This is a genomic window from Halobacteriovorax sp., from assembly GCF_048381875.1.
Taxonomy (GTDB): Bacteria; Bdellovibrionota; Bacteriovoracia; order Bacteriovoracales; family Bacteriovoracaceae; genus Halobacteriovorax_A; species Halobacteriovorax_A vibrionivorans.
In genome coordinates this window covers 1-55,705 of the sequence record NZ_JBLXBP010000003.1, presented here as the reverse complement: position 1 = coordinate 55,705, position 55,705 = coordinate 1, and the positions used below count along the sequence as shown (strand labels likewise).

Genomic DNA, 55,705 nt, shown 5'->3' with positions numbered 1-55,705 from the left:
TAATATTTAAGTTTCGCTAAAAGACTTACGTATTTTTAATATCTTACAAAGCCAAAATCCTAACAAGAACTAACACGCCACTTTATATTGTACGAATTTAATACTAGGGCTTCATCATTCACTCAAAGTTGCCGATAAGAAATCCAATGAGCCAAGATCAAAAGACAGTCTATTTCACAATCGACTTTCATCTCGTTTCACGAGAAAAGCCGATCCTATATAATATCTACATCAATTCATCGACGGTAAAAGACAAGGATCACTATGTGAAAATTGTTAAGCCAGGTGAAGTACTTACTGACGCAGACGTGGAGGACTTTAAAAAGTATCAACGTATTCATGTCCTCGAGTCAGAACGAGGTCTTTACTTACAATCCCTTGCTGAAAATGATGATTTTGAATCTCTTGATAAAGTAACGGCCATTAAAGACTCAGCTGTTAAGCATCTCGATGATATCTTTAATCCAGGTAAAGAATTTAATACTGAAATTCTTGGTGAAGCCCTTGATGGTTGTCACGATTCAATGAAGGCCATGGTTGGGGTTATAAAAGACTACGATATCAATAGCCTTAAGAACCTGATCGGTGAATTATCTTTTCACGACTTCTACACTTACGATCATTCAATAAATGTTAGTATGTATAGTGTTCTCATCTATAAACAATATAGACCTAAGGCCAGTGAAGCTGATCTTGTAGCAATTGGGCTCGGTGGACTTCTTCACGATTTAGGGAAAACAAAGATTTCAACTGAAATCCTCAATAAGTCTGGTGGTCTTTCTGATGAAGAATTTGCAGAAATAAAAAAACACCCAGAACTTGGTGTCGAGTTGTTTAGAGAAGCGAACCCAGATTTTCCAGGTTTAAAAAAAGAAGCAATTGAAAGAGTAATTGTTGAACACCATGAAAATATTGATGGTTCAGGCTACCCGAAGGGATTAAAAGGACCTGACCACCACATCTTTTCAAAAGTAGTTTCTGTTGCTGACTTCTTTGATGCCATCACAACAAAGCGTTCATATTCACAAGCACTTCCAATTGAAGATGCTTTAGAAATTATGAAAAAAACAGTTGGAAAGAAGATCGATGCTGAGATTTTTGATTTCTTTGTAAAAAAAGTTTCAAAAGTAATCTTAACCGGAAAGACAATGATAGAGCTTCCAGAAGACTTCAACACAGAAATTGCCCACGCTGAGCTTCCAGTACAAAAAGTACAACCAAAGAAGCTTGGTGAGAATTTCACAAAAGCACCAGATAATCCTAATAAGATTGAAAAATAAGTTAAATTTATGGGATTTGAAAAATGGTCGGAGTAGCAGGATTTGAACCTGCGACCCCTTGCTCCCAAAGCAAGTGCGCTACCAAACTGCGCTATACTCCGACATTGAAAAATTGGGTGTGATTGTTATAAGTGATCTAAACCTTTTTGGCAACCCAGAACTTAAACTTATTTAAAGTTCCTTAAAAAATTTCACAGCACTCTCAACGGCCTTCGCTCGATGAGAATTTGCATTCTTCCACTCTTTTAATTCAGCTACGGTCTTATTGGGAAAGGCTTTAGGGCAGAATACGGGATCGTAACCAAAGCCACCATCTCCCACATAACTATCTGAAATCTCACCTTCCATGCGCCCCTCAAAAAAATATATTTCCTCAGGTGAAATATAGAAACACAGAACACAAGTAAAGAAAGCTTCACGTTTTTCTTTGTCTAAAAGCTTCTCTAAAAGAAGCTCAGCTCTTTGTTTATCTGTTAAACCTTCTCCCCCAAAACGAGCAGAGAAAATTCCCAACTCATCAGGTAATGCCTCTACATTAATTCCGGAGTCATCTGCAAGAACAGGCTTTTTAAATTCTTCATAATATGCCTGTGCTTTTTTTAAGGCATTTTCTTGATAGGTTGTTCCATCTTCAACCACTTCTAATTTAGTTGGTGCTGCCTTTACGGTAACGTTACTATCTTTAAAAAGAATACCAAACTCTTCGGCCTTGTGGGCATTACCAGATGCAAGAATAAAGTTCATTACTGTCCTAAAGTTTCTTTTTGTTTTGCAAATACAATTTTTAATGACTCTGTTGCACAATCCATAAGAGCATCCATTTGTTCTCTTGAAAATGCCTGGCCTTCGGCCGTTCCTTGAACTTCAATAAACTTTCCAGACTCAGTCATAACAATATTCATATCTGTGTCACAACTTGAATCTTCTTCATAATTTAAATCAGCAATAATCTTACCTTCTTTATTAATTCCACAACTAATTGCGGCCAATGGTTCAATAATTGGACTTTCTTTTAAGTCACCACTTGCAAGTAATGATTGAATTGCCAATTCAAGAGCAATAAAAGAGCCAGAGATAGAAGTTGTTCTTGTACCACCATCTGCAACCATTACGTCACAATCTAGCGTAATCATTCGCTCACCAAGTTTTTCAAGATCAACGACGGCCCTTAAGCTTCGTCCAATTAACCTTTGAATTTCCTGAGTTCGTCCTCCAATTTTAGAGCGTTCACGTCTTGAGCGAGTATGAGTTGAACTTGGAAGCATTGAATATTCGGCCGTCACCCAACCTTTTCCACTGCCTTTCATCCACCTTGGAACATTATCTTCAATTGAAGCTGTAATATGAACTTTTGTGTTACCAAATTCAGCTAGTACAGAACCGGCTGCATAAGGGTTAATATTAATAGAAAAGTTAACTTCTCTTGGAGTAGAACGTTCGATTAGTGACATATTGAATACCTCTGATTTTATTAGTATTCTTCGATAATAACATAATGAGAAAGCCTATGAAACACTTACACTTTAAAGAACTTCCCTCTACCCAACTTAAAGCTATTGAATTAATTGAAGAACACAATTCAATTCTAATTAGCGCACAGAAGCAAACACAAGGAAGAGGTAGAAGAGATAACAATTGGGAAGATCTCGAAAATAGTCTAGCTTTCTCATTTAATATTAGCCCTACAGGTAAGCCTACTCTTCTGGCACTAGAAATTGCGATTACTCTTGCGAAGTATTTTGATGAAGATAATTTAAGTCTCAAATGGCCTAACGATATTTACAATGAAAAAGGAAAGAAGGTCATTGGAATCCTCGTAAATAAAGAGGGAGATGATTACATTATTGGTATTGGAATAAATTATGGCCCAGTTACGAAGTCCACTCATAATAACTATGGACAGCTAAAATCAGGTCACTTACTTAACGAAGAAGAGTACAAGACTCTACCGGAGCAAATTTATAAGTATATCTGTGAGAATCGATTAAACGATCATGACATTATCTCAAAATGGAGTCGATTAAGCTTTCATATCAATCAAAAATGTAAAGTTATTGATGGTGATGAGATTATCACTGGCACATTTGAAGGCATTGGTGAATATGGTGAAGCATTGATTAAAAACGGAGATAAAATAGAGAAAGCCTATACAGGCTCTCTCTTATTGGATTAGTTTTATTCTGAAATTGAAGTAAGAACTTTTTTTGAGATTGTCTTAAGTTCTTTTTTAATTAGGTTCTCTGCAAGATCTGGAACAATTTCCCAAATAATCTTCTCTAGGTTTTGTTCGCAATATTCTTTTGCATATTTTTCAATGATAGGTGCGACGTCAGCTTTTAATGAAGCTTTTAAGTCCTCCATATCAACATTTGGTGCCTGTTTTGATGCACCTTTATTAACAAGAGCTGTTGTTGTGCGCTCAAAAGAGAAATTATCATTCATTTCACTAGCATTAGAAACATCAATTTCGTGCTCATCTTCTTCTGGTGATGAAAATGCTTGAGAAACTTCTTCATCAACATCCCAAAGATTCTCATCTGCGATTTCTTGTGGGAAGTCATCTGATTCATCTGTAGCATCATCTTCAGCAGAAAGTTCTTCACTAGTATATTGAGATCGTGGCTCCTCAATAATAGGCTCTTCTTGAGGAAAGTCATCATCAAGCTCGTCATCGAGACTTCCAAAATAATTACTAACATCTAAAACTGTCGAAGCCGCCTCTTGATTTATATCTGGTGCTTCATTCTCAGAACTAATTTCTTGCCCCTCAATAACAGGAGGCAGAGAATCAAAATCACCTGTTACATCGCTACCTTTTAAATTTGTTGGATCAAAGCCCCAACCGTCTAACTCAGAGCTTAAATCTGAAGGATCGATTGTTTCTTCATTTTCTAGAGAATCAATATCTTGCTTATCATCGAGGTGAAACTCACCTGTCTGATCTTCTTCTTCAAACTCACCTTGAGTCGTATCGACACCCCAACCAGAGAAGTTATCATCCTCAGAGTCTTCCTGAGAAAACTCTTCGCTATCTTCAATTGGCTGTTCATCAGAAACACCATTTTCAATTAAGTCATTACATAAATTGATAAACTTTTCAGTTTCGAAAGGCTTTACAACTTTGTCTGAATATCCGCTACTACGTAGCTTCTCTTCATCAATGATATCAAATGTCCCTAGCATTGCGAGAATAGGAGTTTGTGAAAACCTCTCTCGAACTTTTCGACCAAGGCCATAACCGTCATCAGCAAGACCAAAGTCTAATAAAATCAAATCAAAGTCTTCACTTTGGTTGAAAATATCCTCTTCATCCAATACAGGAGTAAGCTCAAAGTCTTGGCTTGCAAATGTAATTTTGATTACTTTTTGAATCGTCTGACTATCGTCAGCAACTAATACCTTTCTACTCATATAAAACCTCAATATATTGTTACGCAAAAAATCCAGCTAAGCAAGTATTGAGTTTTACTAGGATTATTTAATTATATTATAAAATTGAGAAAATAATGGCCGACTGATTGTCTAAATTACCTTTTCGATTAGCAAAATTAAAAAGGCCGTCGATTTGAGTCACTTCATCAGGGCCCAATTCTTGAACAACACGTTTTATATCATTTAATGAAAGGCTTCCATAAACCCCATCCGATAGAAGAATTACTTTATCATGTGGCATTACATTTACTTCCCATATTTTTGGAGAAATCTCTTCATAGAGCCCCAATGCAACAAGAGGAAATGTACTTTTATGATGAGTATTATCTGAAGTTGATATTTGAGTTGGTGAATCTGGTGCGCTGATTTGTGATAAAGCACCGTCTCGATATAAAAGTGCAACGCAATTGCCACATGAAACAACAGATAGAATATTTTCCGATAACATTGTTAATGCAACCGAAACACCACCTTTATCCTTCATCTCTTTCTTCTTATTAATGGCCATTAAGTTTTTATGAGCAATCATCATGGCATTCACTAATGCATTAGTCTCTAAAACATATTGAGGTGAATAAAAATAAGGCATCGTTGCATTTGGATCACCTGATAACTTTGTAAAATAGTTTTCAATCGATTTAGTCACTGATTCGAGGTTTAAATCAGAAATCCCACTTCCACCAAAGCCATCAAAAACACCAAATATTTTCTGCTTTAAATTAATATAGGTACTATCTTCATTTAGATTTAAATATGGCCCTTGATGTGTGCGAGCAAAAAAGCTTTCAAGTTCTCTCATAAGTTTTTTAACCTTTTAGAGGCTTTGATATAATACTCATTATCTACAGGTGAGATTTGTTGAACTTCCTGAAACTTCTCTCTGGCCTCTTCAAAAGCACCTAGTGATTCAGAGACAAGACCCTGTCGATAAACTTTACGGGCACGTTCAGTAAGTATCTCATTAATATCATCAAGCTCATTTTGAGCATCAATCTCATTTGGGTTGTATTGCAGAACTTCTTTAAAGACTTCATAAGAAGCTTTTAAGTCCTCAGCTTCTTTTAAGGATCTTGCTTTACCCAATAAAGGTCCAGTAATATTTTTCAAATTTTGTCGTGATTTCTTTAACATATCGACTGCCTTCTTCATTAAATCTTCGTCGATATTTTTTTCACTTATAAACAATTCAAGTGCATTCACAGCTTTAAACCACTCTTCTTGTAAGAATAATTTCTCACCTGGCCTTAATGCGTCGACCATTCTTTGTCTTTCTGCCTTCTTTTGGGCCTCTTCTAATTCTTTTCGATTCTTCTCTTTTACATATGCATTTATTTCTAACTCTAAATTTGCAACATCATAATTATCTGGATCAAGCTCCTTAATTTGCTGAAAGAGTCCTCTTGCTAAAGTGACATTCTTTTCTTTTACAGCTGCTTGAGCTTTTTCTAACAATTTATCAACTTTGGCCTTTATAAGTTGTCTTTTTTCTTCGGCCCTTCTTTCTTGCTCAGCTTTTTCAAGCTCTGCATATTTATCTTTTGCTAACTGATAGAAAGTTTGTGCCTGCTTATAGTCTTTTGTGATTAAGAAAAGTTTTTCAAATTCTGTAATTGCTCGTACAACATTTCCTTCGTTAGCGTAGCGAGTGGCAAGTTGGTATAAAGCTTCTGCTTTTTCTTGTTGTTCTTTAGTTAGTTTCTTATCGACAGATGTAACAACTGCTTTCTTTTTTTGCTCTTGAGCTTGCTTGTCCTTAGCACTCTTTTTCTGTTGAGGCTCGCTATCAGGAAATAAAAACATATAAACCCCTAACAATACGACAGTATAAATTAGGACTTTTTTACGTTTTTCCGGATCTTTTAATATTTTTTTGATGATTGATTTTTCTTCCGTATCATCAGGCATATCAGATAATTCAAGATCACCTAAATCGTCATCATCTGAAACTTCAACAACTTCCTCGATTTCGATTTCCTGATTATCTTCAACTGGCATCAGCATATCCTGCTGACTTTTAATGAAGTCACTTGCAATTTTTACAGTGAACGTCGTTGAACCAATAATAAATTCATCACCATTGGTGATTTCTTTTTGATTTATCCTCTTTCCGTTAAGAATTGTACCGTTAGCAGATTGTAAATCTTCAAGAACACAAGTAATTCTATTCTTACGTATAACTGCGTGTACTGATGAAACCTCAGGGTCACTTAAGACAATTTGACATTTATTTGGGTCTCTTCCAATAAATGTTTCAGCTTGGTCGAGATTAAAGTGATCGTAAGGAACATCCTCACCAAATAACTCTAATATAAAATTTGCAAACCCACTAAATACTTGTGTCTTATCACCAGCATCATCATCTAGTGTGTCGATATCGTAATTTTGATCACCATACTCGTCATTATATTCTTCTGAATAACCATCATCCTGAAAGTCACCAAATCCTTCTTCTTGATTTCCATCCATCTGAAAATCGTCAGAAGGTGCATCACTTTCAAAAGAGTCATTAAAGTCATCTTGAACTTGTTCCTGAAAGTCTTCTTGAACTGGCCCTTCATCGTTTAAGTCAAACTCTTGAGTTTGGGCATCATCCTCAATTTCTCCATTTTCAGGGTTATCAATAACAGAAGTTTCATCTTCTTCTTCCACAATTGGAATATCCACTTCGTCATCAAGTTCTGCTGGAGTGTCATTTACGTCTTGATGATCGTGCGACTCTGCAACATCATTTACAACATTGGCCTCTAATTCTGTAAATGTTATTCGATAATCATTACAAACAATAAAATAATTACTCTTAACTTCAACTTCAGAGTCAAACATAGGAGTGTTATTTAGCAATATCGTATCGTAATCTGATAGTTTTTTAATAGTCCAAGAAACACCATTATAATTCAAGCTGGCCAATTGACGGGAAACTTGTGGATCTTCAAGTTTTACCTGAGCATCATCAGATCTTCCGATTAAAAAAGACGCACTTTGGCCTAAGATTACTTGGTCAGTAAACTCGTAGTTATTTAAAATTGTTCCATTTTTAGAAACAGTAATTATCACTCTTTTTCATCCCAAGTTTTTCGGCCATATCTTCAACGTTCTTTTTGGCCTCAATAAAACGCTCATCTGTTTTATATTCAATTAATAATTTATAAATTGCACAATATGTCCCTAGGGCCCTTGAATATTTAAGTGAATCTTTGTTCTTAGTTGCTTGATCAAACATATCTTTAATCTTTTCATCAAGTCTTTGTTTAGCAATATTCAAGTGGTATGCAGCTTCACCATCATTTGGATCCAAGGTTAAGGCAAGATTAAACTCTTGCATGGCCCTAAAATAGTTTCCTTCTCGCGCCTCACGTCTTCCACGATGGATATAAGCTTCTACTTTTTCTTTAACCTCTAAGTCTTCTTTATATTGAATCCCTGTGTTTTTATTACTCGACTCAATTACGGTACTTCCTGTTTTATTTGATTTTGCTTTCTTTACCTGTTCAGTATCTCCATCCATAAAGAAAAAGATCAACATAATTGCAGCTAGGCCATATATAAGCTTTTTTCTTTTTGCTTCTTTACTATCAACTTTCTTCTTTTTTGGCTTAGTCTTTTTTACATCTTCCTCTTCTTCCTCGTCTTCTTCATCCTCATCTTCGAACTCAACTAATGCTTTTTCTTCTTTAACCTCTAGGAAGGAGTATTTAAATACAGTTGAACCAATAATGATTTTATCGCCAGACTTTAACTTATGTTGAGTAACCTTAAGATCATTTACCATAACCCCGTTCTGTGACTTTAAATCAGTTAACGTGTATTCATTATTAACTCGAGTCAATTCAACATGCTCTCGTGAGGCCTGTGTATCTAGTACTTGAACATCATTTGAACTCAGACGGCCAAGCACAACGCGCTTACCATTAAGGTAATAACAAATTCCCTTATTCTTTCCTGTCATGCAGATAATACGGTGGTATTTCCCAGCACTTTCAGGAGCAGATAAATTTTTTGTCATCCTTATAGCAGCGACCATTCTTTATTAATCCTCTTTAATTAGTGTAACATAGAACGCTTTTGCATAATTATCTCGTCCTATCAAACTCGTTACATAAATATTATAGTAGTGCCCTGATAGCTCATATTCACCTTTTTGAGATGTTCCACCATTATCTGCAGATGCATCACAAAGCTCTATAATTGTAGCTGCAAAGCCTTTTTCTCTGGCAACATCCAATAGACTCATCCCTTCTGATGAGCTTCCTCGAATAGCTGTAATATCTTCTGCCAGCGTATTTATATGTGCCAAGTTTTTTTGCGAATCTAATACAATAACAGCGCCATGTGCTCCTTGCATAAATTCATATAAATTTGCGACATAAGTCTCATCACTCTCAAGTTCATCAAAGCTCATGTCATCATCAGTTTTTTGTAGTTCTCTAATTCGTTGTATCATTGAATTAATTGAAGATCGTAATGGATCAATTTCTTCCCATAAATAACTACTTTCGATACTCTTTCTCGTACCACGTAGAGCCTCTTCAATTTGAAATCTCATTTCATCAAAATGACGAATCGTCATATAGTAAACAATTGCAAAAAATACGATTGAAGCAATAAATGATGTAATTAGTGCTTCAAGATATGCCACTCGGCTTTTTGATGCTTCATCTGCAATTGATGATGGTTTAAATCGAATCGCAATAACACCAACGACATCAAGCATACCGGTTTTAACGTTTGTCGCTTTGATTTTCTGACCAATTCCAATTTCACCATTTGCAAGTCTTCTAACGATTGGTAGATCACCATCATTCTTCTTTGTTCTCTCAGCCCATTCTCTAACCTGTACGGAGAATGAGTCATCGATGTACATATTAAGTTTTGTTAAAGGCCTAACGATTCGTCCATCAATATCAAAAAGGTCATAAGAGACAACGCCGTTATTACCTTGCTCCATAAACTTCGTATCAACACGATCCAGGTCTTTTCTGGCCAAAGCTCCACGATTTAATCTTTTGATTTCATCGGCATAATGAGCACCACGCTTTGCAACCTCCATTAGAAGTAGACTTTGTGATGTTTTCATTACTGGGAAGATTGTTAAGGTAACCGTAACAAGAACAAAAAGAGCCAGTAAAATACCTGTGAGTACACGCCATTCATATTCTTCATTAATTCCATGAACAACAGGCATTAAACGATATTTAAATAACCAAATAACCTTTCCAAAAATATTTTCAGGCATTTCACCACCTGAAATATATGTTGGTTCATCATCTTCTTCGTGTGTTTCTACACGCTTTTTAATTATCTTTTTCTTTTCTTTAACATAGACAACTTGTAGGATTGAATCTGGAAGAGCGATCTTATCCCCATTTTTTACAGTTGCTCGCTTAATTGCCTTCCCATTGATGAAAGTACCATTTGAACTTCCCAAGTCTTTAACAAAGGCAACATCTTGAGTTACTGTTACTGAAAGGTGCTTTTTAGAGACACCATTAACAGGAAAGTGTACATCACACTCTTCACTTCTTCCTAGAGTGTTTTCACCTTCTTCTAACTTATATTCTGTACCACGTAGCTTTCCTGCTACTACAACTAACTTGTACATATATCTAAATGATCCCCTTCTTTTACCTCTAATGGAAGTTGTCCATTAGCCAGTTCAAGAACTCTACTTGCCTTAAAAACAATTTGTGTATGTCTCCAAGGTTTTAAACCTCTATATATTTTTATAATTTCATTTTTTCGATTAAAGAAAACAACATCAATTTTATAATTCATGAAGCAGGTATGGATTGCGTTTGTTCCGTAGAAAACCATTCCATCAAATCCATCCATACGATCTGAGAACATTAATCCTTTTAATTTTTTAAAGAATGAATCTGCAACGATTGCATTGTTACAAATTTGATACTGGCCACAGGTAATCTTCATTAATTACCTCCAACAAGATCTACGATTAAAGGAGCAAAGATCATTAAAAGAACAGAAGGAACAATAAATGCCATCATTGGAAATAGAATTTTTGTTGCTGCAGTAGCACCTTCTTTTTCAATTTGTGCTGATTTCTTTTGTCTAATCTCAACGGATAGTGCTTTAAGGATAGGTCCGATTGATGCACCAACAGAATCAGCAGCAATCAAAGTAGCACAAAATGAAGATATTTGAATGAGGTCTACACGCCAGGCCATATTCCTTAGGGCCTCTGCTCGACTCGCACCAATTTTAGTTTCCTTTAAAAATATTTCAAACTCTTGTGTTAATGGGCCCGGCTTTGCTTTATCTACAACTTTCGTCATGGCAGCGACGAAATCAAGTCCTGCTTCAACTGACAGGGCCAACATATCAACGGAAAAAGGCATCCCTGAGATAATGTCTTTTTGTCTTTGATCAATCTTTCCCTTGATCCAGATATCTGGATATACAAAACCAACTGCTGCAACAACCGGAATTAACGAAAGCTGCCAATCAGCATCCATAAACTCTCTAACCCCTAGAAATACAATTGGGAATCCTATAATTAGGAAAAGCTTAAATGCATAAAAATCTTCAGTTGTAAGAACTTCAGTTAAACCAGCACTTGCTAGCTTTCTACGATATTTTTCTTTTATCTTCTTTTTGTTCTTCATTGAAGAAACAATGGGAGAAATGTAGCGTTTAAAAAATGGCCTCGAATATTGTAGAACAATACCGTGCTTTTTAAATTCATCCTGTTTCTTCGAATCACCTTCTTCAAGCTTTTGTGCCGCCTGGAAAGAGTCATTATCTTGAAACATCATTTGGGTAACAATGTAGACAGCAATCCCAATGAGAATGATAGAAGACCACATAAGAAGTTGTGAACTCTTAAACAGTTCAGCACCCTGAAGATAATCACACGCATTACGCTCACCATTTTGACAGGCCTGTTGTATTATCTTTTTCCCTTCTTTAGGATAATTAATTCCATCTTGTTTAAAGTTTTTTCCAGTAAAGTTTTGATAAAGAAGACCTAATTCAAAACAACTTGCTTGCGCGCCTTTATCACAAGACTCTTTAAGAAGAGCAGCAAAGTCTCGTTGCGAGTAATCACTATATGTTTGGGCACTGACATCAAAAGATGTAAATGTCGTAACCACATAGAAAATAAGTAAAGTTATGAGACCTTTAGTCATAACATAAGAATATCAAAAATAATTGATTTCAAGCAGTTAGAGGCAATTATGGCCAGTTGAGTTAGGCCGAGAAAAACTATGCCTGACTAACCTGCTCAACGAGATTATGATTCTCCGCTGTTCCTACCTGACCTGCGACATCAGGAATATAAATAGGAGAATAATTTGAAAGATACTTCTTCTTAAGTTCAAGAATTCGTTCATATCGACTCGAAACTTCCTGCGGAGTAAATTCCCCACTATTAACGGCATCCTTCACATACTCATATGCACTACGACAAGCTTCAAATGAACGATATTCAATAAGATCAGCCCCGGCCTTAAGTGCTTTTAGAGCAGCTTCACCAAGAGAGAGATCTTCAGAAATGGCCTTCATTTCCATATCATCGGTAATGATCACTTTTTTGAATTTAAGTTCTTCTCTAATAAGCTCATAGGCCTTAGGAGAAAATGTACATATATTTTCCTGATCAATTGAATCAACTTTAAGGTGCGCCATCATTACCATGTCAACTCTTGCTTTTACCGCTTTTACAAATGGTATAAATTCTTGCTCTCTTAATTGATCCAGTGATTTATTAACTATAGGAAGTTTAAAATGCGAATCCTCTAGAGTATCACCATGTCCTGGGAAGTGTTTTGCACAAGACATAATTCCAGAAGTCTGCTGTCCCCTAATCATTGCAGAAATATACTTACTAACATCATCAGCATTCTTACCAAATGCACGATCACCAATGACACTATTTTTAGGATTTGTAAAAATATCACAAACAGGCCCTAAATTGAGGTTAACACCACAACTTAATAATTCATTAGACATTAATTGAGAGATTTCAAAACAAAGCTTTGGAGACTCTTTCTTAGTAACATCTAACATAGATGGGATTTTAGTAAATCCATCTTTAAAGCGTTGAACTCGACCACCTTCATGATCAGTAGCGATAAAAAGAGGATAGTTATCACGTAGTGATTGAATATTATTAACAAGCTCTGCTAATTGTGCAGGAGATTCATAGTTATGTGAAAAAAGAATAACACCACCGATATTTTCTTTTTGAATAAACTGTTCTTCTTCAGCACTAAGCTGCTTACCTGAAATACCAGTTATAAATAATTGACCTAATTCTTTATTCATGTGCGTTTGCCTTTTTTAGTTCTTAAGCTTTGGATCTAAGTAATCTCTTAGACCATCACTAAATAGGTTTAATGAAATTATTAAACCAGTCATTAGTAAACTTGTAACAATAACAACGTGAGGCGCTTCAAGTAGTACAAGTTTGGCCATTGCCAAAATTGCTCCCCAAGAATACTCGCTAGCACCCAAGCCTAGAAAACCTAAACTTGCTTCACTTATTATAACCCCACTTATCCCTAAGACAAAGTGTATCGAAATTACAGGTATAATACTTGGTAAAATTGACTTATAAAATAAACGAAATTCACCTACACCAATTGCACGTGCACTTTCTACATAACCTAAATTAAGAACTCTCATCGTTTCACCACGGGCGATTCGCGCATAGCCTGGCCACGACGTAAATATTAAACATAGCACTAATCCCGAGAAAGATTGTCCAGAAAAAGACATAACTAGGATTGCTAGCAGAATACTTGGAAAAATGAAAATTAAGTTAGTTAACATATCCATTATTTCAGAAATAAACTTTATTCTAATTGCAGAAAGATAACCAATTACAATTCCAATAACGCAAGAGCTGATACTAATCAGTAAAGAGATACCAACTGTATATATCAGGCCAACACTTAATACTTTAAATAAGCTTCGACCATTAATATCAGTACCTAAAATATAGTCATGACTAAAAGGAGAAAATAACTCGTGTGAGATAATACTTTCAGGAATATAACTTCCACCATTAGTCATTAACCAACCAAAGGCCCAAAGAATATATAAAGATAAAATTGCACCACCAATTATAATTTCTTTATTAATTTTTCTTGTATGCTTTTTAGAACTCATTATGCAATCCTCGGATCAAGCTTTTCATTCACATAATCAACCATTACGTATACAAGCATATAAATTACAGTTGAATAAGCAATGACTCCTTGGACAAGCGGATAATCGCGATTATTTATTGCTTCAAATAGTAATGAGCCAAGTCCAGGAATATCAAAAATTGTTTCCGTGATTACTGTTCCCGCTAAAACGACTGACAACTGGATTGCTACAACATTTAAAATTGTTGGCATACATATCTTTATTAAGCGATAAATCACGGCCCTACTTGAAAGACCTTTTGCGTTTAATACTAGAACCCATAATTGAGACTCTTCTTCGAGATACTTATTTCGCATTACTCTTACAATAACTGATGATAGTGGAAGAACGAGTGTTACAACAGGAATTACCATATGTTTGTAAGACAACCACTGTGATACGGGAAAGATTCCAAGCCAAATTGAGAATACTAATACCAACATTGGTGCTAAAGAAAATATAGGAAATGAAAGTAAAGTTAGAGTTAAAACTCTTATTGAGGTATCTGGAAGTTTTGATTTTTTCACCGCTGCAACAACACCTACAATTACTCCAATAGGTGTCGCTAGAATAATTGATATTAGAGCAAGAACGAGTGTTGGGGATAAGTGTTCTTGAATTAAATTAACAACAGGCTTTTTCTTAACATAAGACTTACCCAAATCGAAAGTAAGAATTCCTTCAGCGAAGTCTACATATTGTGCAGGAATACTTTTATCTAAACCAAAGTCAGCTCTTACCTTATGGACTTCTTCGACTTTAGCCTCAGGACCTAAAAGTCTTTCGACAGGATCACCCGGTGTTAATCTAAGTGCAAAAAAGATTGTTGTAATGGCAAAAAATAATGTCAGTAATGACTTTAAAAATAATTTCATTCAATAATCTCTTTTGTTAATCCCTGCGCTGCCCAGTAATGGCCGACAAGGTTTAGATTCTTATTCAAGGTATAAACAATTGATTGTCCTCCCACCGAAAGAAGGAATCGATAATTGCCTTTCTTATCAAAACTATCAAAAGTTAAAACAGCTTTAGAAACAATTTCTTTAGGCATATTGATATATTGTTCTTGAAAGTATGGGTAGCTTTCCCAAAGGACATGAAAAGACATATCACCATTTCTTTTCTCAATTGCTTTGCTTATAAAGCCAGAGATCTTCGCACATTCAATTAAGTTTGAATAAAAGCATAGAGCTTTTATATCATCTGTAAATTTATATCTCTTTTGACCAAGCCACTTATATTCTGGAGAATTTAAATTATAAACAATCTCTCTTCTTCTCCAGTCCACCTTACCTCTTACAGTATAAGTATCCTTATTTAAATAATATGTTGATTCATATTCAAAAGGTGCCAAGAATTCAACCTTGGGCATGATTTCTCTTTTCTTAGAAATTGTTATTGTTTTTTCAAATGCATTATTCTCATTATGCATTGATACAACTTCAATTTTTTTGATAAAACTATTGTTTTTTCCAAAGCCTGTCCTAGTCTTAACTAGATACTCACCACTTACTTCGACTTGTTTAAAACGAATCTCAGCAGGTTTAAGTTCAACGCTTTTTTCTAAGCTCATAAGTGAGCAAGATGTAATAAAGAATAAGTTTATAAGGACTAGAAGTCGTAACATGGACTACTCCTGAGACTGTTGATTTATATACTTATTAAATTCCTCATCAAGTGAAGTTAAAATAATAGACTTGTCATCTAACTCATCTAGGTAATTCTTTAAGTCCTCACCTGCTTCAAAGTGAACACCAATTTTTTTCATAGGAATATTATCGAGTCTAAAATTCACATAGTCGATATCATAAACCTTTTGAATATTTTTAATATCAAATGACTTTTTCTCTAATACTAAAGTACCAATAGAGAATCGCTTATTTTCGTAGTTTTTAAAATCTTGCAATGACATTACAAATGAAGCACCAGAATTTGAGACATCAACTAATTTTGCTCCCCTAAACTCTGGGAAGTCATCTAAACTACTTGAGAAGTCTTTAATAAAAGATTCTTCTTTATTCTTTGCCTTATTGAAGTGAAGGATATTATCTGGCCCTTCGTTTTGAACCTCTTCATCGATGACATCAAAGTATAAATATGAAGAAGTCATATAAGAAACATTAAACCTCATATCTTCTCTTCTCTCGCTTCGGTAAACCTTACCTTTTAAAGTAATTCGATCAGAGTCTATCTCTCCTTTGAAGAAATAGCTCATTTGTCGAAGCGTAAATGTCGCCATCACTTCACCCTGAATATGAACGCCTTCTTCAACGGTAAGAACGTTACCATCAATTCCATTAATTAGAACAGAAGAGACCTGTTGTGAATTGGTCCAAATTTTCAGTTTATTTTTTGTGGCAACAAGCTCTCTGATTTTTAAATTAATATCAGAGAGCTCTAATTCGATGAATAGTTTTTCAGAATTCAAAATATAACCTATGCCTAATTAAGAAAGAGTCGCAACTTGCTTAAGCAGGTCAATTGACTCAAGTGCCTTACCACATCCACGAACTACACATGTAAGAGGATCTTCAGCAAGAGCAACAGGTAATCCTGTTCTTTCTTTAATAAGTACATCTAGGTTAGCAAGAAGTGATCCACCACCAGCTAGGATGATTCCGTTATCAACGATATCAGCTGCAAGCTCAGGAGGTGTTTTCTCTAATGAAGTTTTAATTGCTTCAACAACTTCAGCAATAGGATCAGAAAGTGCATCTCTAATCTCATCCGAAGTTACCTCAATAATTTTCGGAGCTCCAGCGACAAGGTCACGCCCCTTAACTTCATATGTTCTTACTTCATCATCAAAAGGATATGCATTACCAATCGACATTTTGATTTGCTCTGCAGTTCTTTCACCAATTAATAATGAATACTTTTTCTTAATGTATGAAGCAATTGCCTCATCAAATTTATCACCTGCTACTCTTTCTGATTGTGAGTAAACAATCCCACCTAAAGAGATAACGGCAACTTCAGTAGTACCACCACCGATATCAACAATCATATTCCCTGATGGTTCAGTAATTGGAAGTCCTGCACCAATTGCTGCAGCCATCGGCTCTTCAATAAGATAAACTTCTCTTGCACCAGCCTGCTCAGCTGATTCCTTTACTGCGCGTTTTTCAACTTGAGTAATACCAAATGGAATACAAATGATAATTCTAGGTTTTACTAACTTAGAACCTGATAGTGATTTTTGGATGAAATACTTAAGCATGGCACCTGTTACTTCAAAGTCAGCAATAACACCGTCTCTCATTGGACGGATCGCTTGAATTGAACCAGGTGTACGACCAAGCATTTGCTTTGCTTCTGCACCGACAGCAAGAACTTTTGATCCAGTTCCTTTATATCCTTGGTGAACAGCAACAACTGAAGGTTCATTAACAATGATCCCTCTATCTTTTGCGTAAACTAGAATGTTTGCAGTCCCTAAATCAATTGCTAAATCGTTTGAGAAGAAATTAAAAAATTGCTTTAACATTTCATATTCCTTTATAAAATTTTACCAATGATAATGTCTGATATTCTCACCGCGCTCAGCAATGTCTGCCATAGCTTCAATCCCTAATTCAATGTGAATATCTGTATACTTTCTGAAGACTGATTTAGCAGACTTCTTCGTTTTAATACCATCTTTAGTCATTGGACAATCGGAGATTAAAAGTAGTGCTCCAATATTTACCTTACTAACAAAACAAGAAACAAAAAGTGCCGCTGTTTCCATTTCAACTGCTAAAACTCTTTGCTCGATTAATCGTTCTTTGAAGCGATCATCAAACTCCCAAAAACGGTAATCTGTAGAGTGGATCGTTCCAGTACGGTAATCGTGTCCATGTTCTAATAATATTTGAGAAACAAATTTTTGTACTTTAAATGTTGGAAGGGCAGGAACTTCCCTAGGAAGAAAGTGCTCAGTAACACCTTCTGCTCGAATCGAGGCAATAGGTAGAACAAAGTCACCAACTTTAAGTGATGGGTGCACTGAACCAGCTAATCCTAAAAACAGAACGGCCTTCGGTTGAATTACTGAAATTAATTCACCAATTAATGCGGCCATTGCAGCACCAACACCAAACTCAATAATTGTTACTTTGGCTTTCTTTGAACTCGATGCCTTAAATGCAGAACCCTGCGTATAAATATGATCATCTAATAGTGCATTAAATCTTTCTACGTAGTAGTGAAAGTTCGTAAGAATAATCTGTTGCTGAAAATCACCAAAATCATGGCCCGTATAACGCTCGAGCATATCAATTGCAATCTTACGCTTGTCTTCATTCCAATGAATTCTTCTGGCACGAAGGGCAGCCTTCTTCATCTCTAGGTTTGCACCTAAATCTGTAGTATCCCTTTTTGACTTTATTGATAGTTCATCTACAAATGCAGACGATAAACTAGGCTTACTACTCTTAGTAGAAGTTTTCTTACGTGAAGTTTTTTTCTTTACAACTTTTTTCTTAGTTGCTTTTTTAGCGGCTTTTTTGCCAACTTTTTTCTTAGAAGTGGCAGTCGCCTTCTTCTTTGAAGCTGTTTTTTTCTTTGCAGCGCACATTCCATTACACCTTTTAATAGCAATCCATTTGCTTATATTATGTAAAATGTACCATTTAGGTCGTTTTATTGACAACTAATAAAAACATTTAGGGACAAAGCTCCCCTTCAAATCAGTGAAAATGGTACTTAGTACTTGTCAAAATCATTATTTTTAACTAGTATAACTGAACTATTTTCTAACACTACGCAAAAGGAAAAATTATGGGTGCAGGTAGAAAGAAGACTATTGCAAAGATGAGTAAGAAAAGAGCTCAACTTAAGAAAAAAGCTAGAATCTTACGTAGAATCAACGCTGCTAAAGCAAAGAAGTAATATAACTGACGCCCAAGGCGTCAGTTTCCTACTTCTTATTTTATTCCCCAATCGATTTTTCAGTAGTGAAGTTCACTTTATTTAGCCTTCCTCTATAAAGGCTCATTAAACTCATTTCTTTCATCCAAACATCATCTTGTAGACGCCAAGACCCAGTAATACCAGCAACTTTTTGTGCATTCATAACTGTAGACTCTAATTCGTCTCGACTATTAAATTCACCTAAAGATAGAATATTTGCCGCTAGAGACATACTTTCAAAACCGAGAATTTCAACAACTCCTGGCCTTTGGTCATAACGTCTTTGAAAGCTTGAAACAAAAGCTGAATCTGTTTTTGGTACCTCAGAGTCAACAAATAGTAACTTTCCAAGTTTAGAAGCTTCACGAGAGATACGACGTGAACGCCAATTCGGACCACCAACAAGAGTTACATTGAAAGCATCATAGTAATTAAATGACGGTATCAACTGAAGAGCATCGTTAGGTGCTGCAGGTAAAAGAACCCAGTCAAAGTCAACAATTGGCCCAAGTGTTTGGACACGTCTAATTGTTGTATTCCCCTCAAGCTTATGTACTTCTTTTAGAAGATCATATTCTTCCTGTCTTTCACGAGTAAAGTATAGGCCTAAGACCTTTGCTACAGTGGAGCGATGATCTGTTTGATTGTGATCAAAAGATTGAATACTTACAATTTCAGCTCCTGACTTCTCGGCCATCTTCCACGCTGAATCAACATATGCATAGCCACTTTCTGTATTAGGATAAATAATAGAAACTTTATTTCCATACTTTGATAAATATTTTTCAGAAAAAAGAAGGGAAACTTGAGACTCAACAGAGCCTGGTACCTCTATTAAGAGATGATTCTTTTCATCTTTATTCGTATAGATTTGAGATAATGAAATAAAGAATGCCCCATACTTTCTTGCAGCTTCATACTCTGCTCTTGCTTCATCTTTTAAAAGGCCACCAATAACAATTGAAGAGTTTTCACGCTCAATCATCTCTCTAACTTTCTCTTTACCTACGATTGCACTACCCATGCTATCAAAAATCTTAATTTGTATTGGTTGAAAGTTAGGTTTATTGCTATTTCTTTCGTTATACTTTCTTACTGCGTGATCAATTCCAGCTAATGCCCTTTTACCAAATTTACTCTTATCACCTGTTAAAGGAAGGACAACACCTATTGATTGCATATTGATCTTGCTATACTTCTTTAACATTTCAAATCGAGTTGAAACAAGAGCTAAGATCTCAGGGAACATTCCAAAGTTAGACTGCATCCAACTTCCAACTTCTTGCGCCTTAGTTTTATTTCCTTCATTGATAAGTTGCTCAACTTCTAAATATGATAAATATGCACAAACAAACTCTTTGCCTTCTTTAAAGTCTTGAACAATCTTCACTCTTTGCGATTGATCAACAATAAAGTATTGAGTAACTAATTGTGGATAGAACTTATTATTCTTTAAGTCTTCAACTGTCGTCGCACCTGCATTAAGCCATAAAAGAGAATCTAATGCGACAGTTTGAAAGTCTAGTTCCTTAGAGACGCGATATCTTAACTTATGAAAGTTTTCGAGATCTCGATTTAAAAGATAACGAGAGTCAGTACCATCAAGTGTTTTGAATGTGTTCTCAAGATCATCTAATTTATAATAACTACTCGCTAGGTTAAGTCTAATCTGAGCACTTAACTCTCCATCTTCTTGAGAGCTATTAAGGGCCAAATTGAATTGAAAAATAGCTTGTTCAAAGTTGCCGTTTGAATAATTAATGACACCAATTAAGTTATTCTTTGTTGCAAGTTCTGCAGGCTTCAATTTTGCATCTTGGATATTATTTAACTGTTGAAGAGCGACATCTTTTTGCCCTTCCACAAAACTCTTTTTTGCTACATCAAATTTAGCGAGAAATTGTTTTGTATATAAGTGAGAAGTGTCGCGATTAATCATTTGGATTCCGCTACAACTCACAAGAAATGTAATTACAATTAGTGAAATGTATTTAAACATAATAGACCTTTTTTAATTTATTCAGTGTCTATTTTATTTGAAATAGGGATAGATGAAAACAGGAGAAATAAAAAGATAAAAACAATAATGGGAGACTAAAACACTCAGTCTCCCATTCATATAATAAATTAACTAAACAATTCTTTAACTTTATCAATGAAACCATGGCTCATTGGATGACATTGCTTTCCTTCTAGCTTAGCAATTTGTTCCAAAAGCTCTTTATGTTCCTTTGATAACTTTGTTGGTGTTTCAACATGAACAGTTAAAATTGCATCACCTGTACCATAACCACCAAGCTTTTGAATCCCTTTGCCTTTAAGTCTCATCTTCTTACCTGATTGAGTACCAGCAGGCAGGTCAACAACAACCTTTCCATCAAGAGTTGGAACTTCTACTTCAGCACCAAGAGCAGCCTGTGAAAAGCTAATTGGTACAGTATAATGAACGTTAAAACCATCGCGCTTGAAGATTTCATGCTCTTTTACATCTACAACAATGTAAAGATCACCATTTGGGCCACCCTGAGCACCAGCATCTCCTTCACCAGATAGTTTTAATCTCTGTCCATGATCAATACCTGCAGGGATTGTTACTTCAAGTTCAACTTTTTTCTTCTTGCGTCCTTGACCATGACAAGTACCACAAGGATCTTTAATCATTGTTCCTGAACCATGACATTTAGGACAAGTTGAAGCTACAGTGAAAAAACCTTGCTGACGTCTTACTTCACCAGCTCCATGACACATATCACAACTAGTTGGTTCTGAGCCTTCTTTTGCACCAGAGCCTTTACAAGTTTCACAAGTTGTTTCTTTATTAATTGAAACTGTCTTCTTAGCACCAAATGCCGCTTCTTCAAAAGTTACACCTACGGCCATTTGAAGATCATTACCAGGTACACCCTGACGACGACGTCCGCCACGACGACCTCGGCCTCCGCCCATCATGTCACCAAAAATGTCTCCAAAAATATCACCTAGGTCACCAAAGTCGCCAAATCCACCTTGGAATCCACCACCACCGAATCCACCGGCTTGGCCGTTTACTCCAGCGTGTCCAAACTGATCATATCTTTGGCGCTTACCTTCATCGAGTAGTACTTCTGCTGCCTCTGAAGCTTCTTTAAACTTTGCTTCTGCTTCAGCATTATCGGGATTACGATCGGGATGATATTTCATTGCAAGCTTACGATAAGCTTTCTTTATTTCATTTTTGTCTGCGCTTTTTGAGACACCCAGAACATCGTAATAATCTCTTTTATCACTCATAACTTTTTCTCTTTATTACGAAAAAGGGAGCACACTGCTCCCTTCCTCAATTTTATCTTTTAATTAAACTTCTTTGAAGTCAGCATCGACAACATCGTCATCTTGCTTATCATTTCCAGCATTAGCTCCAGCATCTGCACCGGCTTCTGGACCAGCTTGCTGTGCACCTGCATCAGCACCTGGTTGTTGGTACATTTGTTGAGCTACTGCATGAGAAGCATTCGTTAGAGCTTCTTGAGCTGCTTTTAACTCATCAAGGTTTTCTGATTGAAGTTTTCCTTTCGCTTCATTGATCGCAGCTTCTAGCTTTGATTTATCGTCGTCAGAAATTTTACCTTCACCGTCCTTAATCATTTTTTCACAGCTTAAAATAAGAGCATCTAAACTATTTCTTGTATCAACAAGTTCACGAGCTTTCTTATCCGCTTCCTTGTTTGCTTCTGCTTCAGCTACCATTCTTTCAACTTCTTCATCTGAAAGACCTGAACCAGCAGTAATCTTAATCTCTTGAGATTTACCAGTTGCTTTATCAACAGCTGAAACATTTACGATACCGTTAGCATCGATGTCAAAAGTAACTTCAATTTGTGGTACACCTCTTGGAGCTGGTGCAATTCCACTTAGATCGAAACGTCCTAGAGACTTATTGTCTTTAGCAAATTCACGTTCACCTTGGCATACGTGAATTGTAACAGCTGGCTGGTTATCAACAGCAGTTGAGAAAGTTTGAGACTTTTTCGTTGGAATAGTCGTGTTCTTCTCAATAAGAGTTGTCATTACACCACCAAGAGTTTCAATCCCTAGTGTAAGAGGTGTTACGTCTAGAAGAAGTACATCTTTAACGTCACCAGCTAGTACACCACCTTGGATTGCAGCACCTGCAGCTACAACTTCATCTGGGTTAACTCCTTTTGAAGCTTCTTTACCAAAGATTTCTTTAACTCTTTCTTGTACCGCTGGAATACGAGTTGAACCACCAACAAGGATTACCTCATCAATTTCATTCTTCTCAAGTCCAGAGTCTTCAAGACAAGTTAAACATGGCTTAGCAAGAGCAGTTAAGTGATCTGCAATTAGTGATTCAAACTTAGCTCTTGAAAGGTTTACATTTAAGTGTTTTGGACCTGAAGCATCTGCAGTAATGAATGGAAGGTTAACATCTGTTGAGTTAACATTCGATAGTTCATGCTTTGCTTTTTCAGCAGCTTCTTTAAGTCTTTGAAGTGCCATTTGGTCTTTTCTTAAGTCAATTCCTTCTTGCTTTTGAAATTCTTCAGCAAGGAAGTTAATGATATTTTCATCAAAGTTCTCACCACCTAAGAAAGTGTCTCCGTTAGTTGCTTTAACTTCGAATACACCATCAGATGTGATTTCAAGAATTGAGATATCAAAAGTACCACCACCAAGGTCAAATACAGCAATATTCTTATCTTGCTTAGAGTCTAATCCATAAGCTAGTGCCGCTGCTGTTGGCTCATTAATAATTCTTTTAACTTCAAGACCTGCAATTTTACCAGCGTCTTTTGTTGCTTGTCTTTGTGAATCGTTAAAGTAAGCAGGAACTGTAATAACTGCTTCTGTAACAGTTTCGCCTAAGTAGTCTTCAGCTGCTTTCTTAAGCTTTTGAAGAACTTTTGCTGAAATTTCTTGTGGTGCCATTGCTTTACCGTCAACTTTAACCCAAGCGTCACCATTATCATTTGCGTAAATTTCAAATGGAGCTACATCAGCAAATTGCTTAGCTTCTGGCGTATCAAACTTACGACCGATAAGTCTTTTGATACCGTATAGTGTTTTTGATGGATTTGTTACCGCTTGTCTTTTGGCAACTTGTCCAACAAGAGTTTCACCGTTGTTTGCGAATCCAATTACAGATGGTGTTGTATTATGCCCTTCTGCATTTGGTACAATTTTGTACTTTCCATTCTCAAGAACTGATACACATGAGTTAGTTGTTCCTAAGTCGATTCCAATAATTTTTCCCATTATAATCTCCTTTATATATTAGTTTTTAGCTACTACTACTTTTGCTGCTCTAATCACTCTACCATTTAGTGAGTAACCATTTTGATATGTCTGAATTATTTCTTGATCTTCCTTTCCTTCAGCTGGCATCTGTGCCATAGCTTCATGGAAATGAGGGTCAAATGTTTTTCCATCAGTTTCAATAAGCTCTAATCCATTATTTTTTAGACAATCTAAAAACTGGTTTTTAACCATATCTACACCAGTGAAAATATTTTTAACTTTTTCGTCTTCATCATTTTCAATGGCCTGAAGTGTTCTTTCTAAATTATCAACAACATCAAGAAGGCCTATCATAACTTTTTCAGTTCCAAATTTCATTTGGTCCTGTAGCTGTTTTTCATGGCGTCTTTTTAAGTTTTCCATTTCAGCGGCTACATAATAGAACTTATCTTTAAATTCCATAAGCTCTTTCATCTCTTCAGAGATTTCTTGCTCACCATCTGTAGTTTCTTCCTCAGCAACTTGAGCCTCTTCATTTTCTTTAGCTTCAAGCTCTACTTCTTTTTCATTTTTATTTTCATTTTCATCATTAACTTGAGTTTCTGACATCTTTAACTACCTCTTTAAATTTATCTCTAATCATAAGATGGGAGCATATGGCCTAGTGTCAATGGCGAGGATAAATATTTTTTAAGATAAAGACTAAGTATCTAGAATTACTTAGATGTTTTAAAGATTTCATCCATTATTGAATCAAGGATGAGAAAGCCGCGGGACGTTAGATTAAATTTATTCACTCCAACCATGGCCAATCCGTCCTTCTTTAACTTTTGAACGTATTCGCTAAGATCACCCCAGTACTGATCCTTTATAGGAAAGCCGACACTAGAGCGTAAGTTCATATAGAGCCTCTCTATTTGATACTCATCCTCTGATAGTCTTTCTTCAACAACCTGAGCATCCTTGGTTTTCCACTTGTATCGATATCGTGTATTTTGGATAAGGCCTGTAGCTGATGGACCTAGCGCTGCAACAGATCTCATGCGCCAATAATTTAAATTATGCTCAGAGGCTTTCGAGCGCTTTGCAAAGTTTGAAACTTCATAGTGTTCAAAGCCATTGATAGAAAGGAACTGAGCAACTTTTGTATATTCATCACTTATCCACTCATCATCTGGTAGATCTTGAAAATATTTATAATGCTTAGGAACTGTTAATATATACAGGCTAATATGACTTGGATTATACGTTAAGATTTCAGTTAACTCTGAAATGATATCGCGATTGTATTTTTTTGAAAAAGGCAGACCTATCATAAAGTCGACAGAGAAATTATACTGACCTTCTTTAAAAAACTTTAGAGTATTATGCACATCATCCACGTTATGGACTCTATCGATTATTTTTAAAAAATTCGAATCAAGAGACTGAATTCCTAAAGAGTAGCGATTAACTCCAATATTTCGCCAAGCTTCAAGCCCATCCTTAGTCCATGCTCCAGGGTTTACCTCAAGGGTAAATTCATTTTTTTCACAGAAAGAAATATTATTTTTTTCCATCCATTTACCTAAGAATTTTGCCCCTTCGATTCCCCATAGACTTGGTGTTCCGCCACCAATATAGAGCGTTTCAAGCTTTTTCAAAGTAGCGTTATTGTCTGTTAAAATCTCTTGATGCTTTTTAGACATCTGGGAAAACAAAGACTCAAATTCTTCTAATTGTGCCTCATCTTCCTTTATAGACTTATAAAAGTCACAATAATTGCAAAGATGGCGGCAAAAAGGAAAATGTATATATAGTGACTTTATTTCTTCCATATTAATTTTGTCCTTCACAGACTATAATTAACTGATACCTAAATATAAAAGGCTATGTAAATGAAATATGAAATAGAAAGACTAAAAAATGGTTTAGAAGTAATTTTTGTCGATGTTCCAGGTAATACGAGTGCATCAGTTCAAATTTGGTTCAGGGCCGGATCAACTTTAGAAGATAAGAGTAATTTTGGAATTGCTCACTTTTTAGAGCACATGTTTTTCAAAGGTACTAAGAAGAGACCTGGAGCTAAAATTGCTCACGATGTAGAATCATATGGTGGAGAAATAAATGCATTCACTTCATTTGATTACACTTGTTACTATATAAACTCACCAATAGCCTACTTTAATAATTCAATCGATATTGTAATGGATATGGTTTCCAACCCTATGTTTAAAGAAGAGGACCTAATACCGGAAAGAGAAGTCGTCTTTGAAGAATATCGAAGAAGTCAGGACAATCCAGGACAATTTTCTTTTCAAAGAATTCAAGAAATGTCTTTTAAGGGGGGGTATGCTCATCCTATTTTAGGAAATGAGAATACGATTAAGAACTTCACTAGAGAACAATTAACAGAGTTTAGAAATAGCCACTATAATAACGCCAATGCTTTTTTAGTTGTTGCCGGTGATTTGAGCGAAAAAGAAAAATACAAAAAAACGATTGAGTCTTATCACCTACCAGAAGGTTCTTTTTCTGAGCGTCCTTCTTTTAGCTTGCAAAAGAAATCAACAATTGAAATTCATAAAAAAGATGTCAGAATGTGCCAGCTAACAATGGCCATCGAATGCCCTCCAATGAAATCAAATGGAGCCGCTGCTGAAGATCTTGCCTACAATGCTTTAGGCTACGGAGAAACATCTCCACTATATAAGAACCTCGTTCTACGAAACACTCTTGCTAATAACTGTACTTCATCTTCTATGTTCTTTGCTGATGGTGGTATACACTTTTTGAGAATAAACTTTCCAAAAGAAAATTATCAAAAAGTTATGTCAGAATTAGAAAAAACAATTTCAGAAGTTTCAACAGTCGGCCTAAAAGAAAGTGATATTAAAAAAATTAAGAATCAATATGTCGCTGCTAAAATTTATGAAAAAGAATCTCTTGAGTCATATGCGTTTTCTCTAGGAAGTAGTTATGCTGGAGCAAAAGACCTAGATGTTGAACAAGAATTTATCGATAAGATCAGAAAGATTAGCTTAAAAGAAGTTAATAAGAAATATTCTGAAATTTTTGGGCGATCAATACATTTAAGCCTACAGCTTCCAAATGACTTAAAGCCACAGGAATTTAAACCTAGACTCACTGAATTTAAAAAGAAACTTGCTCAGATCAAGAAGACAGGAAAAGATAATACAATTAAATCTACAAAGTCTAAATATGATCCAGCAACTCAAGTCATTGAAGTTAAGCCAGGAATTAAACTTTTATATCGTTATAACTCTATTACGCCTACGTTTGTAATGCATGCATACCTAAAAGGTGGGCTAGTTGATGAAACATTGAAGACAAATGGTCTCTACAGCTTAATGAGTTCGCAATTAACAAAAGGCTATAAAGGCCTATCGTATGAAAAGCTCAAGCTAGACCTTGATAGTCGCTCAACAATGTTCAATAGCTTCTCTGGAAAGAATGCCTACGGAATAACAATGCATGGTCAGATCGAACACTTTTCTGACTTATCGAAGCATTTTTTCAAATCACTTATAACTCCATCTTTTCAATCAAAGAGCTTAAATCATGAGAAGAAGCTAATCCTAAGAACGATTGAGGCCAATAAAGCAGATCCAACAAGGCAATGCTTTACCGAAGCAACTAATATATTATTTAAAGGACATCCTTATTCTCTTTCTACAATTGGAAATGAGAAATCAATAAGATCCATAAAAAAAGATGACCTCATAAAAAAGCATGAAAAAAATCTAAAATCAAAAGAGATGCTTATCACATTCTGTGGAGACTTAAGTGTTGAAGAGGTTTTAGAAAAGGTTGAATTCTATTTTTCTGACTTAAAACCGAGAAAAGAAAAGAAAAAAGAAATTAAAAAAATTGAAAAAATAAAAACTCTTAATAAGCATATCGATTTCGACCGCGAACAAACACAGATATTGATCGCAACACAAACAAAGAAGCTAACGGCAAAAGAAAATGTAGTTTTCAAAATGCTAACAACTCACCTTTCCGGACAATCTTCAGAGCTTTTTGTCGATGTTAGAGATAGAAAAGGTCTATGCTATGTTGCTCAACCAATTCACATGAATGCACTTGAAGCTGGTTACTGGGGAATTTACATGGCAAGTGGGCATGACAAGACATTGGAAGCAATTGATGCCATAAATTCGATCTTGGCCAAAATTCAAAGAGAGGGACTATCAAAGTCCAACTTCAATAGAATAAAGAAAATGATTGAGGGTCAAAATCAACTTAATCTTCAAGTTAACGATGACTATGCTAACGTATATTCAGTACCTACTTTACATGGACTTGGATCTGATTACTTTTATAAAGCAAATAAAGAAATTAGTGATTTTAAACACGAGGACTTTCAAAGAATTGTAAAAAAAGTTCTAAGTCAGAACTGGATTACAATTACAGTGGGTAAACCATTAGATAAAGAAATGTCTCCTAAGATACGTCTTTAGCGAAGAGCAAAAACTGCTCTTCGTTTAAATTACAATCACTTTGTAAAAGGCTCATCATATTTGTTAATTCATGAAATTGCTTTGAAAAGTGTTGGAAGAAACCTTTATAGTCGTAGAATGATTCTTGATAACTATCGAGCTTTCGATAAGCTGTTCGTCCAATCTCACAATAATAATTGATATCGATGATCTTCTCATTTATTGAATTAGAGAAATATCCACATAAAAACAAAGCTGTATCACCAATGTCTCTAAGCTCTCTTCTTTTTTCTGACTCAGAAAGGCCTTCGCTTTTTAACAACTTAATTCCCAAAGTCTTTTCTCGTACCCTGCCATCCTCTTGTTTTTCAAAATACTGATTAGATAAACTAAAACGATCCATAACAAGTGATGAATAATAAATAGATAAATCTGGTAAGGGTTCTTGTCGCTTCTGATTTATTCGATGCAGCTCATCAAAGAAGTAAGCTTGAAGCGAGGCCTCTAGGCAAATACTTGAGTTACTCTTCTTCATATTCTCCTCCATCTTCTTAATTATATCGCAATAACTTAACGCTGCACAACAACCCAACAATTTCTTCCTTTTGTGGTATAAATTCAACTATGAATAGAGAACTTTGTGATTTCCTACACTTAGAAGATAGTGATATCGACTTATTAGATACTTACACCAAAGAAAAGAAATATATCTTCTTTGATATGGACGGAACTATCTTAAATAGTGAGCCTCTTCACTACCAAGTTGTACAAAAATTATGTGGTAACAACGAAATTCCTTCCATGGAAGAAACCTTTGGCATGTCAGATGAAGAGGTTTATCCACTTATACAAAATGCCCTGGGGCTTGCTAGCCTTGAGGAATTCTTAGAGTTAAAGAACTCAGCATTAATAGGGCTTATTGGCCAGTCTGATCCAAATAATATAAGACATAGAAACATTAGAAAGCTTCTAGAAAACCTTACTTCAAAAGGTCTAAAACTTGCACTTGTAACTGCAAGCCAATATGAAGTAACTCATCCTTTACTAGAGCATTGTGAATTAAAGAAGTATTTTGAAATAATAATAACAGAACGTGAAGTTGAAAAAGGGAAACCAAACCCTGAGCCATATTTACTGGCACAAAATCATTTCAACGCTAAAAGTGAAGAGTGCCTGATTTTTGAAGATTCACCAACAGGTATACGAGCAGCACAAAGCTCAGGAATTGATTACATTGTTGTTAAATGGTTTGAAGGAGAATAAATGAGCAATAGTATTGATGCTTGGAAAGAACTAGCTGACAAAGAAACAAAAGGTAAAGGCCCTAAAGTTACTCAAACACCTGAAGGTATTGAGATGAAGGCCCTATATACAAAAGAAGATCTTGCAGATAATGAATTAACAAATACAATGCCAGGTATGGCCCCATTTATTCGTGGGCCAAGAGCAACAATGTATACAGGACGTCCTTGGACGATTCGTCAGTATGCAGGTTTTTCAACAGCTAAAGAATCAAATGACTTTTACAAGAAAGCATTAGCAGCAGGAGGGCAAGGTGTTTCTGTTGCTTTCGATCTTGCAACTCACAGAGGTTATGATTCCGATCACCCAAGAGTTAAAGGTGACGTTGGTAAAGCAGGTGTTGCGATTGACACTGTTGAAGATATGAAAGTTTTATTTGATGGGATTCCATTAGATAAAGTATCTGTTTCAATGACAATGAATGGTGCCGTACTTCCAGTACTAGCAGGTTATATTGTTGCAGCCAAAGAGCAAGGTGTTTCTCTTGATAAGCTTTCAGGAACAATTCAAAACGATATTCTAAAAGAGTTCATGGTAAGAAATACTTATATCTTCCCTCCTGCTCCTTCGATGAAAATCATTGCAGATATCTTTGAATATACTTCTCAAAATATGCCAAAGTTTAATTCCATTTCGATTTCTGGTTACCATATTCAAGAAGCTGGTGCTGATGCAGCACTTGAACTTGCATATACTCTAGCAGACGGAAAAGAATATATTAACACGGCCATAAAAGCAGGGATGGAAATTGATTCATTTGCACCACGACTTTCATTCTTCTTTGGTATTGGGATGAACTTCTATATGGAAATTGCGAAGCTTCGTGCAGCAAGACTTCTGTGGTCGGAGATTGTTTCAGAGTACAACCCAAAAAATATTAAATCGAAAATGTTACGTACACACTGCCAAACATCCGGCTGGTCACTAACAGAACAAGATCCATATAATAACATTATCAGAACAACGATTGAAGCAATGGCCGCAGTCTTTGGAGGAACACAATCACTTCACACAAATTCATTTGATGAAGCGATTGCACTGCCAACGGAATTCTCTGCACGAATCGCCAGAAACACTCAAATCATTCTTCAAGAGGAAACAGGAATTACAAATACTGTTGATCCTTGGGGTGGTTCATATATGATGGAAAGCCTAACACAAGAAATCGCAGACAAGGCCCGTTCACTGATCAAAGAAATCGATGATGCAGGAGGAATGGCCAAGGCGATCGAAACTGGTCTTCCAAAATTAAAGATTGAAGAAGCAGCAGCTCTCAAACAAGCAAAGATCGATCGCGGAGAAGATGTTATCGTTGGTGTTAATAAGTATAGGCCAACAACTGAAGATGAGTTTGAAGTCTTAGAAATTGATAATGTACAAGTTCTCAATGAGCAAATTAAGAGGCTTGAAGAAATCCGAGAAGCAAGAGATGAGGCAAAAGTTAGTGAGTGCATGGCCAAACTTGAATATTATGCAAAAACAGGTAATGGAAACGGACTTGAACTAGCAGTCGAAGCAATGGAAGCCCGTTGTAGTGTCGGAGAAATTACTTACGCTCTTGAAAAAGAGTGGGGACGTTATAACGCTAATACTAAAACAGTATCAGGTGTCTATGGACAATCATTTGAAAGTGATGAGGAATGGATGAATTTAAAAAACGAAATCGACCAATTTGAAAAAGATTATGGGCGTCGTCCAAGAATTCTAATTGCAAAGATGGGACAAGATGGACACGACAGAGGAGCAAAAGTTGTCGCTACAGCTTATGCCGATGTTGGCTTTGATGTTGATCTTTCTCCTCTTTTCTCAACACCTGAAGAAGTTGCAAAACAAGCAGTTGAGAACGATGTCCACGTAATTGGAGCATCATCACTAGCAGCAGGTCATAAAACATTAATCCCAGACCTTATTGAAGAACTTAAAAAGCTTGATGCAGAAGATATACTTGTTGTTGCGGGTGGAGTAATTCCAAGAAAGGACTACGACTTTTTATATGAAGCAGGAGTCAAAGGAATCTATGGACCTGGTACAACAATTTCTGATGCCGCAAAAGACTTAATTACAAAAATTAAAGAGGCTCAAAAGTAATGCAGATTGATCTTGAGAAATTGAAAACAGGAAATATTCGATCTCTTTCAAAATTTATAACTTTAATAGAAAGTAAAAAACCTGAGCATCAAAAAAATGCACAGAAGCTTCTAAATGAAATCCTTCCTTTAACTGGTAAGGCAATTCGTATTGGAATATCTGGTACTCCAGGTGTTGGGAAATCGACTTTCATTGAAGCTCTTGGCCTACACTTAATATCAAAGGGGCTTAAGGTTGCTGTACTCGCAATTGACCCAAGCTCCCCTTTAAGCGGAGGAAGTTTACTTGGTGACAAAACAAGAATGGAAAAGCTTGCTCAGGAAAAGAATGCATTCATTAGACCGACACCCTCTTCAGGAAACCTCGGTGGTGTTGCTCTAAAAACAAGAGAAGTAATGCTAGCATGTGAAGCTGCCGGCTATGATGTGATTCTCATTGAAACTGTTGGTGTTGGACAATCAGAATACGATGTAGCAAATATTGTCGATCTTTTCTCAGTACTACTTCTTCCAGGAGGAGGAGACGAACTCCAAGGAATAAAGAAAGGAATAATTGAGTTATGTGACAATATTATTATCAACAAAGCAGATGGAGATAATAAGCAGAAAGCGCACGATACAATGGTTCAATACAAATCAGCACTTGGTGTCATTAAAACAGATCAAAAAATTGGTGCCAACGTTCTCATGTCTTCAGCCTTAAATAATGAAGGAATCAAAGAGTATTGGGGCTTAATTGATAAGACATATAAAGAGAATAAGGAAAAGATTACTCAAAAGAGAAAAAGACAAAATCAAGCCTGGTTAAACAAACTTTTCCACGAACTAATTGAAAATAAAGTAAAAGAAAATCCAAAACTTCAAGAAGAATGGAATCAGCTTAACAACAACATACTCAACGAAGTCGAAACTCCTTTGAGCGCAGCAGAAAAACTAATTAACACTCTATTTGAAAAATAAATAAAGCCTTCATTAAGAAGGCTTTATTTATAGTAGTCCAGCACCCTGCCTTATTATATCAGGGCCACCTTCTGTAAAATTAACAATAGTTGATTGTCCGGCGAAGCTTAATTCACCTGGATCAACAATCATTGAAACGACTCCACCCAACTCTTCTTCGATCATATACGAATAAACTTCATCATATGATGTTACTGAGCTAGAAAACTTTTTAAGATCAACATTTGTCGATAAAACAGGCTCCCCGTGAACCTCAAGTAAACGTGTAACTAAAGTAGAGGGAACAAATCGTATACCAACCTCATGATCTGTTTTATTTGCAGCAACGGCTTTCGTAATCTTCTTACTGGCACCAAAAATAAAAGTAAAATGTCCTGGTATAAGTCGTTTAATAAAACGAAAGATATTATCTTCAATTATTGCAACTTCAGAGGCCATTGAGATGGAATCACAAAGTAATGAAAATGCTTTAAGCTTAGGAGCATTTTTATACTTATAAATCTTCTCCACACCCTTCTTGTTAAAAGGAGATGCAATAACAACCCAATTTGTATCAGTTGGTATACAGACAAGCTCTCCATTATTTAGAGCATCTGATACTTTCTTTAAAACACGGTCATCTGGATTTGATGCGATTACATATTCAATCAAAATTACCTCAAAAACTTTAGGAACTCGTTATCATTAGAAATAATTAATTTAGTATTTCCATCGATTGATTTCTTATAAGCCTCTAGCGTTCTAATAAACTCAAAAAAGTCAGGATCTTGCTTAAAAGCTCTTGCGTAAACAGCACTTGCTTTAGCTTCTGCACGACCTTTAATCAGCTGAGCTTTTCGATAACCTTCTGACTGTATAGTTTGAAGATCTCGTACTAAACGACCTTCAATCTTTGCTTTTTCACCAGATCCAATAGATCTAATTTTTGAAGCAATTCTTTGACGTTCAGAAATCATTCTTTCGTAAACCTTTTTTTCAACAGATTCCTCGTAAGAAATTCGTCTAAGCTGTACATCAATTAATGAGATACCAAATTGTTCTAATTCACCTTCGGCTTTTTCAACAATTAATTGAGATAACTTTTCTCTACCAACTGCTACTTTTTCAATGTCACCAGTTATTTCTTCTTCAATTTCGTTAACATTTTGTTTAGCTGATTCTAACTTCTCAATGATTGCATTTGAGTTTCTAACCGCTTCAACAAGTTGATGAGATGAAATCACATTACGTGTAGCCGAATCCAAAATCGTATCAAGTCTCTGCTTTGCCCCCTCAGTATTTCGTACTGTTTGGATAAACTTAAGAGCATTCATAATTCTAAATCGAGCTGTTGTATCTACTTTAATGAATTTCTTATCTTTTGTAGGGATTTGATTTGGAAACCCATCCCAACTCAAAATTCTTTTATCTACAAATCGTACATCTTGTATGAAAGGCTTTTTAAAATGAAGTCCAGCTTCAGTAATAGGTTCTCCAACAGGCTTCCCAAATTCTGTAATTATGGCCTGACGACCTTCATTAATAACAAAAATAGACTGCTTCCCTAAAACTAAACCAATAAATACAATTACAACTAAAGGAATTAATTTATTCATTACTTCCCTCCTTTATCAAATACAGGAAGTAGCCCTTTAACCTTAGGATCGATGATTGTTAGGTTTTTATAATTCTTATATAAACCTTCCATCGCTTCAATATAAAGACGCTTCTTAGTAATACGAGGCGCACGCTTATATTCTTTTAATACTTCCTTAAATTTTGCAACATCACCTTCTGCACGGTTAACTAATGCAGCAGCATAACCTTCTGCTTCAGAAACGATTTTCTCGGCCTTTCCTCGAGCTTCAGGAATAACTTTATTATAAGCACCTTCTGCTTGATTAATTGCTTTCTCTTGTTCTTGCTTAGCTTCGTTTACTTCATTGAATGATGCCTTTACAACCTGTGGAGGATTAACATCTTGAAGTTTAACAGAGATAATCGTTACACCCATGTCATACTTATCAATTACTTCTTGCATAAGTACTTTGGCATCTGCTTCAATTTCGACCTTTCCTACAGTAAGAACATCAGTAACTGAGCGGTCACCAACAACACGTCTCATAATTGACTCAGAAATATCTCGAATATTTCTAACTGGCTCACTTGTTTGAAAAATAAATTTGAATGGATCACGGACTTGGTATTGAACCGCCCATTCTACTGAAGCAACATTTAAGTCCCCAGTTAGCATTAGTGATTCACTATCAAGATTACGACTCGAATAAGAAGTTCTTCTTGATCTTGTACTCTTTGTTCTAAAACCAAACTCTTCTTGAAGAACAGTTTTAACCTTAACTTTGATTACATTATCGATACCAAATGGGATCTTAAAATGTAGACCAGGTGGATTTGTATCGACGTACTTACCTAAACGAATTACTACGGCCTCCTCATCCGGCTCAACTGTGTAAAACGATGTGTATCCGAAAACAAATAAAACAACAAAAATAAAAAAAGGCCCAAGTAACTTGAGCCCTTTATCTAAATCTTGTTTCATTTTTTCGAAGTCATTTCTTGGTGCTTGTCCATTATTAAAAGACATTTACTCTCCTTATGCTTCTACTTCTAACATGAGAACGTTTTCTTCTAAGGCGTCCCCTTCCTTAACGTGGATGGCCTTAACTGTACCATCAATCCCCGTTTTAATTTCATTTTCCATTTTCATGGCCTCAAGAATTAAGAGTGTATCACCCTTTTTAACTTCTTGACCAACTTCCACATTGATTTTTACAATCTTACCTGGCATTTTTGTTAAGAACTCACCTGCGTCGGCTCCACCAAGTCCAGAAGGCTTATACCCTCTAAATAGTGAATAAACACGGTCAACATTTACAACTCGAGATGGAAGATCTTGACGTGGAATCTTCTTCCAAGTTCTTTGATCTCTAGAGATGAAATACTGACCACAGATTTTCTTTAGCCACATTGTTTCATGTAAACTTCTCTCGCCATCTTTCAGAGTTGAGAAGTCAAATTCAACAAGGTTGTACTCATGAACTTTAGTTCTTGTTAAATCAACAATTACTTCTTCATTATCATTAATTAAATATGTTCTCATATTAAATACCCATCCTACGTGCTTCAGAGCCTGCAATAATCGTATATAGCTTTATATGATCAAGGTCTGTCTTCACGTTGTTCTGAGGTGCAACTTCACCAATGTAAGCTGTTGAATAATGTCCATCAACAAAGTTCTTCTCTGTCATAATTTCTTTTAACAGTGGAAGATTTGTTTTAAGACCTTCAATGAATAGTCCATCTAGTGCTGCATTCATTTTTCTTACAGCAACGTCACGAACGATTCCTTTACAAACAAGCTTTCCTACCATTGGATCGAAATCTGGAGTAACTTCTAATCCTTTGTATAGGCAGTGATCAAAACGTGTTCCTTGTGGGAAATTTGTTTCAAAACCTGTTACAAGACCTGGAGCTGGAAGCATTGTAATTGGATCCTCCGCACAGATACGACATTCAATCGCGTGTCCTGATCTTCTGATGAATTCTTGTGAAGGGATTCCCAACTCATCACCAAATGCAGCTTGAATCATACAAACAATAAGATCCATTCCAGTAATTTCTTCAGTGATTGGGTGCTCAACTTGGATACGTGTATTCATCTCAAGGAAGTAAAATTGCTTATCTTCACCCATGATGAACTCAACTGTACCTGCCGAATCATATTCAACGGCCTTTGCAAGCTTAACAGCTGTTTCGCAAACACGCTGACGAAGCTCCTCATCACTTCCAATAAATGGCGATGGTGCTTCTTCAATAATCTTTTGGTGTCTTCTTTGAACTGAACATTCTCTTTCAAAGAAATGGAATGTATTACCTTTCTTATCTGCAAGAATTTGAACTTCGATGTGGCGAGGATTAACAATAAGCTTCTCTACAAGTAGATCTCCATTGTTAAAAGCCGCTGCGGCCTCTCTACCAACAGCATCAAATTGCTCACGTACTTCAGCTTCATTATTACATGCACGCATACCACGTCCACCACCACCAGCAACTGCTTTAAGTAGAACAGGATATCCAATTCTATCTGCTATTTGGACTGCTTCATCAACAGTAGGTACAGCATGATCTGTACCTGGAACAGTAGGAACACCTGCTTCATTTGCTAGCTTCTTAGACGTCGCCTTATCACCCATTACTCTAATGGCATCAACATGTGGACCGATAAAAGTGATCCCCGCTTCAGAAAGTGCATTTGCAAAATCTCTATTCTCTGAAAGGAAACCATATCCTGGGTGAACACCATCTGCTTTAATCTCTTTAGCTAAAGCAACAAGTTTTTCAACATTTAGGTATGTCTCTGCATTTGTATTACCTTCAAGGTAAACCCATTCATCACAAAACTGAAGATGTGTCCCTTGAGGCTCATTATCTGTAAAAATACCAATTGCTGTGTGACCGAGTTCACGACAAGCCTTAGCTACACGAGAAGCGATCTCTCCACGGTTTGCAATTAATACTCTTCTTTCCATATTCTTTGGCTGTCTGATCATCATAATTGAATATTCCCGTGTTTACGTTTTGGTCTATCAACTTTTTTGTCTTTAAGTACTTTTAGATATTCATAAAGACGCTTTCTTGTTTCTTCTGGAAGAATAACAGAGTCAATATAACCTCTTTCAGCTGCTACATATGGATTAGCAAAGTTATTTTCATAATTTGCAACTAGCTCTGCTTTTTTCTTTTCATATTCTTCACCTTCAAGACCTTTTAATTCATTCCTAAAGACGATATTTACTGCACCTTCTGCACCCATAACGGCAATTTCACCAGTTGGGTAAGCAAGGTTAACATCTGCTCTAATGTGCTTTGATGCCATAACATCATACGCTCCACCATAAGACTTTCTTGTAATTAGAGTAATTAATGGAACAGTCGCTTCTGCGTATGCATAAAGAAGTTTAGAACCGTGCTTAATAATCCCACCATACTCTTGAACTGTTCCTGGTAAGAAACCTGGAACATCGACAAGTGAAACGATTGGAATATCAAATGAGTCACAGAATCTAATAAAACGAGCTGCTTTACATGATGAATCTATATCAAGAACACCAGCTAAAACTTCTGGTTGGTTAGCAACAATACCAATTTTAATTCCACCAATTGATGCGAAACCAACAACGATATTTCTTGCGTAGTCTTTATGTACTTCTAAGAAGTGCCCATCATCAACAATATCAAGAATAACTTCTTTCATGTCATACGGCTTCTTAGGATTACCAGGAACTACTTCCTTAAGTTTTGTATTATCTCTATAAACTGGATCCGAAGTATACTTGTCTTCTTGTGCTCTGAAGTTTGAAGCCGGTAAGTAACTCATTAGCTCTCTTACTCTTTCAAAAGTCTCATCTTCGTCCTTACACTTGAACTGACATACACCAGACTTCTCAGAGTGAGCAGTAGCTCCACCAAGGTCTTCTTTTGTTACTTCTTCGTGAGTTACAGTCTTGATAACATCTGGACCTGTAACGAACATATATGATGACTGATCTACCATGAAGATAAAGTCAGTTACTGCAGGTGAATAAACTGCACCACCAGCTGAAGGCCCCATAATTAAAGATATTTGAGGAATAACACCTGAAGCTTTTACGTTTCTATAGAAGATTTCGGCATATCCACCAAGAGCATCAACACCCTCTTGAATACGTGCTCCACCTGAGTCCTGAATACCGATTACAGGAATTCTATTATCAAGTGCGAAGTCCATTATCTTACAGATCTTCTTTGCGTGAGCTTCACCAAGTGCACCACCCCAACAAGTAAAATCTTGAGAATAAACAGCGATCTTTTGACCATTAATTTCTGCAATACCTGTTACGACACCATCACCAAGAAACTTCTTCTTTTCCATTCCAAAGTTTACACATCGATGTGTAACAAATTTATCAAACTCGATAAATGTACCTGGATCAACTAATCTTTCGATTCTCTCTCTTGCTGTGTACTTACCTTGGTCATGTTGCTTAGCAATTCTAGCTTCACCACCACCTTGCTCGGCTTCAGCTCTCTTGTTAAGGAGAAAGGCCCTTTTTTCTTCTAATATATTTTCACTGGTTGTCGACATAAACCCTCCACCAACTTCTTTCAAAATTTCATGTTTAAATTATCAGTGCATATTACACCTTTAAAATGCAATTTGCCCAATCACGATGCGTTATTTTATGGGGGTTAAGTCTATGAAATTATAGGAATATAAATAAAAAGGCCCTCGTTGAGGGCCCAAAAGTGTCTATATTTTATTATTGTAAGTTTTTAACTATTCATTACCTGCTTTCGCACGTTTATCTAGTCCATACTTATCAACTTTCATGATTAAACTAGCACGAGACATACCAAGCTCTTTAGCAAGCTTTGATTTATTAAAGTTACATCTCTTAAGCCCTTCACGAATCATAATAATCTCAAGTTCCATAAGTGCGTCTTTAAGTTTTCCAGATGTGTTAACACCTCTAGTTTGCTCAACTGGAGCCGCTCCGTGATCTAGAACCTGTGGACTAAGGATATCAGGTGTAATTGATTTATCATCACCAGCAAGAACAACAAGCCTTTCAACCTCGTTTTCTAACTGACGAACATTTCCTGGCCATGGATAATCAAGCATCTTTTCCATACACTTCTTAGAAAAAGTCTTCATTGGCATACCTGACTCATCACACTTCTTCTTTAGAAAGTGCTCCATTAAAACAGGAATATCTTCTCTTCTCTCTCTTAGCGGAGGAAGATTTACATTTAAAACGTTAATACGATAGTAAAGGTCTTCTCTGAACTCACCTTTTGCCATCATTGTTTTAAGGTCTTTATTTGTTGCTGCAATAATTCTCACATCTGTTCTTCTCGACTTATCAGCACCTACTGGTAAGTAAGTACCTTCCTGAAGAACACGTAGAAGCTTAACTTGCATCGATAGTGATGTATCCCCAATTTCATCAAGGAATAATGTCCCACCATTTGCTAGCTCAAATAAACCAGACTTTTCTTTATGAGCACCAGTAAAAGAACCCTTCACGTGACCAAATAATTCAGAATCTAGTAGGTTCTCGTTAAATGCAGAACAGTTAACAGCTAGAAATTGAGCATCTTTACGAGGTGATGCAAAGTGAATTGCTTTAGCAACAAGTTCCTTACCAGTACCGTTTTCACCCTGTACAAGTACAGAAGATTCACTAGTAGAAATTCTTTCAAGTAGAGAGTAAATCTTTTGCATCGCTTTCGATTTACCAATCATATTATGATAACGGAACTTTTCTCCGAGTTCAGAATTCAGCATATGAATTCTTTCTTCTCTTTTAGAAATCTCGACATGGAATGTAGCTACTTCACCGGCAACTAGTTCAACTAGTTCTTTTAAATATTCAATTTCTCTTGGAAATAATCGTCTTGTTTCATTTACACATTCCTGTGCTGCTTCTGGGCTCGCTCCATGCTCAATAAGTGCGGCCACTAGCTCTTTTTCATCTTCATCACTGAAAGTACTTTTCAAGAAAGGAAAAGCAAAAACAGTTCCCTGATATTCACCTTCAATTTCAATTCTTGTCCCCATCATTTTCACACCCGGAAAATATGAATCAAAGATCATAACCGTTTCACCAGACTGACTTAATTCATCACTAAACCTTTCTACATCGGCCGTAATAAAGTCATAACCATGCGGAAGAGACATCTGTGTTTGAAAGAAAAGATTCTTAAAGTCATAATCCTTATCTTTATGTCCACTTCTTATTTTAAAATGGTTGTCTGCATAGAATACCTCTACACCAAACCACTTATTAATTATTTCTTCGAGCTTAGAAATAACATGTAGTCCATTTAGTTCAGTCCAATTGATCATTGTTAATCTCCGATGTTTATTTTTTTGGCACAAAAACGATATACCAAAGCTTAGTCTGTAAAACTTTTCGGCAGATTTTAATAAAACTTAACTACAAATGATGAAAAAATAGACAAATTCAAAGAAATATTATTAGTTTAATTTATCCCTAAGTAGTTGAGAACACGTGTGAAATATGAACTCATCTTCCAATCTTGAGGTCCCTTAAACATAATACGGTGATCGAGGTTAGAATCGAAAACAAAAGTTTCCGGAACTTTAACAACCCCTAATTTACTCATAGATATCCCAGAAACATCATGAATAACCATAGAATTACTTGGTAGGTCTTTGAATCTTTTTAGGAACTTTTTAATTTTCATGTCCTCATCTTTAACGGCCATGAAAACGACTTTTACATTCTTTTCTTCGAGCTTACGTGCAAACTCAACGAATTCAGGAAATTCAGCTTCACAAGGTGCACACCATGTTCCCCAAAAATGGACAACAAGACCATTAGAGCTTTGCGCTAAATCTTGTAACTGAACAGGACTATTATCTTCAAAATTAGTTAACTCAACACTAGGGAGTGTTTTTAATATATACGTGCGACTTTCATCAACATAGGTATCAATTTTATTTTTATGATAAATAGAATAACCAAGCGTTATGGCCACAATTATAAAGATGAATGATATTTTTGAAGAAGTACTCATAGCAAATACAATGTGAAATAAAAAAACCCATCATACCTAAATATGATGGGCCTATTTTAGTTTGAATTAATTAAAATATTAATCAACGAAAGCAATATAAGCCATCTTAGAGTTATCACCAACTCTGTTATCAGAAAGCTTCATGATTCTTGTATAACCACCATTTCTTTCTTTAAACTTTGGCCCAAGCTCTGTAAAAAGCTTGTTTACTGCATCTTTATCGTTAAGTTTTTTGAATGCAAGTCTTCTATTAGCTACTGTGTCGTTCTTAGAAAGAGTTACTAACTTTTCTACAACTGGCTTAACAGCTTTAGCTCTAGTAAGAGTTGTCTTAATCATACCGTGGTCAATAATTTCTGACGCAAGGTTTTTAATCATAGAAACTCTGTGTGATGGACTTACACCTAATTTATATTTATGTCTTTGATGTCTCATATCTCTACCTCAACTTATAACAACTTTTAGTTTTCTTCTTTCAGGTCTTGCATAATGCTATCAACTTTCATACCTAGACCAAGTCCCATTTGAGATAAAACTTCTTTAATCTCATTTAGTGACTTACGACCAAAGTTCTTAGTTCTTAGCATTTCACCTTCAGTTTTAGAAACTAGCTCATAGATATACTTAATATCTGCGTTCTGCAAGCAGTTTGCAGATCTTACAGACAGTTCAAGCTCAGAAACAGGCTTTAATAGAGCTGCATTAGCTGTATTTTGTTGTTTCTTTGGCTTAGCTTCCATTCTTGTAATTTCTTCTTCATCTTCGAAGCTTAGGAAAACTGCTAATTGATCTCTAAGGATCTTAGCAGAGTATGCAACAGCATCAGATGGCTCAACACCAGCGTTAGTCCATACTTCTAAAGTCAGCTTATCAAAGTCTGTTCTCTTACCTACACGTGAGTTAGTAACTGTATAGTTAACACGTGCAACTGGTGAGAAAAGAGAATCTAGATATACCCAACCGATTGGAAGATCAAATGATTCTTTATTATCTAGAGCAGTAACATATCCTTTTCCTCTAGCAACAAGTAGTTCCATCTTGATTGATCCACCTGTAGATAAGTTACAGATAGCGTGATCAGGATTAAGAACTTCTACGTTAGCTGATTCAGAAATATCACCAGCAGTAACAACACCCTCAACTGATTTCTCAAGAGTTAGAGTTACCTGCTCTTTATCTTTAATTCTAAAGTGTACCTCTTTAAGGTTTAGAATAATCTCAGAAACTTCTTCTTTTACGTTGTTGATTGTACCAAATTCATGTTCAACACCTTCAATTCTAATTGCAACAATAGCTGCACCTTGAAGTGATGAAAGAAGTACACGACGTAATGAGTTCCCAAGAGTTTGTCCATAACCTCTTTCAAGTGGCTTAGCAACGAACTTACCATAAGTCTTAGTTAGCTTATCGTTATCCATTTCCAAAGCTACTGGTCTTATCATTCCTGTCCAATTTTTTGCTGTAAATGTGTCCACAGACAACTCCTTAATAATATAAGTCTATAAATTATACTCTTCTTCTTTTTGGTGCACGACATCCGTTGTGTGGGATTGGTGACCTATCAGCAACAGAAGTAATCTTCAGACCTGCAGCGATGAATGCTCTTACAGCATTTTCTCTACCTGCACCTGGACCTTTAACTCTTACTTCAACGCTTGATAGTCCGTGCTCCATAGCTTTCTTGGCTGCTTCCATTGAAGCCATTTGAGCCGCGAATGGAGTCGACTTCTTAGATCCTCTAAAACCTAGCTGACCTGCAGACGCCCATGAAATTGCGTTACCATTCATATCTGTGAATGTTACGATTGTATTATTGAAAGAACACTGAATATGAGCGATACCTCTCGTGATGTTCTTTTTTACTTTTTTCTTTGAAGCTGTTTTCTTAACCATCATTAACTCCTAACAATTACTTCATTGACTTAATTGACTTCTTACCTGCGATTGCTACTGCTGGCCCCTTACGAGTACGAGCATTAGTAGAAGTTCTTTGACCTCTTACCGGTAGACCTTTTCTGTGTCTAATACCTCTGTAACAACCTAAATCTTTAAGTCTCTTAATGTTAAGACCAACTTCTCTTCTTAAGTCACCTTCTACAGTGTACTCACTTTCAAGAACAAGTCTGATTTCATTTGCTTCTTCTTCAGTAAGTTCGTTTGAACTTTTGTTTAAATCGATGTTTGTTTTTTCTAATACTTCCTTAGCAATCTTTGGTCCTACACCATAAATAGATTGCAGGGCAATTCTCATTACCTTATTTCTAGGAATATCAACACCAAGAATTCTCGCCATAGCTACACTCCTTCCTATTAATTAGCCTTGTCTTTGCTTGTGCTTAGGGTTTTTACATACAACTCTAAGTACGTTTTTTCTTTTAATAACTTTACAATCTTTACACATCGGTTTCACTGATGCTCTAACTTTCATAACTACCTCGTATGTTCTACTACACTAGCGTTTTTTACTTCTATATGTAATTCTTCCCTTCGTTAGATCATACTTGCTGATTTCAACAAGGACCTTATCTCCAGGTAAAATTTTAATAAAGTGCATTCTCATTTTTCCACTAATGTGGGCAATTACCGAATGTCCATTCGGTAGCTTGACTTTAAATTTAGTATTAGGAAGAAGCTCAGTAACTTCCCCTTCAACCTCAATAGTTTCCTGATTACTCATATACTAAAAACCTAAAGTAATTGCTTATATATGACTCATGGCCATATTGCAAGCTCAATCACTTATTTATAAATTATTTAACAACTTTTTTTATATCTTCAAAAATAGCGTCAAGGTCTTTGGTTGCGTCTACCTTAACTAGTCTTCCCTGTGACTCATAATACTCAAGTACAGGCTCAATATTGTCTGTAAAAACCTTCATTCTTGTTCTTACAGTTTCTTCATTATCATCTTTGCGATGCACAAGATCTTCACCACTTACATCACATTTTCCATCAACTTTCGGTGGCTTAGTTTTAAGATTGTAAATCTCACCACTCTTAGGAGCGACACGGCGGTTTACAATTCTCTCTACTAAAGTATCGATATTGACTTCAAAATAAACAGCTAATGACTTAACTCCACCCAATAGAGCACTATCAAGATCTTTAGCTTGTACTAAATTACGTGGATAACCGTCAAAAATATATGTCGATTTATCAACAGCACAATTTGCTTTTAATAAATCTAATACAAGTTCGTCACTAACTAACTCACCAGAGTCCATTACTTCTTTGATTTTAGTACCTAGCTCACTTCCTTTAGCAACTTCTGCACGCAGAAGATCACCTGTAGAAACATGATTGTAACCAAGTTCGTTTACAATCTTTTTAGCTTGAGTACCTTTACCTGAACCGGGTGCTCCAATAAGTATTAACTGTGGCGACATATTGACTAGAACCTTCTGTTATTTCCGTTATATTTACCTTTAGACTTATATGATGACTCATATTTGTCAGCAAACATAAACGATTGCACATTCATCATTACTCTAACTGAAACTGAAACAAGGATCAGCATAGATGTTCCACCGAAACGTGTTTGAGCTCCTGTAATTAAAGAAGGCACAATACAAACAACAATAAGGAATAAGGCCCCAAAGAATGACATACGATTTAAAAGTGTATCTAGATATTCTTTAGTTTTATCACCAGGTCTAATTCCTGGGATGAATGCATTATTCTTTTGTAGCATTTCGGAAATTTTCTTAGTTTTGAACTGAATTGGTGCATAGAAATAAGTCATGTACACAATCAAAGCTCCAAACAAGATATTAAATAGTAACTGCCCTGGGTATAAACTTTGTTGAATAGTATCAAAGTATGGCTTAAACGCACTATCAGCTGGGATAAATGTCGCAAAAGTTGCAGGTGCAGCAAGTAGAGAAGATGCTAAGATAGGAGGCATAACTCCACCAGTATCAACTCTCATCGGAAGTGTTTGATTCCCTCCGTAAACTCTGTTGTTAACAACTCTTTTAGCATATTGTACTGGAATAGCTCTAAAGGCTCTTTCAATAAACGCAACCACGAAGAATGCAACAACAATTACAGCAGCGAAAGTTAGTAGTTCTAAACCACCCATTTCACCGTTTCTAAATAATGTTATTTTCTGAATTACTTCTGTTGGTAGCTCAACTGCAATACCAGCAAAAATAATTAGTGATACACCATTTTCGAGTCCAAATTCAGTGATTCTCTCACCTAGCCATAGGAGAAACATTGTCCCTGCAGCTAGAGTAATCATTGTAACAACTCTAAATAGCATACCTGGATCAGGAATAACTCTAGCACCACCAGGTGAAACAAATGTTTCAAACACAGCGGCCATTGAGTAACCCTGTATGCAACAGAGTATTACTGTTGCATACCTAGTCCATTTTTGTATTTTCTTTTGTCCTTCTGAGTCTTCCTGCATCTCTTGGATTTGAGGAATTACCTCACCAAGAAGAGAAAAGATAATAGAAGTAGTAATATAAGGCATAATCCCCAGTGCTAAAACTGAGAATCTCTTGAAGGCACCACCACTAAAAGTGTTGATTAGATCGAAAAGACCTCCGCCTCCAGATTCTGCAAAATATGAAGAAATTGCTTGCGCATCAACCCCTGGAACAGGGATTTGCGCAACCAATCTATATACTACTAATAATAAAAAAGTAAAAAAGACTTTTTTCTTAAGCTCTTCAAGTCTTCCATGAGCATTTGACATCAGACGATCCTTTTTATTTTGTTGCTATTTTTCCACCAGCTTTCTCGATTGCTTCTTGTGCACTCTTAGAAAACTTTTCAATATTAACAAAATTTAACGATTTTGAAAGCTCTCCGTTAGCAAGAATTTTCACAGGACGTCTTTTATCCGCACCCTTAAGAATACCCTTCTCAATTAAAGCTTCTTTTGTAACGTCTCCGCCATCAAATTTCGCTTCTAGAGTAGCTAGAGAAACTTCAGCATATACTGTTTTAAATGGAGCGTTAGAAAATCCTCTCTTTGGTAGACGCATGTATAATGGCATGTTCCCACCTTCGAAACCAGTTCTTACACCACCACCGGCACGAGCTTTTTGACCTTTATGACCTTTACCAGCTTGAGTACCTTGTCCTGAACCTTGTCCACGACCAATTCTCTTGATGTTCTTATGTGCACCCTTTGGGCTTTTTAAGTTATTTAAAGTTAACATATCTACCTCTTATTCCTGGATGTCTAAAAGGTGAATTACCTTTTTGATCATTCCTCTAACAGCTGATGTATTTTCTAAAGTCTTAGATGTACCTGTTTTTCTAAGTCCTAGACCTCTAACTGTAGCTTTTTGCTTTTCGTTGCACTTAATAGTACTTTTCTTCAATGTAACTGTAATTGTTTTCGCTGTCATATCAACCTCAATTAACCTTTAATTCTTAAGCCCTTAGCTTCTTTACCACGTACTCTTGCAACTTCTTCAACTGATCTTAGTTGTGCTAGAGCATCAAATGTCGCCTTAACGATATTGTGTGGGTTATTACCTCTAAGTGACTTAGTTAGAACGTCTTTAACACCTGCAAGCTCAAGAATTGAACGACATGCACCAGCAGCCTTAACCCCTGTCCCCTCTGCGGCAGGCTTGAAAAGGATCTGACCAGCATCAAACTCACCCATAACTGTATGTGGGATTGTTCCACCATCAACAGGTACTGAAATCATACTTTTTTGAGCCGCTTGTGTTGCTTTTCTGATTGCTTCAGGAACTTCTTTTGCTTTCCCTAGACCAAAACCAACGCGACCTTTCTTATCACCAACGATCATTAGAGCACTAAAAGAAAATCTTCTACCACCCTTCATAACCTTTGCAACTCTGTTTACAGCAACAACTCTTTCCTCAAGCTCAACATCCATTCCGTTATTATTTTGACGTTTTTTAGATGGAGCTCTTTTAGAAGCTTTCTTCTTAGGTTCTGCTTTTACTGTTTTTTCAACGCTTTTATTTTCTTCAGACATCACTTACTCCTAAATTTGAATTCCATTTTCTCTAGCAGATTCAACAACAGCTTTAATTACACCGTGGTATTTAAGTCCATTTCTGTCGAAAACAGCAGTTGAAATATTCTTAGCTTTTAAGTTTTCAGCAAGTTTAGCACCTACAAGTTGAGCACCTGCAACATTACACTTTCCTTCTACTGCGTTCTTACCATAAGTTTGAACACTGAAAAGAGTCTTGTTAGCTTCATCATCAATAACTTGTACAGTGATGTGCTTGTTTGTACGGTTTACAGATAGACGTGGTCTCTCTGCATTACCAACAACTTTTTTACGAATTGCAAGTTTTCTTCTAATTCTTCTAGCTGTACTTGCTTTACCAGCTTTACCATAAGGTTTTCTAATCATTTTAGTCTCCTCACCCTAGGCCCTAACCGCGGGCCATTCTCAGGCTACATATTTATTACTTACCGCCAGATTTACCAGCTTTTCTAACAATGTGCTCTTCAGCGTATTTAACACCTTTACCTTTATATGGCTCTGGTGGTCTGAATGAACGGATTTTTGCAGCAGCAAATCCAAGAAGCTCTTTATTTGGTCCAGTAAGTTCAATCTCATTCTTAGTTACTTTTGCAGCAACTGTTTCTGGAAGAACGTACTCGATTGGGTGAGAGTAACCAAGGTTAAGTGTCATTGTGTTTCCACTTACTGACGCCTTGTAACCAACACCGTTGAACTCAAGCTTTCTTGTAAAACCATCAGTAACACCTGTTACCATGTTAGAGATGATTTGTCTTGCTGTACCCCACATTGCACGAGACTTTTTTGACTCGTCAATTGGGTTTACTTTTACTTCGTTACCTTCATGTGAAAGAGTTACTAAATTATTAAAAGTATACTCTAGTTCACCTTTAGGCCCTTTAACCGATACTGTTGTACCGTTTATTGATACCTGAGTTTTCTCAGGAACTATTACCGGGTTTTTTCCTACACGTGACATTACTCGCTCCCTACTACCAAATATTACAGATTACTTCACCACCAACTTTTGTCGCTCTCGCTTCTCTATCAGAAATAATTCCTTTAGAAGTTGATAGGATTGAAGTACCTAGACCACTGATTACTCTAGAGATATCTTTATAACCACGGTACTGTCTTAGACCTGGCTTAGATACTCTTTGAAGACCAACAATAGCGTTATCTTTTAGTAGTACTTTAATTCTTATATCTGACTGGCTTTTTGCAATAATTTTGAATGAACGAATATATCCTTCGTCCTTCATAACTTTACAAACACCAGCTTTCATTTTTGATGCTGGGAACTCAACTCTATCGTGTCCAGCATTAATTGCATTTCTAATTCTTGTTAACATATCTGAAATAGGATCAGTCATCATAATCTCGTCTCCTCTACCATCACCAGCTTGACTTAGTTACACCTGGGATCATCCCTTTAAGTGCTAACTCTCTAAATTGAATTCTTGATAATCTGAACTTTCTATAGAAAGCACGTGGACGACCAGTCAGTTCACATCTATTTCTTACTCTAATTTGAGCTGAATTTCTTGGAAGCTTTTGAAGTCTGATCATCGCTTCAAATCTCTCTTCATCAGAAAGTTTTTCGTTGATGATAGCAGCCTTAAGTTCTTTTCTTAAAGCACCATATTTTTCAGCAAGCTTAGCTCTTTTCTTGTTACTTTCAATTTTCGCTTTTCTAGCCATTACTATATCCTCTATTACTTGTTGAAAGGCATACCAAAAAGGTTTAGTAGCTCTCTACCTTCTTCGTTGTTTCCAGCAGTTGTTACGATTGAGATTCCTAGACCTCTTACTTTATCAATTTGATCGTAAGAAATTTCTGGGAAAATAATCTGCTCTTTTAAACCTAAAGTATAATTACCCTGTCCATCGAAACCTTTAGAAGAAACACCTCTAAAGTCACGAACTCTTGGAAGAGTAATATTAACAAGTCTATCAAGGAATTCGTACATTCTCTCACCACGAAGAGTAACATTTGCACCTAGAGGCATACCTTCTCTAACTTTGAAACCTGCAACAGACTTTCTAGCCTTTGCAACAACTGGCTTTTGACCAGTAATAGTTCCAAGATCCTTAACAATCGACTGAACAACTTTAGAGTTAGTAACTGCGTCTCTTGTACAACAGTTAACCACTATCTTTTCTAGCTTAGGAATCTGGTTAACATTCTTATAACCAAACTTCTCAGTCATTTTATTTTTAATTTCATCATTATAAAGTTTTCTGAATCTACTCATATCTGCCTCTACCCTTAACTCAGTTCTGATCCACAAGAAACAGCGACTCTAACTTTCTTTCCATCTTTTTCTTCAAATCTTACTCTTGTAGCCTTTTTTGTTTTTGGGCTTACAACAGCAACATTAGAGATGTGAAGAGGCGCTTCGATATCAACGATACCGCCCGCTGGGTTCTCTTGAGTTGGTTTAATTGCTTTTTTTACTAGATTAACACCACCAACATAAACAACTTTGGTCTTGAAATTAATTTTCTTAACTTCACCAGTTTTGCCTCTGTCTTTTCCTGTTAAAACTACAACATTATCATTAACTTTTAGCTTTTGCATAACTTCCTCACTGAACCTTGATTATAGAACTTCCGGGGCCAAAGAACAGATCTTAGTGAAACTTCTGTTTCTTAATTCTCTAGCTACAGGACCAAAAATACGTGTCCCTACTGGTTCATTGTTATTATTTAGAATTACAACACTGTTCTTATCAAATCTGATGTAAGAACCATCTTCTCTTCTAATTGGGTACTTAGTTCTAACGATAACTGCTTTCTTAACGTCACCCTTTTTAATTTTTCCACCTGGAAGAGCTTGCTGAACTGCTACTACAATAATGTCACCAAGATTTGCGTTCATTCTTTTTGAACCACCAAGAACCTTGATACACTTTACTTCTCTAGCTCCAGAGTTATCAGCAACTTCTAACTTAGTTTGCATCTGAATCATTTCTAACTCCTAAAATAGGCTTATTAAGCCATTACTTATTTACCTTTAACAGTTCCCACTTTTTGAGTTTTGAATAAGGTTTACTTTCAATAATTGTTACATTGTCACCTAGACTTGCTTCAAAACTTTCGTTATGAGCATGGTATTTCTTAGTTTTTGTAACGAACTTACTGTATACAGGGTGCTTAAAACGTCTAGCAACGTTAACAACTACAGTTTTATCATTCTTTACAGAAACAACTACACCATCTAGCTTTCTTTTAAACGTTTTTGTACTCATGGTTATTCACCTTTAGCTTTCTTTGCTGTTAATAATTTAGCAATATTCTTTTTTGCAATTTTTAGCTGATGAGGCTTTTCGATTCCACTTGTCGCTTTTGACATGTTCATATCGAAGATAGCTCTTCTCATTTCAGTAACTTTTGCATCAATTTCTTTACCGCTTAAACCGCTTACTTCTTTATAATCTAACTTTTGCATAACTTCCTCTAACGATTAAAGTTCCTGTTGCTCTCTAGAAATGATTCTAGTTTTAACAGGCAGCTTGTACATAGCAAGCTTAAGTGCTTGTTTACTTAGCTCAGGATCAGTATGCTTAATTTCAAACATTACTCTTCCTGGTTTTACTACTGCAACCCAAGAATCTGGAGAACCTTTACCTTTCCCCATACGAACTTCAGCTGGCTTCTTAGTTAGGACTTTATCTGGAAAGATTTTGATCCAAACGTTACCACCTCTTTTGATCTTTCTTGTCATTGCAATACGGGCAGCTTCAATCTGACGGTTAGTTATATACCCACATGACAGGGCTTGTATAGCAAATTCGCCGAACGTGATAGTATTTCCACGGTTTGCTTTCCCTTTCATTCTTCCTTTCTGCTGCTTACGCCACTTTACTTTTTTTGGACTTAACATATTTACCTCAATAAATTCAATTCATTAACGAATTTCCAACTACTTGTAAATCTCACCCTTATAAACCCAAACTTTAACACCGATAATACCGTATGTTGTTTGTGCTTCAGCAGTGTTGTAATCAATATCTGCTCTAAGAGTGTGTAGAGGAACTTTTCTCTCTGTATAACCTTCTGCTCTTGCCATCTCAGCTCCGCCTAAACGACCTGCTGTTCTAACACGAATACCTTTAACACCAGCTCTGAATGCTGACTGCATAACTTTCTTCATTGCTCTTCTGAAAGCTACACGTTTCTCAAGCTGACCTGCGATATTCTCAGCAATTAACTTTGCTTCTGCATCTGGTCTTTTAACTTCTGCAATATTGAAGATTAGAGTCCCTTTAGTAAGTTTCTTAAGGTCGTTTCTAATTTTCTCAATTCCTGCGCCTTTTTTACCAATTGCTACACCTGGCTTAGCTGTATAAACAGTAACCTTAACCTGGTTTGAAGTTCTTGATAACTCGATGTTAGCTACAGAAGCATTCTTCATGTTCTTTTCAATGTAGTTTCTAATTGCAAGATCTTCGTGAAGTGTTTCACCGTATTCTTGATCGTTAGCAAACCAATTTGAGTGCCATGACTTAATATAACCTAATCTAAAACCGTATGGATGTACTTTTTGTCCCATAATTTATCCTATGCTTCTTTTAGTTCAACTGTTATGTGACTAGTTCTTTTTCTAATTCTGAATGCGCGACCTTGAGCTCTTGGCTGGATACGCTTTAAAGTTGGACCTTCGTCCGCTTTAATGATTGAAACAACTAAGTTGTCTAAATCATATTTTTCAGAATCAGCTGCGATTGCTAATCCACTATTAATTAATTTTGTTAAAACAAGTGCAATTTCTTTCTTCTCTTGGAAACGTAAAATCTTTAACGCTTCAGAAGCTTTCTTCTTTCTAATTAGATCGCAAACCTGTCTTACTTTTCTTGGCGCGATACCAACTCTACTGTTTCTAACTGTAATGGCCATCTGACCTTCTCCTTATTCAACTGTAACTTAACTACTTTTTCTTGCCTTTCTTATCTGCACCGTGACCATAGTAAGTTCTTGTAAGTGCAAATTCACCTAACTTATGTCCGATCATATTGTCTGTAACATAAACTGGTATGAATTTCTTACCGTTGTGAACGGCAAATGTAAGTCCAATAAACTCAGGAACAATCGTTGATCTTCTAGACCATGTCTTGATCACTTTGTTACCTTTATTACCTTCTTCTTGCATTTGTAGAGCTTTTTTCATTAAGCTAATATCAACAAATGGTCCTTTTTTAAGTGAACGGGCCATATTAATCTCCTACTACTTTCTTCTCTTAACGATGAACTTATCAGTTCTCTTATTAGTTCTAGTCTTGTAACCCTTAGTTGGTGTTCCCCATGGTGAAACTGGGTGACGTCCACCTGAAGTTCTACCTTCACCACCACCGTGTGGGTGATCAACTGGGTTCATAGCAACACCACGTACAGTTGGTCTAAATCCAAGCTTTCTCTTACGTCCAGCTTTACCAATGTTACGTTTTTCGTGATCTAGGTTACCTACCTGACCAATTGTTGCCATACATACTAATTCAACTTTTCTAAGCTCACCTGATGGCATTCTAAGAAGAGCAAACTTACCCTCTTTTGCCATGATTTGTACGTAAGAGCCTGCAGAACGTGCTAATTGACCACCAGCTCCTGGGTACATTTCAACGTTGTGTACAAGAGTACCAACTGGAATGTCCTTAAGCTTCTTAGCATTTCCTACTTTAATATCTGCATCTGCAGATGCGATAACTTTATCACCTACTTTAAGTCCAAGAGGAGCTAGGATGTAGCTCTTCTCACCATCGTGGTATGCGATAAGTGCGATATTACAAGTTCTGTTTGGATCATATGAGATCGCTTGAACTGTTGCAGGGATATCCATTTTGTTTCTTTTGAAGTCGATAATTCTATATCTTCTCTTAACTCCACCACCTCTGTGTCTAACAGTGATACGTCCAGAGTTATTTCTACCTGCAAAATTTTTCTTAACTGATGTTAGACCTTTAACCGGCTTTACATCTTTTGTTAACTCATCACTATTTAGGACTTGCATCTTTCTTAGTGAAGGAGTTGTTGGTTTAAATCTTTTAATACCCATAATTTCCTCAGCTAACTAGTTAAACACCTTTAAAAAATTCAATCTTTTGACCTTCCGCTAATTGAACGAAAGCCTTCTTGAATTTACTAGTCTTTTTTACACCTTTACCAGCTCTTTTAATTTTACCTGGAGTGATGTTTGTCTTTACATTTAATACTTTCACATCATAAAGCGCTTCAACTGCATTCTTAATTTGATGCTTGTTAGCTTTAAGATCTACAACAAAACCAAATCTGTTGTAGTTATCTGTAGCTACAGAAGTCTTTTCAGTGATAAGTGGTTTCTTTAATACATTTTCTAACGTCGCCATAATTACACCAACTTATTTAATAGGGTTTCTAATGCACTCTTTTCAATAACTAGGTTTTCGAATTTAACCGCTTCGTATACAGAGAAACCTTCAACGGCCATCCCTTTACCCCACTGTAAGTTCTTCACTGCTCTAAGAGCTGGTGAGTTTTTATCAGCAGTTACTACTAAAGCCGGTAGTAAACCTTTACCATTTAAAAGATTGTACATTTCTTTAGTTTTACCAGTTGATTCAATCGTATCTACTACTGTCAACTTTCCTGCTTGGAGTTTGTCAGCAAGAATAGATTGAATAGCAACCTTTGCCATTTTCTTATTAACTTTTTGAACGTAGCTTCTTGGGCTAGGACCGTGAACAGTTCCACCGCCTACCATAAGAGACGATCTAATAGAACCTTGACGTGCTCTACCTGTACCTTTTTGTTTGAATGGCTTAATACCACCACCGCTAACATCTGAACGACCTTTAACACAAGCATTACCTTGTCTTCTTCCCGCTAGAGTAGCTTTAACAACTTGGTGTACAGCTGCCATGTTAATATCTTCAGCAGTAAGACTTACGTTTGTAGTAAGCTTTCCTGCTTCTTCTAATTTTGCATTTAATACTGTTACATCACTCATAACTATTACCTCAGTCTACTATTACTTCTTAAGTGCTTTTGCGATTCTTACAAAACCATTTTTTGAACCAGGAACTGATCCCTTAAGTAGCATGTATCCTTTATCTTGATTAACTTCAACAACCTTGATGTTTTGAATTGTTTTTGTTTCACAACCCATGTGCCCAGGCATTCTTTTGTTCTTCCAAACTTTACCAGGAGTCGCTCTGTTACCGATCGAACCACCACGTCTGTGGAATTTCGAACCGTGAGTTGCAGGTCCACCTTTAAAGTTGTGTCTCTTCATTTGACCTTGGAAACCTTTACCTTTAGATGTTCCTGTTACGTCAACATATGTAGAAGCTTCAAATGACTCAACTGAAAGATCTTTACCTAAGTTAGCAGCATCTACACCTTGAGCTGCAACTTCTGCAAATCTTACAAAGTTATTCTCAACGTTAGCTGACTTAAGGTGACCCTTAGTTGCTTTATTAAGTAGTTTTTCTCTTTTTTCGTAGTAACCAACTTGGTAAGCTTCGTACCCATCTTTATCTAGAGTCTTAACTTGAGTTACTTTATTAGGAATAAGTTTGATTACTGTTACTGGAACGTGGTTACCAGCTTCATCAAAGATTCTTGTCATACCAGCTTTAACACCATAGATAGTATTAAGAGCTAGTGAACTAGATGATTCAGTAGCAGCTGTCTCAACTGCTTGAGTTTCTTCTGTCATTTTGCCTCCACAGCATCACTCTTCTCCAAGAGATGCATGCATGGTTAATAATAAATTTTTTTTAGTTTATACTAGTACTTGATTTCAACGTCAACACCAGCTGATAGATCTAATTTCATTAGGCTATCAACAGTCTGTTGAGTTGGATCAACAATATCAATTAGTCTCTTGTGTGTTCTCATTTCAAATTGCTCACGAGATTTTTTATCTTTGTGAGGTGATCTAAGAACAGTAAATTTATTAATTTCTGTTGGTAATGGGATTGGTCCCGCTACTCTAGCGCCTGTTTCTTTAGCTGTTTGAACGATCTCATCTACAGAGCTATCAAGAAGCTTGTGATCATATGCGCGCAATTTAATTCTTAACTTAGAAGCTTTCATACACATCCTATTAATCAATTTTAAAAGTTGAATTTGACTTTTATATGTTTTTTGGGCCTATTGTCAAATTATTTTTACGCTAGGCCATATATTTTTTACGCATCAACCAATTTTTCTCATAAAAAAAGGGTGGCCCTTAAGACCACCCTCTTTATATACAATAAAATTAGTCTAGAATTTCAGATACTGTACCAGCACCAATTGTTCTACCACCTTCACGGATCGCGAACTTAAGACCTTTTTCCATCGCAATTGGAGTAATTAAATCTACTGCGAATGAAGTATTGTCTCCTGGCA

The 55,705-nt window shown here is 36.2% G+C and carries 65 protein-coding genes, 1 tRNA gene and 1 pseudogene; 6 read left to right on the top strand and 61 right to left on the bottom strand.

Translation table 11 applies throughout. From position 1 onward, the window contains the following. The first annotated feature begins 146 nt into the window (after window positions 1–146). Window positions 147–1,280 carry an HD-GYP domain-containing protein gene (locus tag ACN5L8_RS08815; protein ID WP_419172838.1) on the top strand — a complete coding sequence of 378 codons (1,134 nt, stop codon included), beginning with the start codon at window positions 147–149 and terminating at the stop codon, window positions 1,278–1,280. A gap of 24 nt (window positions 1,281–1,304) precedes the next feature. Here ACN5L8_RS08815 and ACN5L8_RS08810 read toward each other — a convergent pair. The 3 genes from ACN5L8_RS08810 to rph form a co-directional block, all read right to left on the bottom strand. Beyond that, window positions 1,305–1,381: transfer RNA gene (locus ACN5L8_RS08810), tRNA-Pro, on the bottom strand. A 70-nt stretch (window positions 1,382–1,451) separates the two neighbouring features. Next, window positions 1,452–2,024 (bottom strand): RdgB/HAM1 family non-canonical purine NTP pyrophosphatase, encoded by a 573-nt coding sequence (gene rdgB / locus ACN5L8_RS08805; protein WP_419172837.1) that lies wholly within the window; start codon window positions 2,022–2,024, stop codon window positions 1,452–1,454. Further along, a complete protein-coding gene (gene rph, locus ACN5L8_RS08800; protein ID WP_114705819.1) occupies window positions 2,024–2,731 on the bottom strand; it encodes a ribonuclease PH in 708 nt (235 codons plus the stop codon). Before rph ends, rdgB begins: the two co-directional genes overlap by 1 nt. A 56-nt stretch (window positions 2,732–2,787) precedes the next feature. Here rph and ACN5L8_RS08795 point away from each other — a divergent pair, with 56 nt between their 5' ends. Next, window positions 2,788–3,453 carry a biotin--[acetyl-CoA-carboxylase] ligase gene (locus ACN5L8_RS08795; protein WP_158536774.1) on the top strand — a complete coding sequence of 222 codons (666 nt, stop codon included), beginning with the start codon at window positions 2,788–2,790 and terminating at the stop codon, window positions 3,451–3,453. Between the two features lie 2 nt (window positions 3,454–3,455). Here ACN5L8_RS08795 and ACN5L8_RS08790 read toward each other — a convergent pair whose 3' ends face one another. From ACN5L8_RS08790 to ACN5L8_RS08700, 19 genes are all read right to left on the bottom strand, one after another. Continuing rightward, entirely contained in the window at window positions 3,456–4,691 is a 1,236-nt protein-coding gene (locus ACN5L8_RS08790; protein ID WP_419172836.1) for a response regulator, read from the bottom strand. A gap of 76 nt (window positions 4,692–4,767) precedes the next feature. Continuing rightward, window positions 4,768–5,511, bottom strand: coding sequence for a PP2C family protein-serine/threonine phosphatase (locus ACN5L8_RS08785; RefSeq protein WP_114705822.1), 744 nt, complete (start codon window positions 5,509–5,511; stop codon window positions 4,768–4,770). Then, the gene (locus tag ACN5L8_RS08780) at window positions 5,508–7,766 is read right to left on the bottom strand and encodes an FHA domain-containing protein (RefSeq protein ID WP_419172835.1); all 2,259 of its coding nucleotides are present in this window, start codon (window positions 7,764–7,766) and stop codon (window positions 5,508–5,510) included. Before ACN5L8_RS08780 ends, ACN5L8_RS08785 begins: the two co-directional genes overlap by 4 nt. Further along, a complete protein-coding gene (locus ACN5L8_RS08775; protein WP_419172834.1) occupies window positions 7,747–8,715 on the bottom strand; it encodes an FHA domain-containing protein in 969 nt (322 codons plus the stop codon). Before ACN5L8_RS08775 ends, ACN5L8_RS08780 begins: the two co-directional genes overlap by 20 nt. A gap of 24 nt (window positions 8,716–8,739) precedes the next feature. After that, window positions 8,740–10,311, bottom strand: a complete 1,572-nt coding sequence (locus ACN5L8_RS08770; RefSeq protein ID WP_114705825.1) for an FHA domain-containing protein — start codon at window positions 10,309–10,311, stop codon at window positions 8,740–8,742. Beyond that, complete coding sequence (locus ACN5L8_RS08765) at window positions 10,299–10,637, bottom strand: DUF192 domain-containing protein (protein ID WP_114705826.1); 339 nt, start codon at window positions 10,635–10,637, stop codon at window positions 10,299–10,301. Before ACN5L8_RS08765 ends, ACN5L8_RS08770 begins: the two co-directional genes overlap by 13 nt. Next, window positions 10,637–11,857 (bottom strand): type II secretion system F family protein, encoded by a 1,221-nt coding sequence (locus ACN5L8_RS08760; protein WP_114705827.1) that lies wholly within the window; start codon window positions 11,855–11,857, stop codon window positions 10,637–10,639. Before ACN5L8_RS08760 ends, ACN5L8_RS08765 begins: the two co-directional genes overlap by 1 nt. Before the next feature lie 76 nt (window positions 11,858–11,933). Further along, a complete protein-coding gene (nagZ, locus tag ACN5L8_RS08755; RefSeq protein ID WP_419172833.1) occupies window positions 11,934–12,995 on the bottom strand; it encodes a beta-N-acetylhexosaminidase in 1,062 nt (353 codons plus the stop codon). A 15-nt stretch (window positions 12,996–13,010) separates the two neighbouring features. Continuing rightward, window positions 13,011–13,841: an ABC transporter permease gene (locus tag ACN5L8_RS08750; protein WP_419172832.1), complete on the bottom strand. Its 831-nt coding sequence runs from the start codon at window positions 13,839–13,841 to the stop codon at window positions 13,011–13,013. After that, the gene (locus ACN5L8_RS08745; protein WP_419172831.1) at window positions 13,841–14,737 is read right to left on the bottom strand and encodes an ABC transporter permease; all 897 of its coding nucleotides are present in this window, start codon (window positions 14,735–14,737) and stop codon (window positions 13,841–13,843) included. The genes ACN5L8_RS08750 and ACN5L8_RS08745 overlap by 1 nt, the downstream gene beginning before the upstream one ends. After that, complete coding sequence (locus ACN5L8_RS08740; RefSeq protein WP_419172830.1) at window positions 14,734–15,489, bottom strand: hypothetical protein; 756 nt, start codon at window positions 15,487–15,489, stop codon at window positions 14,734–14,736. Before ACN5L8_RS08740 ends, ACN5L8_RS08745 begins: the two co-directional genes overlap by 4 nt. Window positions 15,490–15,492: 3 nt before the next feature. Beyond that, window positions 15,493–16,290, bottom strand: coding sequence for a hypothetical protein (locus ACN5L8_RS08735; protein WP_120405567.1), 798 nt, complete (start codon window positions 16,288–16,290; stop codon window positions 15,493–15,495). Between the two features lie 18 nt (window positions 16,291–16,308). Next, window positions 16,309–17,349: a rod shape-determining protein gene (locus ACN5L8_RS08730; RefSeq protein ID WP_021266421.1), complete on the bottom strand. Its 1,041-nt coding sequence runs from the start codon at window positions 17,347–17,349 to the stop codon at window positions 16,309–16,311. Window positions 17,350–17,370: 21 nt separating this feature from the next. Then, a complete protein-coding gene (locus ACN5L8_RS08725) occupies window positions 17,371–18,420 on the bottom strand; it encodes an AMP nucleosidase (RefSeq protein WP_114705833.1) in 1,050 nt (349 codons plus the stop codon). Window positions 18,421–18,774: 354 nt separating this feature from the next. Continuing rightward, window positions 18,775–20,754, bottom strand: coding sequence for an ABC transporter substrate-binding protein (locus ACN5L8_RS08720; RefSeq protein WP_419172829.1), 1,980 nt, complete (start codon window positions 20,752–20,754; stop codon window positions 18,775–18,777). A gap of 128 nt (window positions 20,755–20,882) precedes the next feature. Continuing rightward, window positions 20,883–22,025, bottom strand: coding sequence for a molecular chaperone DnaJ (dnaJ, locus tag ACN5L8_RS08715; protein WP_419172828.1), 1,143 nt, complete (start codon window positions 22,023–22,025; stop codon window positions 20,883–20,885). A 63-nt stretch (window positions 22,026–22,088) separates the two neighbouring features. Then, window positions 22,089–24,011 carry a molecular chaperone DnaK gene (gene dnaK / locus ACN5L8_RS08710; protein WP_114705836.1) on the bottom strand — a complete coding sequence of 641 codons (1,923 nt, stop codon included), beginning with the start codon at window positions 24,009–24,011 and terminating at the stop codon, window positions 22,089–22,091. A gap of 18 nt (window positions 24,012–24,029) precedes the next feature. Beyond that, window positions 24,030–24,602, bottom strand: coding sequence for a nucleotide exchange factor GrpE (gene grpE, locus ACN5L8_RS08705; RefSeq protein WP_419172827.1), 573 nt, complete (start codon window positions 24,600–24,602; stop codon window positions 24,030–24,032). 107 nt (window positions 24,603–24,709) lie between these two features. Further along, window positions 24,710–25,810 carry a coproporphyrinogen-III oxidase family protein gene (locus ACN5L8_RS08700; protein ID WP_419172826.1) on the bottom strand — a complete coding sequence of 367 codons (1,101 nt, stop codon included), beginning with the start codon at window positions 25,808–25,810 and terminating at the stop codon, window positions 24,710–24,712. A 60-nt stretch (window positions 25,811–25,870) separates the two neighbouring features. On the opposite strand from ACN5L8_RS08700, the gene ACN5L8_RS08695 reads away from it, so the two are divergent. After that, window positions 25,871–28,456: a M16 family metallopeptidase gene (locus ACN5L8_RS08695; RefSeq protein ID WP_120405569.1), complete on the top strand. Its 2,586-nt coding sequence runs from the start codon at window positions 25,871–25,873 to the stop codon at window positions 28,454–28,456. Here ACN5L8_RS08695 and ACN5L8_RS08690 read toward each other — a convergent pair. Continuing rightward, complete coding sequence (locus tag ACN5L8_RS08690; protein WP_412473889.1) at window positions 28,440–28,970, bottom strand: hypothetical protein; 531 nt, start codon at window positions 28,968–28,970, stop codon at window positions 28,440–28,442. The two genes, ACN5L8_RS08695 and ACN5L8_RS08690, sit on opposite strands and share 17 nt — an antisense overlap. Window positions 28,971–29,059: 89 nt before the next feature. Between ACN5L8_RS08690 and ACN5L8_RS08685 the strand changes: the two genes are divergently transcribed. The 3 genes from ACN5L8_RS08685 to meaB are packed head-to-tail and all read left to right on the top strand — an operon-like array spanning window position 29,060 to window position 32,784. Further along, window positions 29,060–29,698: an HAD family hydrolase gene (locus ACN5L8_RS08685; protein ID WP_412473890.1), complete on the top strand. Its 639-nt coding sequence runs from the start codon at window positions 29,060–29,062 to the stop codon at window positions 29,696–29,698. Beyond that, window positions 29,699–31,825: a methylmalonyl-CoA mutase gene (gene scpA, locus ACN5L8_RS08680; protein WP_419172825.1), complete on the top strand. Its 2,127-nt coding sequence runs from the start codon at window positions 29,699–29,701 to the stop codon at window positions 31,823–31,825. Next, on the top strand, window positions 31,825–32,784 hold the full coding sequence (meaB, locus tag ACN5L8_RS08675; RefSeq protein WP_412473892.1) for a methylmalonyl Co-A mutase-associated GTPase MeaB: 960 nt from the start codon (window positions 31,825–31,827) through the stop codon (window positions 32,782–32,784). The genes scpA and meaB overlap by 1 nt, the downstream gene beginning before the upstream one ends. Window positions 32,785–32,811: 27 nt before the next feature. Here meaB and ACN5L8_RS08670 read toward each other — a convergent pair whose 3' ends face one another. The 38 genes and pseudogenes from ACN5L8_RS08670 to tuf form a co-directional block, all read right to left on the bottom strand. Further along, on the bottom strand, window positions 32,812–33,435 hold the full coding sequence (locus tag ACN5L8_RS08670; protein ID WP_158536776.1) for an L-threonylcarbamoyladenylate synthase: 624 nt from the start codon (window positions 33,433–33,435) through the stop codon (window positions 32,812–32,814). Between the two features lie 2 nt (window positions 33,436–33,437). After that, window positions 33,438–34,379 (bottom strand): protease modulator HflC, encoded by a 942-nt coding sequence (gene hflC, locus ACN5L8_RS08665; RefSeq protein WP_412473893.1) that lies wholly within the window; start codon window positions 34,377–34,379, stop codon window positions 33,438–33,440. Continuing rightward, a complete protein-coding gene (hflK, locus tag ACN5L8_RS08660; RefSeq protein ID WP_114705846.1) occupies window positions 34,379–35,368 on the bottom strand; it encodes an FtsH protease activity modulator HflK in 990 nt (329 codons plus the stop codon). The genes hflC and hflK overlap by 1 nt, the downstream gene beginning before the upstream one ends. A 9-nt stretch (window positions 35,369–35,377) precedes the next feature. Further along, window positions 35,378–35,884, bottom strand: coding sequence for an acetyl-CoA carboxylase biotin carboxyl carrier protein subunit (locus ACN5L8_RS08655; protein WP_199506606.1), 507 nt, complete (start codon window positions 35,882–35,884; stop codon window positions 35,378–35,380). Window position 35,885: 1 nt separating this feature from the next. Continuing rightward, window positions 35,886–37,337 carry an acetyl/propionyl/methylcrotonyl-CoA carboxylase subunit alpha gene (locus ACN5L8_RS08650; protein ID WP_412473894.1) on the bottom strand — a complete coding sequence of 484 codons (1,452 nt, stop codon included), beginning with the start codon at window positions 37,335–37,337 and terminating at the stop codon, window positions 35,886–35,888. Next, window positions 37,334–38,908: an acyl-CoA carboxylase subunit beta gene (locus ACN5L8_RS08645; protein WP_114705848.1), complete on the bottom strand. Its 1,575-nt coding sequence runs from the start codon at window positions 38,906–38,908 to the stop codon at window positions 37,334–37,336. Before ACN5L8_RS08645 ends, ACN5L8_RS08650 begins: the two co-directional genes overlap by 4 nt. 192 nt (window positions 38,909–39,100) lie before the next feature. Then, the gene (locus ACN5L8_RS08640) at window positions 39,101–40,672 is read right to left on the bottom strand and encodes a sigma-54 interaction domain-containing protein (RefSeq protein WP_120405575.1); all 1,572 of its coding nucleotides are present in this window, start codon (window positions 40,670–40,672) and stop codon (window positions 39,101–39,103) included. 137 nt (window positions 40,673–40,809) lie between these two features. Continuing rightward, complete coding sequence (locus ACN5L8_RS08635; RefSeq protein WP_120405576.1) at window positions 40,810–41,367, bottom strand: TlpA family protein disulfide reductase; 558 nt, start codon at window positions 41,365–41,367, stop codon at window positions 40,810–40,812. 78 nt (window positions 41,368–41,445) lie between these two features. After that, window positions 41,446–41,802: a 50S ribosomal protein L17 gene (gene rplQ / locus ACN5L8_RS08630; RefSeq protein ID WP_114705851.1), complete on the bottom strand. Its 357-nt coding sequence runs from the start codon at window positions 41,800–41,802 to the stop codon at window positions 41,446–41,448. A 26-nt stretch (window positions 41,803–41,828) separates the two neighbouring features. Further along, the gene (locus ACN5L8_RS08625; protein WP_114705852.1) at window positions 41,829–42,842 is read right to left on the bottom strand and encodes a DNA-directed RNA polymerase subunit alpha; all 1,014 of its coding nucleotides are present in this window, start codon (window positions 42,840–42,842) and stop codon (window positions 41,829–41,831) included. 31 nt (window positions 42,843–42,873) lie between these two features. After that, window positions 42,874–43,263, bottom strand: coding sequence for a 30S ribosomal protein S11 (gene rpsK, locus ACN5L8_RS08620; protein WP_233500234.1), 390 nt, complete (start codon window positions 43,261–43,263; stop codon window positions 42,874–42,876). Between the two features lie 13 nt (window positions 43,264–43,276). Further along, window positions 43,277–43,660 (bottom strand): 30S ribosomal protein S13, encoded by a 384-nt coding sequence (rpsM, locus tag ACN5L8_RS08615; protein ID WP_114705854.1) that lies wholly within the window; start codon window positions 43,658–43,660, stop codon window positions 43,277–43,279. Window positions 43,661–43,681: 21 nt separating this feature from the next. Next, entirely contained in the window at window positions 43,682–43,795 is a 114-nt protein-coding gene (gene rpmJ, locus ACN5L8_RS08610; RefSeq protein WP_021276174.1) for a 50S ribosomal protein L36, read from the bottom strand. Window positions 43,796–43,819: 24 nt separating this feature from the next. Next, window positions 43,820–44,044 (bottom strand): translation initiation factor IF-1, encoded by a 225-nt coding sequence (infA, locus tag ACN5L8_RS08605; RefSeq protein WP_021266177.1) that lies wholly within the window; start codon window positions 44,042–44,044, stop codon window positions 43,820–43,822. Window positions 44,045–44,117: 73 nt separating this feature from the next. After that, window positions 44,118–44,753 (bottom strand): adenylate kinase, encoded by a 636-nt coding sequence (locus ACN5L8_RS08600; RefSeq protein WP_114705855.1) that lies wholly within the window; start codon window positions 44,751–44,753, stop codon window positions 44,118–44,120. A 5-nt stretch (window positions 44,754–44,758) separates the two neighbouring features. Beyond that, the gene (gene secY, locus ACN5L8_RS08595; RefSeq protein ID WP_114705856.1) at window positions 44,759–46,072 is read right to left on the bottom strand and encodes a preprotein translocase subunit SecY; all 1,314 of its coding nucleotides are present in this window, start codon (window positions 46,070–46,072) and stop codon (window positions 44,759–44,761) included. A gap of 13 nt (window positions 46,073–46,085) precedes the next feature. Continuing rightward, window positions 46,086–46,541: a 50S ribosomal protein L15 gene (gene rplO, locus ACN5L8_RS08590; protein ID WP_114705857.1), complete on the bottom strand. Its 456-nt coding sequence runs from the start codon at window positions 46,539–46,541 to the stop codon at window positions 46,086–46,088. A gap of 9 nt (window positions 46,542–46,550) precedes the next feature. After that, the gene (gene rpmD, locus ACN5L8_RS08585) at window positions 46,551–46,733 is read right to left on the bottom strand and encodes a 50S ribosomal protein L30 (RefSeq protein ID WP_114705858.1); all 183 of its coding nucleotides are present in this window, start codon (window positions 46,731–46,733) and stop codon (window positions 46,551–46,553) included. 11 nt (window positions 46,734–46,744) lie between these two features. Continuing rightward, window positions 46,745–47,233, bottom strand: coding sequence for a 30S ribosomal protein S5 (rpsE, locus tag ACN5L8_RS08580; RefSeq protein ID WP_233500243.1), 489 nt, complete (start codon window positions 47,231–47,233; stop codon window positions 46,745–46,747). Window positions 47,234–47,344: 111 nt separating this feature from the next. Then, on the bottom strand, window positions 47,345–47,722 hold the full coding sequence (rplR, locus tag ACN5L8_RS08575) for a 50S ribosomal protein L18 (protein WP_412473896.1): 378 nt from the start codon (window positions 47,720–47,722) through the stop codon (window positions 47,345–47,347). 55 nt (window positions 47,723–47,777) lie between these two features. Further along, the gene (gene rplF, locus ACN5L8_RS08570; RefSeq protein WP_114705861.1) at window positions 47,778–48,314 is read right to left on the bottom strand and encodes a 50S ribosomal protein L6; all 537 of its coding nucleotides are present in this window, start codon (window positions 48,312–48,314) and stop codon (window positions 47,778–47,780) included. A gap of 13 nt (window positions 48,315–48,327) precedes the next feature. Beyond that, window positions 48,328–48,708 carry a 30S ribosomal protein S8 gene (rpsH, locus tag ACN5L8_RS08565; RefSeq protein WP_334677875.1) on the bottom strand — a complete coding sequence of 127 codons (381 nt, stop codon included), beginning with the start codon at window positions 48,706–48,708 and terminating at the stop codon, window positions 48,328–48,330. Window positions 48,709–48,730: 22 nt separating this feature from the next. Further along, complete coding sequence (gene rpsN / locus ACN5L8_RS08560) at window positions 48,731–49,036, bottom strand: 30S ribosomal protein S14 (RefSeq protein ID WP_114705863.1); 306 nt, start codon at window positions 49,034–49,036, stop codon at window positions 48,731–48,733. A gap of 14 nt (window positions 49,037–49,050) precedes the next feature. Next, window positions 49,051–49,590, bottom strand: a complete 540-nt coding sequence (rplE, locus tag ACN5L8_RS08555) for a 50S ribosomal protein L5 (protein WP_114705864.1) — start codon at window positions 49,588–49,590, stop codon at window positions 49,051–49,053. 14 nt (window positions 49,591–49,604) lie between these two features. Further along, window positions 49,605–49,916: a 50S ribosomal protein L24 gene (rplX, locus tag ACN5L8_RS08550; RefSeq protein WP_114705865.1), complete on the bottom strand. Its 312-nt coding sequence runs from the start codon at window positions 49,914–49,916 to the stop codon at window positions 49,605–49,607. A gap of 21 nt (window positions 49,917–49,937) precedes the next feature. Continuing rightward, complete coding sequence (gene rplN / locus ACN5L8_RS08545; protein WP_114705866.1) at window positions 49,938–50,306, bottom strand: 50S ribosomal protein L14; 369 nt, start codon at window positions 50,304–50,306, stop codon at window positions 49,938–49,940. Window positions 50,307–50,337: 31 nt separating this feature from the next. Then, a complete protein-coding gene (gene rpsQ / locus ACN5L8_RS08540) occupies window positions 50,338–50,586 on the bottom strand; it encodes a 30S ribosomal protein S17 (protein WP_114705867.1) in 249 nt (82 codons plus the stop codon). 2 nt (window positions 50,587–50,588) lie between these two features. Then, complete coding sequence (rpmC, locus tag ACN5L8_RS08535) at window positions 50,589–50,786, bottom strand: 50S ribosomal protein L29 (protein WP_114705868.1); 198 nt, start codon at window positions 50,784–50,786, stop codon at window positions 50,589–50,591. 15 nt (window positions 50,787–50,801) lie between these two features. After that, the gene (rplP, locus tag ACN5L8_RS08530; RefSeq protein ID WP_114705869.1) at window positions 50,802–51,221 is read right to left on the bottom strand and encodes a 50S ribosomal protein L16; all 420 of its coding nucleotides are present in this window, start codon (window positions 51,219–51,221) and stop codon (window positions 50,802–50,804) included. Window positions 51,222–51,260: 39 nt separating this feature from the next. After that, window positions 51,261–51,890, bottom strand: coding sequence for a 30S ribosomal protein S3 (gene rpsC, locus ACN5L8_RS08525; RefSeq protein WP_114705870.1), 630 nt, complete (start codon window positions 51,888–51,890; stop codon window positions 51,261–51,263). An 8-nt stretch (window positions 51,891–51,898) separates the two neighbouring features. Continuing rightward, window positions 51,899–52,234 carry a 50S ribosomal protein L22 gene (gene rplV / locus ACN5L8_RS08520; RefSeq protein WP_114705871.1) on the bottom strand — a complete coding sequence of 112 codons (336 nt, stop codon included), beginning with the start codon at window positions 52,232–52,234 and terminating at the stop codon, window positions 51,899–51,901. A gap of 31 nt (window positions 52,235–52,265) precedes the next feature. Further along, window positions 52,266–52,550, bottom strand: a complete 285-nt coding sequence (gene rpsS, locus ACN5L8_RS08515; protein WP_114705872.1) for a 30S ribosomal protein S19 — start codon at window positions 52,548–52,550, stop codon at window positions 52,266–52,268. A gap of 12 nt (window positions 52,551–52,562) precedes the next feature. Beyond that, a complete protein-coding gene (rplB, locus tag ACN5L8_RS08510) occupies window positions 52,563–53,387 on the bottom strand; it encodes a 50S ribosomal protein L2 (RefSeq protein ID WP_419172824.1) in 825 nt (274 codons plus the stop codon). A 19-nt stretch (window positions 53,388–53,406) separates the two neighbouring features. Continuing rightward, on the bottom strand, window positions 53,407–53,697 hold the full coding sequence (gene rplW, locus ACN5L8_RS08505; RefSeq protein ID WP_114705874.1) for a 50S ribosomal protein L23: 291 nt from the start codon (window positions 53,695–53,697) through the stop codon (window positions 53,407–53,409). Between the two features lie 2 nt (window positions 53,698–53,699). Then, a complete protein-coding gene (rplD, locus tag ACN5L8_RS08500) occupies window positions 53,700–54,317 on the bottom strand; it encodes a 50S ribosomal protein L4 (RefSeq protein WP_419172823.1) in 618 nt (205 codons plus the stop codon). Between the two features lie 21 nt (window positions 54,318–54,338). Beyond that, window positions 54,339–55,028, bottom strand: a complete 690-nt coding sequence (gene rplC, locus ACN5L8_RS08495; RefSeq protein WP_419172822.1) for a 50S ribosomal protein L3 — start codon at window positions 55,026–55,028, stop codon at window positions 54,339–54,341. A 71-nt stretch (window positions 55,029–55,099) separates the two neighbouring features. After that, entirely contained in the window at window positions 55,100–55,408 is a 309-nt protein-coding gene (gene rpsJ / locus ACN5L8_RS08490) for a 30S ribosomal protein S10 (protein ID WP_114705877.1), read from the bottom strand. A 166-nt stretch (window positions 55,409–55,574) separates the two neighbouring features. Further along, window positions 55,575–55,705: pseudogene (gene tuf / locus ACN5L8_RS08485) on the bottom strand (elongation factor Tu); the annotation flags it as partial.

What these genes read in the sequence shown, in the direction of transcription:
- rpsS (WP_114705872.1), bottom strand. Translation starts at nt 52,550, where the DNA reads ATGGCCCGTTCACTTAAAAAAGGACCATTTGTTGATATTAGCTTAATG.
- rplD (WP_419172823.1), bottom strand. Translation starts at nt 54,317, where the DNA reads ATGAGTGATGTAACAGTATTAAATGCAAAATTAGAAGAAGCAGGAAAG.
- rpsE (WP_233500243.1), bottom strand. Translation starts at nt 47,233, where the DNA reads ATGGATGTTGAGCTTGAGGAAAGAGTTGTTGCTGTAAACAGAGTTGCA.
- rplO (WP_114705857.1), bottom strand. Translation starts at nt 46,541, where the DNA reads ATGTTAACTTTAAATAACTTAAAAAGCCCAAAGGGTGCACATAAGAAC.
- rpmD (WP_114705858.1), bottom strand. Translation starts at nt 46,733, where the DNA reads ATGACAGCGAAAACAATTACAGTTACATTGAAGAAAAGTACTATTAAG.
- ACN5L8_RS08650 (WP_412473894.1), bottom strand. Translation starts at nt 37,337, where the DNA reads ATGATGATCAGACAGCCAAAGAATATGGAAAGAAGAGTATTAATTGCA.
- rplP (WP_114705869.1), bottom strand. Translation starts at nt 51,221, where the DNA reads ATGTTAAGTCCAAAAAAAGTAAAGTGGCGTAAGCAGCAGAAAGGAAGA.
- ACN5L8_RS08765 (WP_114705826.1), bottom strand. Translation starts at nt 10,637, where the DNA reads ATGAAGATTACCTGTGGCCAGTATCAAATTTGTAACAATGCAATCGTT.
- ACN5L8_RS08790 (WP_419172836.1), bottom strand. Translation starts at nt 4,691, where the DNA reads ATGAGTAGAAAGGTATTAGTTGCTGACGATAGTCAGACGATTCAAAAA.
- rpsC (WP_114705870.1), bottom strand. Translation starts at nt 51,890, where the DNA reads ATGGGACAAAAAGTACATCCATACGGTTTTAGATTAGGTTATATTAAG.
- rpsK (WP_233500234.1), bottom strand. Translation starts at nt 43,263, where the DNA reads ATGATGGTTAAGAAAACAGCTTCAAAGAAAAAAGTAAAAAAGAACATC.
- ACN5L8_RS08700 (WP_419172826.1), bottom strand. Translation starts at nt 25,810, where the DNA reads ATGGAAGAAATAAAGTCACTATATATACATTTTCCTTTTTGCCGCCAT.
- ACN5L8_RS08795 (WP_158536774.1), top strand. Translation starts at nt 2,788, where the DNA reads ATGAAACACTTACACTTTAAAGAACTTCCCTCTACCCAACTTAAAGCT.
- rplW (WP_114705874.1), bottom strand. Translation starts at nt 53,697, where the DNA reads ATGGCGACGTTAGAAAATGTATTAAAGAAACCACTTATCACTGAAAAG.
- hflK (WP_114705846.1), bottom strand. Translation starts at nt 35,368, where the DNA reads ATGTCTTTTAATAATGGACAAGCACCAAGAAATGACTTCGAAAAAATG.
- rpsQ (WP_114705867.1), bottom strand. Translation starts at nt 50,586, where the DNA reads ATGAGTACAAAAACGTTTAAAAGAAAGCTAGATGGTGTAGTTGTTTCT.
- rph (WP_114705819.1), bottom strand. Translation starts at nt 2,731, where the DNA reads ATGTCACTAATCGAACGTTCTACTCCAAGAGAAGTTAACTTTTCTATT.
- ACN5L8_RS08635 (WP_120405576.1), bottom strand. Translation starts at nt 41,367, where the DNA reads ATGAGTACTTCTTCAAAAATATCATTCATCTTTATAATTGTGGCCATA.
- rplE (WP_114705864.1), bottom strand. Translation starts at nt 49,590, where the DNA reads ATGAGTAGATTCAGAAAACTTTATAATGATGAAATTAAAAATAAAATG.
- ACN5L8_RS08730 (WP_021266421.1), bottom strand. Translation starts at nt 17,349, where the DNA reads ATGTTAAAGCAATTTTTTAATTTCTTCTCAAACGATTTAGCAATTGAT.
- ACN5L8_RS08685 (WP_412473890.1), top strand. Translation starts at nt 29,060, where the DNA reads ATGAATAGAGAACTTTGTGATTTCCTACACTTAGAAGATAGTGATATC.
- ACN5L8_RS08640 (WP_120405575.1), bottom strand. Translation starts at nt 40,672, where the DNA reads ATGATCAATTGGACTGAACTAAATGGACTACATGTTATTTCTAAGCTC.
- ACN5L8_RS08690 (WP_412473889.1), bottom strand. Translation starts at nt 28,970, where the DNA reads ATGAAGAAGAGTAACTCAAGTATTTGCCTAGAGGCCTCGCTTCAAGCT.
- ACN5L8_RS08815 (WP_419172838.1), top strand. Translation starts at nt 147, where the DNA reads ATGAGCCAAGATCAAAAGACAGTCTATTTCACAATCGACTTTCATCTC.
- infA (WP_021266177.1), bottom strand. Translation starts at nt 44,044, where the DNA reads ATGAGTAATCAGGAAACTATTGAGGTTGAAGGGGAAGTTACTGAGCTT.
- dnaJ (WP_419172828.1), bottom strand. Translation starts at nt 22,025, where the DNA reads ATGAGTGATAAAAGAGATTATTACGATGTTCTGGGTGTCTCAAAAAGC.
- hflC (WP_412473893.1), bottom strand. Translation starts at nt 34,379, where the DNA reads ATGAATAAATTAATTCCTTTAGTTGTAATTGTATTTATTGGTTTAGTT.
- rplV (WP_114705871.1), bottom strand. Translation starts at nt 52,234, where the DNA reads ATGGCCATTACAGTTAGAAACAGTAGAGTTGGTATCGCGCCAAGAAAA.
- scpA (WP_419172825.1), top strand. Translation starts at nt 29,699, where the DNA reads ATGAGCAATAGTATTGATGCTTGGAAAGAACTAGCTGACAAAGAAACA.
- rpsH (WP_334677875.1), bottom strand. Translation starts at nt 48,708, where the DNA reads ATGACTGATCCTATTTCAGATATGTTAACAAGAATTAGAAATGCAATT.
- rplC (WP_419172822.1), bottom strand. Translation starts at nt 55,028, where the DNA reads ATGACAGAAGAAACTCAAGCAGTTGAGACAGCTGCTACTGAATCATCT.
- ACN5L8_RS08770 (WP_114705825.1), bottom strand. Translation starts at nt 10,311, where the DNA reads ATGTACAAGTTAGTTGTAGTAGCAGGAAAGCTACGTGGTACAGAATAT.
- ACN5L8_RS08745 (WP_419172831.1), bottom strand. Translation starts at nt 14,737, where the DNA reads ATGAAATTATTTTTAAAGTCATTACTGACATTATTTTTTGCCATTACA.
- ACN5L8_RS08695 (WP_120405569.1), top strand. Translation starts at nt 25,871, where the DNA reads ATGAAATATGAAATAGAAAGACTAAAAAATGGTTTAGAAGTAATTTTT.
- ACN5L8_RS08645 (WP_114705848.1), bottom strand. Translation starts at nt 38,908, where the DNA reads ATGTCGACAACCAGTGAAAATATATTAGAAGAAAAAAGGGCCTTTCTC.
- ACN5L8_RS08600 (WP_114705855.1), bottom strand. Translation starts at nt 44,753, where the DNA reads ATGTCGCCACAGTTAATACTTATTGGAGCACCCGGTTCAGGTAAAGGT.
- rpmC (WP_114705868.1), bottom strand. Translation starts at nt 50,786, where the DNA reads ATGCAAAAGTTAGATTATAAAGAAGTAAGCGGTTTAAGCGGTAAAGAA.
- rpsM (WP_114705854.1), bottom strand. Translation starts at nt 43,660, where the DNA reads ATGGCGAGAATTCTTGGTGTTGATATTCCTAGAAATAAGGTAATGAGA.
- rplQ (WP_114705851.1), bottom strand. Translation starts at nt 41,802, where the DNA reads ATGAGACATCAAAGACATAAATATAAATTAGGTGTAAGTCCATCACAC.
- meaB (WP_412473892.1), top strand. Translation starts at nt 31,825, where the DNA reads ATGCAGATTGATCTTGAGAAATTGAAAACAGGAAATATTCGATCTCTT.
- ACN5L8_RS08725 (WP_114705833.1), bottom strand. Translation starts at nt 18,420, where the DNA reads ATGTGCGCTGCAAAGAAAAAAACAGCTTCAAAGAAGAAGGCGACTGCC.
- ACN5L8_RS08740 (WP_419172830.1), bottom strand. Translation starts at nt 15,489, where the DNA reads ATGTTACGACTTCTAGTCCTTATAAACTTATTCTTTATTACATCTTGC.
- nagZ (WP_419172833.1), bottom strand. Translation starts at nt 12,995, where the DNA reads ATGAATAAAGAATTAGGTCAATTATTTATAACTGGTATTTCAGGTAAG.
- secY (WP_114705856.1), bottom strand. Translation starts at nt 46,072, where the DNA reads ATGTCAAATGCTCATGGAAGACTTGAAGAGCTTAAGAAAAAAGTCTTT.
- rplF (WP_114705861.1), bottom strand. Translation starts at nt 48,314, where the DNA reads ATGTCACGTGTAGGAAAAAACCCGGTAATAGTTCCTGAGAAAACTCAG.
- rdgB (WP_419172837.1), bottom strand. Translation starts at nt 2,024, where the DNA reads ATGAACTTTATTCTTGCATCTGGTAATGCCCACAAGGCCGAAGAGTTT.
- ACN5L8_RS08785 (WP_114705822.1), bottom strand. Translation starts at nt 5,511, where the DNA reads ATGAGAGAACTTGAAAGCTTTTTTGCTCGCACACATCAAGGGCCATAT.
- rpmJ (WP_021276174.1), bottom strand. Translation starts at nt 43,795, where the DNA reads ATGAAAGTTAGAGCATCAGTGAAACCGATGTGTAAAGATTGTAAAGTT.
- rplB (WP_419172824.1), bottom strand. Translation starts at nt 53,387, where the DNA reads ATGGGTATTAAAAGATTTAAACCAACAACTCCTTCACTAAGAAAGATG.
- ACN5L8_RS08775 (WP_419172834.1), bottom strand. Translation starts at nt 8,715, where the DNA reads ATGACAAAAAATTTATCTGCTCCTGAAAGTGCTGGGAAATACCACCGT.
- grpE (WP_419172827.1), bottom strand. Translation starts at nt 24,602, where the DNA reads ATGTCAGAAACTCAAGTTAATGATGAAAATGAAAATAAAAATGAAAAA.
- ACN5L8_RS08760 (WP_114705827.1), bottom strand. Translation starts at nt 11,857, where the DNA reads ATGACTAAAGGTCTCATAACTTTACTTATTTTCTATGTGGTTACGACA.
- ACN5L8_RS08750 (WP_419172832.1), bottom strand. Translation starts at nt 13,841, where the DNA reads ATGAGTTCTAAAAAGCATACAAGAAAAATTAATAAAGAAATTATAATT.
- rpsJ (WP_114705877.1), bottom strand. Translation starts at nt 55,408, where the DNA reads ATGAAAGCTTCTAAGTTAAGAATTAAATTGCGCGCATATGATCACAAG.
- rplN (WP_114705866.1), bottom strand. Translation starts at nt 50,306, where the DNA reads ATGATTCAGATGCAAACTAAGTTAGAAGTTGCTGATAACTCTGGAGCT.
- rplR (WP_412473896.1), bottom strand. Translation starts at nt 47,722, where the DNA reads ATGATTAGAAAACCTTATGGTAAAGCTGGTAAAGCAAGTACAGCTAGA.
- rpsN (WP_114705863.1), bottom strand. Translation starts at nt 49,036, where the DNA reads ATGGCTAGAAAAGCGAAAATTGAAAGTAACAAGAAAAGAGCTAAGCTT.
- dnaK (WP_114705836.1), bottom strand. Translation starts at nt 24,011, where the DNA reads ATGGGAAAAATTATTGGAATCGACTTAGGAACAACTAACTCATGTGTA.
- ACN5L8_RS08655 (WP_199506606.1), bottom strand. Translation starts at nt 35,884, where the DNA reads ATGAGAACATATTTAATTAATGATAATGAAGAAGTAATTGTTGATTTA.
- ACN5L8_RS08720 (WP_419172829.1), bottom strand. Translation starts at nt 20,754, where the DNA reads ATGTTTAAATACATTTCACTAATTGTAATTACATTTCTTGTGAGTTGT.
- rplX (WP_114705865.1), bottom strand. Translation starts at nt 49,916, where the DNA reads ATGCAAAAGCTAAAAGTTAATGATAATGTTGTAGTTTTAACAGGAAAA.